Raw genomic sequence first — 57671 nt, forward strand, 5'->3', positions numbered from 1 at the left:
AATATCTATATGTATTTTATTATTAATGGTTTTGAACATTTGATAAGAATTGGTTCTTGAATAGCAAATTCAAGTAAAGGTTTTTTGTTGCAAATACAACAAAAAACCTTTACTATGGATAAATAGTAAAAAATAAACGGAGTTGTATATATGAAGGAAATTCTACGCGAGATAGGAATGATCGCTCGGGCATTGGATTCTATAAGCAATATAGAATTTAAAGAATATGATCTTGCCAGGGGACAGTATTTGTATCTCGTTCGAATTGTTGAAAACCCAGGAATCATTCAAGAAAAACTTGCAGAGATGATTAAAGTTGATCGAACAACGGCTGCACGTGCAGTTAAAAAGCTAGAGATTAATGGCTTTATCGAGAAGAAAAACGATGAACAAAATCAAAAAATCAAGAAGCTATTCCCGACAGAAAAAGGGGAACAGGTCAATCATTTCATAAGAAGAGAAAATGATCATTCGGACAAGGTTGCATTAGCTGGATTATCTGATCAGGAAGTAGCAAGCCTTTACAATCTTCTTCAAAGGGTTAGAAAGAATATTGAAAAAGACTGGGAATATGTAAAAAAAGGAAACAAACGAGACTATTGATTATATGAGGGAGCTAAACATGACATGACGTCTATAACTATTAAAAAATGCAGCATGGAAGACCTGCAAATACTTCAACAAATTAGCATCGAAACCTTCAGCGATACATTCAAGGACCAAAATTCACCTGAAAATATGAAAGCTTATTTAGATAAAGCATATACCCCAAATAAGCTGGAAAAGGAATTGCTGAATACTTCTTCACAGTTCTTTTTCATTTATTCGAATGCTGAACTAGCTGGATACCTTAAGGTAAACATAGGTGATGCGCAGTCTGAAGTAATGGATGACGAGTCATTGGAAATTGAAAGGATCTATGTAAGAAGCAGATTTCAGAAACAGGGAATAGGTAAATACCTGATGAACAAAGCAATCGAAATAGCGATTGAATTGGACAAGAAGGCTATTTGGCTTGGGGTATGGGAGAAAAATCAAAACGCAATTGCTTTTTACAGCAAGAATGGATTCGTTAAAACTGGAGCTCATGCTTTTCATATGGGTGATGAAGAACAAGTGGATTACATTTTGACTAAAACACTATAAGGTATAAAAAGAACAACAAGCTGCTTAACTTGTTGTTCTTTCTTTTTTCCAGTATTTGCTTTTCATTAGTTGTGGAGGTCAGATTTGCTGATAGTGTTTCTATTAGAGTTTATGTAGTGCGCTGCATCTCTTTTGGCTTTTTGTGCGACGGCTGCAGAGATTTCATCTGGAGAATGGAAAAGATCTTTAGGAGTGGTAACAGTAATAATAACTACAACGAGCATGCCGATCAAAAGCAATAACATCTTACGTCTCCTTTTGTTTTTTCTAATTATTCATATTATAAAAGCCTCTTGTGTACATTATGTGTTGTCTTGGATTCATTTTTGGATAAAAAATATGTTGACATGAGATCGATTCCAGGATGTATGCTTCATTCGTACTTACTCACGGACAAAGGAGATATGATTATGCTGAAACTTGTTGTCACGGACTTAGACGGTACTTTTTTGAATAACAATGGGAGTTTCAACAAAGCGCTTTTCGATGAAACACATAAGATGATGAAGGAAAATGGTATCATTTTTGCCGCTTGTACAGGGAAGCAGTGTGAACGGGTTGAAGAACTATTTAAAGGACATTCTGATATTTGGGTGCTAGGTGACAGTGCAACTCGCATTAAAAGGGATGGCGAACTGATAAAAGACTTCCCTCTGAACAAAACACTAGGTAATGACCTAATAGGTCATATTCAAGCTTATAATCAAAAGGTGACGGTTATTGCGTGTACCGGGGACTCTGCTTATGTTAAATCAGATATATCTGAGGCTGATTATAATGTGGTTCGAAATTCATATAAAAAAGTGGAGAAAACAGACGATCTGACTGCTATAGAATCAGAGCTTGTTAAAATTACGGTATATGATAGATCACTCGGGTCTGTTGCGCTAAAAGAGCACTTACTTGAGCAGACATATAATGAACCAATGTATATAGTTGCTTCCGAACCAGCTTGGCTGGATATTACTGCAGCGGATGTCCATAAGGGGAAAACCGTGCAAAAGCTGCAAGAGCTAGTGGGTGCCACAAAAGAAGAAACGATGTCATTCGGTGATGGCGAGAACGATGTAGAGTTGATGGACATAGCAGATTATAGCTTTGCGATGGCAAATGCATGTGACGATACGACAGCAGCAGCCAGTTTCATTACGAAAACGAACGAAGAGAACGGGGTTCTGCTTACGATTCAAAAGATGATCCAATTGATGAAGTGAGTTAGCATTTATCCACTTATTAAACTAATTTAATAAGTGTTGCAGAAAGGAGAGTCTGATAATGAAAATTGAACACGTAGCCATATGGGTGAAGGATATCGAGAGAATGAAAGAATTTTACACCCATTATTTTGGAGCAGAGAGTAACAGTCTGTATGTAAATGAAAAAAAGGGATTTGCATCCTATTTCCTTACTTTTTCGAGTGGAACCAGATTGGAGATCATGAAGAAAGTTGGGGTTAACGAGCCTGCCCTGCCAGAACAATTGGGTTGGGCGCATGTGGCATTTTCTGTTGGCAGTAAAGAAGAGGTTGATAGATTAACTGAAAATATCAGAGTGGACGGTTATACGGTCAGTGGCAATCCGCGCACTACAGGCGATGGATACTATGAGAGTGTCATAGAAGACCCGGAAGGAAATGTGATTGAGATTACTATATAGATGGGATAAGAAGTGATATCTATAAAGGAGAAGATTTAAGTTGGATGATCAGATGACAATGCAGGATCAGGTGAAAGCAAACATTGTAAGAGGAATCCGGCAATTGTTGATGAACGCTCATAGTATGTCTAAAGCAGAAGTTACAGAAGCTCTTTCCATAAGCTTTCCCACTGCCAGCAAGTTCATCCAGGAGATGGTAGACCGAGGAGAAGTGCTTTCCTTGGGCCTTTTACCATCTGCAGGAGGCCGGAGAGCACAAAGCTATGCTTATAATCCTGACTTTGCCCACACATTGCTGGTTTACCTGGAAAAAGAGGAAACAAAGTATGTCATCACGGATGCCTTCGGCAACAAGATAAACGAAGCTTCTGCGGGGAGTTTCTTAAAGCAGGAACCCCGATCATTATCTGCATTTTTGAAAACAAAACTAGCAGAGGATCCGTCCATCCGAACAATTGCGATGGGCATACCTGGGGCTGTAAAAGGGGATGTAATAAGCTACATCCCTGGATATCCTATGTATGCAAACCAAAATATGAGGGACATATTAAATCTTCCAGTTGAATTAACTATGGAGAACGACATGAACGCTGCAGTTATCGGTTACGGGAATAGAAAGGGACTATCCAGTGAAGCTTCTCTTGTCTATATATACATGGGCGCAAATGGACCAGGTGCGGGTATTTTGATCAATGGAAAACTAGTAAAAGGGCATACGATGTTCAGCGGGGAGATATCGTTTATTCCTTTAAATGAAAATAACCGATTTTTTCCTGAAAGTGAATTTGACGCAAATGATGAGAAGTCAGTCTTATTGGTTGCTAAATTGATCTTGACTATTGGCGCATTAATAAATCCTTCTCAGATTATTTTTCATCAAGCAGAAGTCAGCAAAGAATTTTTGGGTAAATCTGCAGATATTGTTAGATTAAATTTCCCGTCGGAGCACATACCTAAATTAAGTACTAGTGATTGGGATAAAGATTACAAAGAAGGTCTTTGGGAGATTGCTAAGTCGAAGTTGATAGAGATTTGTTTCTAAGTAACCTAAAATAAAACTAAACCTAAACCGTTTTCTAAAAAATAATGAAGATTACTTTTTTTGAGCTATACTATAAAAGTATTTATATTATTGTTTCTAAAGGAGTAGCTTATGAAGAACAAGATTGTTGCAGGTGTACTAGGGATATTACTAGGGAATTTAGGGATACATAAATTTTACTTAGGACAAATTGGTATGGGGATTTTATATGTTGTTTTCTGCTGGACAGGTATCCCTGGGATTATCGGTTTAATTGAAGGTGTAATTTATCTTGTTAAATCAGACGAGGACTTCAACGCTAAGTATAATCGTAATATGTAATTCAGTTATTGGAAAGCCACCCTATATAGGGTGGCTTTTTATATAAAAGATTAGAGCTAAAGAGCTTACTCAAAGAATAGTGTTACAAGAGTATATTAAATTGAATCCTGCTGTATTGTGAATTTGATGCTATAAAAATTTATTTATTTGCTCACTAATAAAGTCATTCTTCTTGTTTAATCATAACTGAAACGACGCTATAGTCTTTAAGGAAGCTTTGAGTTTTTGAAGGATTCAACCATTCCTATCTAGTATATATAAAAGAGATATACACGGTCTATTCTAAAATTAGTTAGGGGTATGTAAGGTGAATTATGTTGTTAATAAGGAATGGCTCAATGAACATCTAGATGACGATCGAGTTAGGATAATAGACTGCCGTTTTGAATTAGGCAATCCGGAGAAAGGAGCAGGTCTTTACATAGAAAGCCATATTCCTGGTGCTGTTTATTTTCATCTAGAAAGCCAATTATCAGCTCCTGTTTCAAAGCATGGCGGAAGACACCCGCTGCCTGACATAGACCAATTTAAATCTGACATCGAGAAAGCGGGAATCGATAACACACATACGGTAATTGTCTACGACGGTGGAGAAGGGTCATATGCTTCTCGATTTTGGTGGCTGCTTCAATATTTAGGTCATGAAAACGTATTTGTACTAAATGAAGGTTTTAATGGATGGGTTGAAGCTGGCTACGAGACGACAAAGGATTTACCTGATAATGAAACAACTGAATTTAAAGTGTCTATAAGAAAAGACATGCTGGCTTCCTATGAGGAAGTGAAGGAAGTTGTCGAACAAGAGAAAAAGTCTTCCATATTGATAGATTCAAGAGAGGAAAGACGCTACATAGGAGAAGTGGAACCAATTGACAGGGTAGCTGGCCATATTCCTGGCGCCATCAATAAATTTTGGGCAGAGGGATTGAATCAAGGATCATTTAAAGAAGGCGAAGAACAGAAAAAAAGATTTGCTGAGCTGGATACTAAAGATCCGGTTATCGTGTATTGCGGATCAGGTGTAACGGCTGCTCCTAATTACATTGCTTTAAAAATGGCTGGGTTCGAGAATGTAAAATTATACGCGGGAAGCTATAGTGATTGGGTTTCATATGAGCAAAATCCCGTAGCAAAGGGTAAAGGTATATAACGAGATTCGCTTAAATCAATAAAACTTAGATTGGAGACCTTAAGATGGACTATCGATACCTTGGTAAATCTGGTTTGAAGGTAAGCAGACTTTGTTTAGGTACGATGAATTTTGGTACTACTACAGAAGAAAAGGATGCATTCCGAATTATGGATGCAGCACTTGATGCAGGCATTAATTTCTTTGACACGGCGAATGTATACGGTGCAAAAAATCGAGGTCTGACAGAATCAATTATCGGAAGATGGTTCAAGCAAGGCGGAGGCCGGAGGGAGAAAGTCGTTCTGGGTACAAAAGTATACGGAAGCATGCATAATGCTGCCGATGGTCCAAATGATGAGGCTGGGTTGTCAGCTTATAAAATTCGGCGTCATCTTGAAGAATCTTTAAAGCGCTTGCAAACCGATTACATTGAGCTGTATCAGATGCATCATATTGATCCTGCCGTAACGTGGGAAGAGCTATGGGGAGCTTTTGAATTAGGAATCAGCCAAGGGAAGATAGGTTATGTCGGCTCCAGTAACTTTGCTGCTTGGCAGCTCGCGGTAGCACAAGGTGCAGCAAAAAACCGCCATTTCTTAGGTCTGGTTTCCGAACAGCATAAATACAATCTCAACTGTCGATATGCTGAATTGGAAGTACTTCCAGCAGCGGAACAGCTTGGGATTGGCATTATCACATGGAGTCCTCTGGATGGCGGTCTGCTTGGAAGGAATGCACTTAAAAAATTACCTGGAAGCCGAAGTGATAAGATTGGTGATAAAATCGATGCCCAGCGAGTACAATTGGAGCAATTCGGTCAACTGTGTGAAGAAATAGGAGAAACACAGGATAATGTTGCGCTGGCTTGGCAGCTTGCCAATCCAGCTATAACTGCGCCAATCATTGGGCCGCGTACAGTTGGGCAATTCGAGAGTGCATTACATGCGCTAGAAATTCACCTTGATGAATCCGTTTTAAAACAGCTGGATGAAATTTTCCCGGGTCCAGGCGGGGCAGCACCGTATGCTTATGCTTGGTAAATAGGAAACTCCTGAATCCGTTATGGATTCAGGAGTTTTTTACTGCCGAAGGACTGCATCCGCAAGCGAATACACTACTGCATCATCAGTAGGTGGGTTATGCAATCCAGCTCTTACATCACGAAAATGGCGCTGCAGCGGATTGTCGGCAGACAAACTCCGGGCTCCAACTATTCGCATGCATAGATCCACGACTTCGTTCGCTTTATTGGTGGCAATATGTTTTGCAGCAGCTAAATCAGGACTCATTTCTGATCTTTTTTCAGGGTGCTCGACCCACTTCCTAGCTGTACCATAAAGTACTTCTCTGGCATTAAACAAAGCCAATTCTATCTCGCCGATTTTTCTCCTGACCTCTGGAACATCCTTAATTGGACCTGGCAAGGAAACAGGCTGGAGTTCTGACGCAAATTGAATGGTATAATCTCTCGCAGCAACAGCAATACCTAGGTAAACAGCCGCAATCTGTAAGTACCAGCCTCTTGTAGTGGACTTGCCCTTGGTTTCTTCCACAAGCAGCGCATCTTGCTCAACAATTACGTCTTCCAAAATCAAATCATCGCTTCTTGTACCTCTCATTGCGATGCTATTCCATGTTTCTTCCACAGATACGCCTTCCAAACTATGATCGATCAAAAAGAAGCCTTTGTTTCCAGATGGAAGTATAGTTGCGGTAGCAATACTGTAGTCCAAAGCAGCAGCCATCGAAGCAAAAGATTTACGGCCATTAATTCTCCATCTTGAACCTTCCAGCGTTGCAGTTGTCGTCGGAGCTGCTCCTCTTGAAGGACTGCCAGTGGCGTTTTCTGTCTGAACTAAATTGAGAAGAATTTTGTCATGAATGATTTTGTTGCATAGATGCTGAAAACTTTGTTCATCCCATTGTCTGCTTTCTGCGTTTTCCAGTACAACACCGAGCTGCCAGCCAAATGATAGAGCGGTAGGAGCATCACCTTGTGCAAGTATCTCTTGAACTTGTAAGTACTCGACAAGATTTAATCCTTTGCCTCCATATTCCGTCGGCACAGTCAGTGACAAGAAGCCTCTTTCCTTAAGTGCCTGGAAGTTTTCATATGGGAACTCGCCGCTGCTGTCAAAATGAGCTGCACGTTCTTTGAATTCTTTAGAAAGGATTCTTGCTTGCTGTATCACTTGATCAAACACTTTTGTTTTCTCGGCAGTTTCTCGCATGATCATTCTCCTCTTCCAATAAAGTAAAAAAACTCTTTCATATGAAAGAGGTGGCGTTATGTAAGCATTCTCTCTCATCTCTCAGACATTTCTGTCTGCTGGAATTAGCACCTTGCTTCATGAAAAGCGGTTGCTGCAGGGTCGCTGGACCAGTTCCTACCCTGACTCTAGATAAGTGTAACTATTCGGTTGTCGGCATAAATATAATCCATAATTTGAATATTGTCAATTATACATTTAATTTAGAAAACTCAATTGACAGACAGAGGACTGTCCTGTATATTGAGCTGTAATTCAATAAGCATTTCTTATCCAGAGAGGTGGAGGGACTGGCCCTTTGAAGCCTCGGCAACAGACTGCTGCAGTACTGTGCCAATTCCAGCAAGCTGCTAGCTTGGAAGATGAGAAGAGAGTGGACGTCGTACGCCTGCGTCGACTTAGAAAGACCTCTTCTTATCCGAGAAGGGGTCTTTTTATTTGTTAAAAATGGAGGGATAAAAGTGGGAAAGCAAATCATTTTGAATGCATTTGATATGAATAGTGCGATGCATAACTCGCATGGGTTATGGAAGCACCCAGAGAGTAAGCGGCATCGTCAGTACAAGAATCTGAATTATTGGATCGATCTTGCGAAGTTACTCGAACGCGGTAAAATCGATGCAATCTTCTTTGCCGATGTACTGGGAATATATGATGTTTACCGGAATAGTAAAGCTCCTTCTATCCGGGATGGCCTGCAGGTCCCCCTGAATGATCCAGCGCTATTGATTTCTGCAATGGCAAGTGTAACCGAGAATTTGGGTTTCGCAGTTACAGTAAGTACTACATATGAACCGCCATTTGGGAATGCACGACGTTTTTCCACCCTGGATCATTTGACGAAGGGCAGAGTTGCTTGGAATGTTGTGACGTCATATCTTCCGAACGCTGCGCGGAATTTTGGTTTGACCGAAATGATCAAGCATGATGAGCGGTATGAGATTGCGGATGAATTCCTGGAGGTTTCATATAAGCTTTGGGAAAGCAGCTGGGAGGAGGATGCAGTGGTTGAGGATCTGCAAAACCAAGTATTGGTGAATCCTGAAAAAGTACATGAAATCAATCATGAAGGCCATTACTTCCAGGTAGAGGGACCGCATTTGAGTGAGCCTTCCCCGCAGCGGACACCTGTGATTTATCAAGCGGGTACATCCGAACGTGGACGGGAATTTGCTTCCAAGCATGCAGAATGTGTTTTCGTTGGAGGGCCCACGCCTGAGCGTATCCGTCACTACGCAGAGGATATAAGGGAGAGGGCTGCTAAGCATGGGCGAAATCCAGATCACATTAAGATTTTCTCTTTCCTGAGTGTCATCGTAGCGGAAACCACAGAAGAGGCGCAGCAAAAGTATCAGGAATATGCAAGTCATTGGAGTCCGGATGCTGCCAAGGCGCAATTTGGTGCAAGCGGCTATGACATTTCCGAATATGAGGAAAAGGATCCTGAAGAGCCGTTTTCTTATGGTAAAACGACAGAAGGCGGCCACTATAAAGCAGCCTCATTGACAAAGGATGCAGCCAAGCAGCTGACAGTCGGCGAAGCATTGAAGCGGTTTGATACACCTGACAAAAGCTTGATAGTCGGGAATCCAGAAGAGGTGGCAGATAGCATCCAGCACCAATTCGAAGAATCTGGAGTCGACGGTTTTAATTTGAACCACCTTGTTACCCCGGGGGATTTGGAGTCATTTGTTGACCTGGTAATCCCGATCCTGCAAGAAAGGGGACTTTATAAACAGTCCTACAAATCAGGCACATTGAGAGAAAAATTATTTGACTATGAATCAAGCAGACTACCGGCTGGGCATCCTGCAACTAAGTTTCGACAGCTGAAAATACCGACAGGAGAGGGAGATGAAAGGTGATAAAACTGGAGAACATCACAAAGAAATACAGCAGCAAGGGAAAGGAGATCATTGGCGTTGACGATGTGACACTAACCGTTGAAGCTGGTGAAGTGTTTGGAATAGTTGGATACAGCGGAGCGGGCAAGAGTACCTTGCTGCGCTGCATCAACCTATTGGAAAAGCCAACGTCTGGCAAAGTCTTTGTTGATGGAGTTGATTTGCAGGAGCTGTCGCCAAAGAATCTGCGAAAAGCAAGACAGTCGATCGGTATGATTTTTCAAGGCTTTCATCTAGTCTCCTCAAAAACGGTATTTGAGAATGTGGCATTTGCATTACGAGCTGCAGGAGCAGATAAAAAACAAATAAAGCAGCGAGTGGATGAGCTGCTTGCCTTGGTGGGGTTAGAGGATCGGAAACATCAGTATCCAGCACAGCTTAGCGGCGGTCAGAAGCAGCGGGTCAGTATTGCACGGGCACTTGCGAATCAGCCAATGATCCTTTTATGTGACGAAGCTACTTCTGCCTTGGACCCTGGTACGACAAAATCAATTTTGGCTTTGCTGAAGAAGATAAATAAAGAACTGGGTCTGACAATCGTTGTCATCACGCACGAAATGGAGGTTGTAAAGGAGATTTGCAGCCGCTGTGCAGTGATGCAAGATGGGAAAGTGGTAGAGCATGGTCCAACTTATGATATTTTCTCCGATCCTGCTAATCCTCTGACAGTATCGTTTATCCAGACTGTACTTAGTTTTGATCTCCCTGAAGAATTATTGGGAGAGATAAATGGAAAGCTGGTCAGGCTGCAATTCAAAGGCAGCATTGCTGCCGATGCTGTTGTATCGGATATGCTCCAGGCTTTTCCGATCCGCGGCAATATACTGCACGGCAAAGTAGAGTACATCCAAAGCAAGCCGTTAGGAATTTTTGTGATGGAATTGAACGGAAATGAAGCAGAAGTAAATAAAGCAATTGCTTATCTGAGAGATAAAGTAAGCAAGGTGGAGGTGTTTGATGATGGATCGCGTAATCGCCATCTTGCCTGAATTGAACCAAGCATTTCTTGAAACGCTTCTAATGGTTTCCATCGCTTTGGCTGTGGCGATCTTGATTGGGCTGCCATTTGGAATTCTATTATTTGTAACAGACCGAGGCTTGTTTTTAGAAAATGTGGTGGTAAAAAGAATAGCCGGACTAATTATCAATCTCATTCGATCGGTTCCTTTTGTTATTCTGCTTGTCTTCTTACTGCCTTTCACACAATTTCTGCTCAACACGACGATCGGCCCTTTAGCTGCTTCTGTCTCTTTATCTGTTGCAGCTATCCCGTTTTATGCGAGAATAGTTGAATCTTCAGCCAGGGATATAGACAAGGGTGTGATTGAAGCAGCTATTGCTGTAGGTGCATCTCCGTGGATGATTATCAGAAGTATCATCCTTCCGGAAGTAAAGCCCGGCTTAATCACAGGACTAACCATTACAGCTATCAGTCTTATTGGATATTCTGCTATGGCAGGTACAATAGGCGGAGGCGGGATCGGAGATTTGGCAATACGGTATGGGTACTACAGATACGATAATACAATCATGTTCACTACAGTTATCGTACTGATAGTACTCGTCCAAGTTGTTCAATACTTAGGTGATCTTATAGCACGAGTTGTATCAAAAAGATGAACTATGAGGAGGAACGAAAATGAAAAAAGCTATTTTATTGTTATTTGCCGCCGTGTTCATCACAGTCTTAGCTGGCTGCGGTTCCGGAGAAAGCAGTGCCTCATCTGATAAAAAGATCGTCCTAGGTGCAACAATTCCGTATAGCGACATGCTTGAAAAAGGCGTAAAACCGTATCTGGAGGATAAAGGATATACAGTGGAAGTAAAGGAGTTCAATGATTATGTGCAGCCGAACAAATCGTTGGAAACCGGTTCACTGGACGCCAATTTATTTCAGCATAAAGTATATATGGACGCTTTCGCCGAGGAGAACAACATGGAGCTGACCGGCGTAATAACAGTTCCAACAGCACCTATCGGTATTTATTCAAATGAATTCAAGTCACTGGATGAAATAAAAGATGGAAGCACCGTCGCACTCGCTAATGATCCGACTAATCTTGGTCGTGGACTGACCGTCCTAAGAGATAATGGTCTTATTGAAATCGATGAAAATGCTGATCCATTGCGGGTCACAGAGAAAGACGTGATAAGCAATCCGAAGAATTTAAAATTTGAACCAGTAGAAGCTGCACAGCTGCCGCGGACATTGGAATCCGTTGATTTGGCTGCTATTAATGGAAACTTCGCTATATCAGCTGGCATCGATTTAGCAACAGCACTCGCACTTGACGAATTGCCGGAGGACATTCAGAACCGCGTAGTTGTATCTACAGAAAATAAAGATGAGCAATTTGTTCAGGATATAAAGGAAGCGGTGGAGTCAGAGGAGTTTGCTAAGGTGATTGAGGAAGAATTCAAAGAATTTCATAAGCCGGAGTGGATGAAATGATATACGGAAAGAGAAGGATATTCCTTCTCTTTTTTTGTGCTTAATAGATGTAGCTTAAAGAAATTGCTCATGATACGGGTACCATATTTCGCAGACATAGCAGACTTACTTAAGTGTAAGTACACGAAAGTAAAAGTAGAAAACTCTAGAGTGAAATGCCCGAACGGGAAAGACAGAACATCCTAGAATGGTGCATACTATTCTTAAGGATATCTTTAGGAGAAAAAAATGGACAATCATGTGTACACTCAAAACAATATAAAACAAGAAAACAATAATATGGTCGCAGCAAGGATACCAGGATTAATTTGGATCTTTGTTACTTTTACTGCTTCTTTAATTATACAAATTGTATCGGGAAGTTCTGTTTTGCATTGCACTTCATTTAGTTTGCTGATCATTATGTTTAGTACGTTATATTGGTTTTCAAACAGGTTCCTGCCGAGAAGAGCTTGGATGTATTTTGTTGTCCAAGGATTAATTGTGTATGGAAGCGCCTTTTTAATGTACAACGTTTCGGTAACAATTATTGCATTGTTTCCCTTACTCCTAGGTCAGCTAGTTGGGATGGTCGGTAGAAACAGGCTCGCTTTCTTTGTCATTTTAGCTGGTCTATCTATTATTGCTTCAGTCATTATTATCCCAAAAGAAAGTTTGTTTACCTACTTTGTTATCGTTATCCCTGCTACTTTAATAATTGTTGCCTATGCTGCAATCTTCTTCAAACAGGTAAATGCAAGAATAAGAACACAACAAATACTGCAGGAACTGGAAGAGGCACATCACCAAGTAGAGAATCTAACGCTGTATAGTGAACGGCAGCGGATGGCACGTGATTTGCATGATACGCTGGCACAAGGGATTGCTGGTATAAAAATGCAGCTCGAGGCAATCAATGTCCACCTTTCTAATGGAAATCATGAGCGTGCGCAGCAAATAGCGCAGCTTGCTATGAAAGGTGCCAGCTCCGTATTGGCAGATTCCCGGATTGTCATTGATGACTTACGTTTACACGAAGAAAATATCGACTTAGAGTACATCCTGCGCGAAAATACACAGCAGTTTACAACTGCAACAAGCATACCATGCAGTTTGAATTATACAGTCGTGCAATCTCTATCGCCGAAAATTACTGAGCATCTTTCCAAAATCGTTAGTGAATGTCTGTTGAATATCGCACGTTATAGCAAGGCAAGCGAAGCTTCTGTCTCTATTACAGGCACTTTGGATAATCTTATCCGTTTGGAAGTGGAGGATAATGGTGTTGGCTTTGATGCAGAAGAAATCTCAAATAAGCAAGGGCATTACGGCTTAATTGGTATGAAGGAACGTGTAAGGATTTTAGGCGGAGAGATCCACATTAGCAGCACATTGGGAGAAGGTACAACAGTGACAGTCAGTATTCCGGAGAAGGGAGAGGATTAAATGACGTATAAAGTGCTTATCGCAGATGACCATGTAGTCGTAAGAGAAGGTCTGAAATTGCTTATAGAAACAAATGAAGATTATAAAACCATAGGCGAAGCCGGACATGGGGCAGAAGCAATCCAGCTTGTAAATGATCTAGAACCCGATATAATATTGATGGATTTGTACATGCCTGTCATGAGCGGCATGGAAGCAATTCGTAAGCTATCTGTTACGCATCCTAAGCTGCCTATTATCATTCTCACAACTTATAATGAAGACCAATTGCTGGCAGAAGGATTTGCTTTAGGTGCAAAAGGTTATCTCCTGAAAGATACCAGTCTCCAATCTTTGTTTCATTCTATGGATGCTGCTATGAATGGGGAGACCCTCATAGGAGAGGACATGATGAAGAGAATCCGGGATTATCAGGAAAAAAGGCAACAAATTAAAGAAAAAGTCCAGCTCTCCCGAATGGAAATCATCATTCTTCAAGCGGTTGCCAGAGGGACGACGAGCAAGGATATTGCTTTTGATATGGGTGTTTCGGAAAGGACAGTAAAATCAAGGCTAACAGCTATCTTTAATAAATTGGGTGTGGATTCCCGAACGGAAGCGGTTGCTGTAGCCATTGAATCAGGTCTGATTCACCTTAACTATAATAAATTATAGGTTCTATAAAAACGTACTGCCCAAACGTACGTTTTTTTTATTTGCGCTCCCTTTAATATGAATGGGGTAAGATTTTCAGGTTCTAAAATCAGAAGGGAGATTTTTATGTCAACATTGTTATATAGATTAGGAAAATGGAGTGCATTCCATAAAAAGACTGTTCTTGCAGGATGGGTTGCCTTCATTGCGATCATCTTTATTTCTGCTTTTCTTTTAAAGCCGTCTTTTTCGGGTGATATGAGTATACCGGGAACACCGTCCGAGGAAGCAAATGCTTTATTGCAGGATGAATTTCCAAGTGGATCGGATGCTGCGTCGCTAAGGATTGTGTTTGGTGCAGAGGGTAACGAGAGTTTAACATCTGAACCATCACAGCAAACAATCAGCGACGTGCTTGATAAGATAATGGAAGATGACGAAGTAGCATCTGCAGCAAATCCATTTGAAGCACAGACTGTAAGTGCAGATGGAAGTGTTGCTTATGCTGATATCACATATAAAGAAGCTGCTGCCGATGTTCCGGAATCTTCGTTGGAACATGCTGAAAAAAGTATTGAAATTGCTGAAAACGAAGGAATACAAGTTGCAATGAAAGGCGATATCATACCGTCTGAAGTAGAAATCGGAGGTATATCCGAGGTGATTGGTATCGTAATGGCCTTCATTGTATTGAGCATCACCTTTGCATCGTTTGTCATAGCTGGATTACCGATATTGAACGCATTACTTGGTTTGGTTGCCAGCATTGGAGTAACGCTGATTGGTACAAGCATGTTCGACATTACATCATTCAGTTTGTCTCTCTCCGTTATGATCGGCTTAGCTGTTGGAATAGATTATGCGCTGTTCATCTTCTCTAAACATAGGCAGCAGGTAAGGGAAGGGATGGAGGTTAACGAATCCATCGCAAGGGCTAACGGAACGGCAGGGGGAGCAGTAATATTCGCAGGTCTGACAGTCATTGTTGCCTTATGCGGATTGACTGTAGTAGGTATTCCGTTCCTTGCAGCAATGGGGATTACAGCTGCAATAAGTGTCCTTTTCGCAGTACTAGTGTCCATTACTGCTGGTCCCGCTGTATTGGCTTTCGTAGGCAGAAAAATAAAGAAGAAGAATCGTCTGCTAAGTAAATCAGCTAAAATTCAAAAAGGACAAACTGACTCGAACGCCTGGGGACAATTCGTTACAAAGCAGCCTCTAATAGTTGCGATTCTCAGCATCGTGATTTTGGTAATAATCAGCATCCCGGCTACCGATATGCGGTTGGGCTTGCCTGATGATGGAATGAAAGCAAAAGACGATCAGGCACGGCAAGCATACGATTTATTGGCAGATGGATTCGGTGAAGGTTTTAACGGACCTTTAGCTGTCTTGGTTGACGCTTCCGAAACAAGCGGTGAACAGACAGAACAGTTCCAAAGAGCAACAGAAGAGATTGGTAAATTGGATAATGTAAGCCAAGTAACTCCAGCCATGCCTAACGAAAGCGGAAAGTATGCAATCGTTAATGTATTACCGGAAACAGGTCCAAATGATAGTGCCACAGCGGACCTGGTTCACGATATAAGAAAGCTTTCTTTGAATGATGGTGGAGAGGATATCGAGTTACGAGTTACTGGTCTGACTGCAATCAATATTGATATTGCTGAAAAGTTGAATGATGCAATACCTATTTTTGCTGTGATCATTGTAGGATTTGCATTTATTTTGCTAATGATAGTATTCCGTTCCTTATTAGTACCGCTTACCGCAGTAGCTGGATTCCTGCTTACTATGACTGCGACATTAGGTTTTTCCGTATTCATTTTGCAGGAAGGATATTTGAATAGCTTGCTTGGTATTCCGCAAGAGGGGCCAATCCTGGCATTCCTGCCAATCTTGGTTATCGGTATTCTGTTTGGTTTAGCAATGGATTATCAAGTATTCCTTGTTAGTCGCATGCACGAAGAATATACAATCACCAAGGATCCGGTCAGATCTATTTTAGCAGGTCTAAAGTATAGTGGCCCTGTCGTAACAGCTGCAGGTTTGATCATGATCTTTGTGTTTGCTGGATTTATCTTTGCGGGAGATACGATGATCAAGTCAATGGGACTTGCTCTGACATTTGGTGTGTTGTTCGATGCCTTCATCGTTCGCCTGGCACTTATTCCAGCAATAATGAAGCTGATGGGACATGCTGCTTGGTACCTGCCTAAATGGCTCGATAAGATAATTCCTGATGTAGATATTGAAGGACATAAGTTGTCTGAAAAACTAAGTGAATAAAATAAAATGGAATCTGAACGAATTAAGTAATATTTTGCTAAACAGACCATGCAGATTTACATGGTCTGTTTTCTTATAAAATAAATTTGAGCTGCCCCTTCAATTCCAGTATAGTAACATGTATAGCATTCGAGATTAGAATAGGTGGAATATCGTATGAATACACCCCATGAATTCATGGATGACTGGCTGGCTCTGGATAATTTACAAATGAAAATAAAGAAGGAATTGGAAACAGTTCTTCAAAAAGAATACAGTTTATCAATTAGAGAGTTTTATGTATTGTACTATCTATCCAAGGCTCCAGAAAAAAAGCTCCGTTTGCAGCAACTGCAGGAATTAATCGGGTTGAGTCAAAGTGCTCTGTCCAGGCTGGTCGGGAATATGGAAGCCGATAGCTGCGGTGCATTGCAAAAACATGTGTGTACGGATGACCGCAGAGGTACATATACGCAGATGACAGAGTTAGGGGAGAACAAACTTCAGCGCGGTCTTCAAACATTTCAAGAGGTAATAAGCATAAATTTCGCTCAAGTGGATTCTGCACACATATTAAAGCAATTATTGCAGAAATTATAGACGTAAACAATCAAAGTACCTGAAAGGGTGCTTTTTTGTTTATGCCTTTCGTTTGACAGAACTATACTAAAACCGATAAATTAAATGCATGCGTTATGCATATATTTTATTTGCTAAGGAGTCTTAAACGTGCAAAATTTATTCAGTACTTACAAAATAAAGAATCTAGAGCTGAAAAACAGAGTTGTTATGCCGCCGATGTGTCAGTATTCTGTAGAAAAGAAAGATGGTATAGCGAATGACTGGCATTACATGCACTATGTCAGCAGAGCGGTTGGCGGTGCAGGATTCATCATCGTCGAGATGACGGATGTAGAGCCGGATGGAAGAATCACGGATTATGATTTAGGTTTATGGTCTGATGAACAAGTACCCGCTCTTGCAAAAATTGTAGAGGCTGTACATAGCCATGGAGCAAAAATCGGTATCCAGATTGCTCATGCCGGACGCAAAGCAGAAGATGCGCCTGAACCAGTGGCACCATCTGCTATTCCGTTTGACGAAAATTCCAAAACACCTAGAGCCCTTACAACAGAAGAAGTAAAGGGTATGGTCGAGAAATTCCGCTTAGCTGTAAGACGTGCGGTACAGGCTGGATTCGATGCAATCGAGATTCATGGTGCACACGGTTACCTTATTCACCAATTCCATTCTCCATTAACGAATAAGCGTGATGATGAATATGGACAGGATCTGACTAAATTCGGTCGTGAAGTAATCGAAGCAGCTAAAGCAGAAATGCCAGCTGATATGCCTTTGATTATGCGAATTTCCGCAAGAGAATATGTGGAAGGCGGCTATGGCATCGAGGAAAGTATCGAATTCTCCAAAGCATACAAAGATGCGGGTGCAGACGTGTTTGACGTTTCTTCCGGTGGTGAAGGTCAGATTGCTGCCTGGGGAAGACCAGGCACACATGCTGCTTACCAGGTACCATTAGCACGTCAAATCAAAGAAGCACTGAAAGTTCCAGTTATGGCTGTTGGCAGACTTGATGATCCAATCCTAGCTAATGCCATTATCGGAAATGAAGAAGCAGATCTTGTACAAGTTGGAAGAGGCATGCTAAGAAATCCTTATTGGACATTGGAAGCTGCTAAGCAGCTGAGAAAAGAGAATATTGTACCGAAACAGTATGAAGCTGGATTCTGATTTAATAAAATAAGCCTCCTATATTTGGGGGCTTATTTTAATGAATTTTAATACGTGTAATGAGCTAATAAATAATCTTTAAGAACAGGCAATGATATATTGTAATATTTTACTTCTTATGGTAGTTTAGTAAAGTTATGAATAAATCATCTATTTTTTACTTATTTTTATCCATTTTATTTATTCTTTCCTCATGTACACCTGCTGTTAAACAAGAAGGAGAGAATAATAGTATACCTACATATAAACCATTAATCATCGCACACAGAGGGGCTTCGGAATTGGAGCCTGAGCATACTTTTTTATCTTATGACCGAGCGGAGAAGGACGGAGCGGATTATATTGAAATCGACTTGCGCCAGACTGAAGATGGGGAGCTGGTAGCAATCCATGATGAGGACGTGGATCGCATAACAGATGGTTCTGGAAGGGTAGAGAATCTAACATTAGAAGAGCTGAAACACCTTCATGTCGATAAAAAGCAGGAGATCCTAACACTTCAGGAGATTGTAGAACATTACGGTGATTCGGTCCATTATTATATAGAAACGAGAACAGATAGCGACGGTAATATAGGAATGGAGGAGCAGTTGGTCTCTATCCTCAATAGCAAGGATCTTATTAAAAAGAAAAGAGTTATCATCGAGTCATTTTCAGAAGAAAGCATGAAGAAGATCCACGAACTTAACAACGATATTCCTTTTGTTAGATTATTGCGTAAAGCAGAGGTTCAAGAACTTGATGGTGCTACCATGCAGCATATTAAAAATTATGCAATAGGTGTAGGAATATATGCGGGTAGTGTGGATGCTGAGTTGGTTAGGCAGATACATGATTATAATCTTCAGCTCCATGTTTATTACTATGACGATGAGAAAAAATTGACTGATAAAATGTTAGATTTGAAAGTCGACGGTGTATTTACAAATAATCCAGATTACGCAATATCAGAAGTGGGTTCATTAAACTAATGAGCCTGCTTTTTTATATAACAGAAACATAATCTAAAAAGGAAATCTTAATGAGTTACTTCATCAGTTCCAATCTTTAGCCATAATGATAAAGTTATAAGAATTTCCTCTAATTGTATCTTCAAATTCTCCTGTCATTACAAACACTCTTTCTCGTATAGCTTGTTTATTAAATTCTGCTACTGCTAATCCGAGATGGACATAATTAAAGAGCAGGAGTAAATACCTTCGTAAGTCATGAATTCATATCCTCATTTGTTCGTCGTCTAATAGAGAATTTCATAAGTGTTGACCTCGTTTTAATTATTTTTGATGAATATCCATAAGTTAATGACCTTTTCCTATTTCAATTAAAACTGTGATAGACTGATTTTATAAAATATTATGATAATTATAAGTCTATTATTATTCTGTAAGGAGAGGTTGCCTGATTTATTTAGCAGATAGATTCTTATAGAAGAACATCATCATTAGGAATCCATAAAGTAGCCTAGGGGAGATTAGCCTTGAATAAAGTGATACATATGAAATCAATGAAATATCCCGACATTCCGCACTATGAATGGAAAGGTCGTTTGTTGAGAAAAACGCCAGAGTATGCGATGGTTCTTTGTGAAAGCGGCAGAGAGTTGAAACACCATACGAAAAATACAACCTTTACAATAGATGCCACTTCGTTGGAGTACTTCTTCTTTAAAGAAGGCTACACAGTTGCCATGGAGATTGAAGAAGGTAAAATACTTTCGTATTACTGCAATATTGCAATGCCTTCCGTGCTTAATGGCAATCAGCTTAGATTTGTTGATTTGGATTTGGATGTAGTGAAAAGAAGAAATGAAGACTGGATGGTTGTAGATGAAGATGAATTTGAGGTTAACAGTGTAAAGTATGGTTATCCCGCTGAGTTAAAGGAATATGCTTTAAGGTCATTGTATTTATTACAGAATAAAATAAGTGATAATTTGTTCCCTTTTGATGAGAATGATTTGGAGTTGGTAAGAAAATATAGCATGGGTTAATGACTATAATTAGTCTTATATGCTCGGAGGTGCATAATCAAGGAGAAACGTAGAAATAAGTTAAGGTAACATTATACAGAATTAGATGCTGGAGGTAAGCTATGGATTTAAAACGCTTAGAGAAGACATTATATGAAATGAATCAATTCGGTCGTTCGAAAGATGGAGTAACGCGCATAGCTTATTCTAAAGAGGAGCGACAAGCGGCTGAACATTTTAGCAACCTTTGCAGAAAAGAAGGCATGGATGTTCGGATTGATACTTGTGGAAATGTGATAGCACGCAGGGAAGGCAGTAACCCTGATCTTCCTGTCGTAGCATGCGGTTCCCATCTAGATACAGTAATCCATGGTGGAAATTACGATGGAACATTAGGCGTTATAGCAGCCCTCGAGGTTATTCGCAGCTTAAATGATAAAGGGGTTGAAACAGAACACCCGATTGAGATCATTGCTTTTGCATGTGAAGAATCCTCAAGATTCGGTATTTCCACAATAGGCAGCAAGGCAATGGCAGGAATATTAGAATTGGAATCTTTATCTGAGCTTAGTGACAGCGAAGGGAAATTTCTTCGTGATATATTTTCTGAATGTTCCCTTAACTTTAATGAGATAGATAAGAGTACCCGTCAGAAAGAGGAGTTTAAAGTATTTCTAGAAATGCACATTGAGCAAGGTCCTGTTTTAGAAAGACAACAAAAACAGATTGGTATAGTTACAGGAATTGCTGCTCCAACACGATTTGAAGTAAAAATTAAAGGGCAAGCATCTCACTCAGGAACGACACCAATGGATTATCGAAGGGATGCTTTCTTGAGTGCAGCGGAAATAGCCTTGCTGCTGGAGCAGGCCGCAAAAAGGGAAGCTGGTAACGGAACGGTGGCAACAGTGGGTGCATGTGAAGTTAAACCAGGATCAATAAATGTGATACCAGATCTGGCTACGATGAAAATTGATATAAGGGGAACATCTCCAGATTCAAAGAATAGAGTAATCGAAAGTCTATTTACTGCGGTTAAACAAGTAGAGCAAAAGCGTAATGTTAGTATTGAGCACCGTGTGTTAAGTAATGAGCATCCTATCAATCTTGATAAAGAAGTAATAGATTCCCTGTCTCTTAATTGTGAGCAAAAAGGATATACGTATACGCATTTGGCAAGTGGAGCAGGACATGATGCGATGAATATGGCAATGCTTTGTCCAACTGGGTTACTATTTGTACCTTCTAAAAATGGTTTAAGCCATCATCCTGATGAATATACAGAAATGGAGCAGATTGGTATAGGAGCTGATTTATTAGAAACGGCGATTATAAAGTTTGCAGGATAAATGTATAGCATCTCTTTATCTAGATTATGTAATAATATGTTAAAACGATAAAGTTATAGGGGGATTCTCAATGTTTATAGTCAATGTAGAAGGTGCCATTCACCGTGATGGAAAATGGCTTATGATCACAAGGAGTGAAAAAGAAGAGCATGCAGCAGGATGCCTTTCCATGGTTGGCGGTAAGTGTGATTTGGAAGGCGTATCTTCTGATATTTTGGAAAGGACACTGAAGCGGGAGATCTTTGAGGAGGTAGGCATTGAAGTGAAGGAAACGACTTATGTGAACAGCTCTTCATTTGTGACGGATAAGGGTACGCATGTTATCGATATCGTTTTTCTTTGCCAGGATATAGCTGGTGAACCTTATGCAAAGAGTGCGGAAGAAGTAGGAAAAGTAATGTGGATGACAACAGAGGATTTACTGATACATAAAAATGCGCCTTCCTACTTAAAAGAGAATATTACACTAGCTGCTGACAAGCTCACCTTGGTAAGAGAAGTCTGAGTATAGACGATATCTGAAATTGAACTAACATTATTAGTCGCATTCAAAGAAGGTAACTTTACTAAATTTTAAGTTTGATCAAGATAAATTAAAAAGCTGTCACTATCGACAGCTTTTTAATTCTCTGCAGCAAATACTTCCTTTAAATTATAGTTCTTCTTTACATATGCAGTGCCTTCGAGAATTCTTCTGGCTGTACGTATTACTTTTATTTCTGACAAGCTGCTGTATGCTGTTTCAGTAATGCCTGAAGGATGGGCAATACGTAAGTTTCCTGCTGTTTTTCGAGCAAGCTTATGCGGCAAAGTTCCGGGAATAGCACATGCAGCAGTTGTGCAGATTGCACCAGTTATTGCAAGTGCTTCATGAGGTCTTTGCATAGATAGCATACGCACATGGATATCCATATCCTCAGTCGAGTACATATTCTCGTTCATATCTGTAAATGCTTGTGCTTTTCCGATCAATGTGAGTTTTGGAACTGCCGGAGAAAGCTTAGTCGCATTTTCTCTAGTGGAAAATCCGCAGAGTTCAGCTGCAGCAGCACGTAATTCCTCGCATCGCTGCAGGTCTGCTTCAGCGAATGCAGCTGGCAGAATGGTCTCTTGTAAGCCTAGGTCAGCAGCTTCTACAAAAACTAAAGGATTGGCAGCATCAACGATAGAACATCGAACACTGCCAAAGCTCGTTTCAAGTACATCGGTAACATTTCCGGTAGGTAACAACTCGCCAGTCACGGATCCCTCTGCATGGCAAAATGTCAAAGCAATCTCCGACCCATAACCAGGTACTCCAGGTATAGCTGTCGAACCTGTGGTTAGTACGTCACCATCCTTAACAGCTACTTCGGCAATAATCAATTTTTGGGTATTCGTATTCCAAATCCTTACGGTCGTAATCGGCTCTGTGATAGGGACAAGTCCTTCCTGAATTGCAAATGGACCGACGGCAGAAGAAATATTGCCGCAGTTTCCTTTCATATCAACTGTTTCATCTGTAATACTTACTTGTGCAAAAGTATAGTAGACATCAAAGTCTTTATCAGCCTCAGCTTTTCGTATAATGGCAGCTTTGCTCGTTAAGGAATTGGCGCCTCCCAACCCATCGATTTGCCGTTTATCAGGACTTCCCATTAAATCAAGAAGGAAAGGCGCCCAATCTTCCTTTTCTGCAGGCATATCTGTTTCATGAAGAAAAACAGCTTTACTTGTGCCGCCGCGCATGTAGACAATACGGATTTTTTCCATCTGCTCACGTCCTTTTTAGGATGAAGTAGTTTATACTGACAGCATAGTCCCGAGCATTGATAAAATAAAATACAATTATTTTTGACTTAATTAAAAATAATTTTATAACCATGAGTAATTACCTAGGAGGGTGAGCAATGGATGAAAAGGATTGGCTATTATTAAAGCTATTAGGTGAAGAAAAAAGTGTCACAAAAGCTGCTGAGAGATTATTCACATCTCAGCCTTCTTTGACATACCGCATTCAAAAGATCGAGGAGAGTTTTAACGTAAAGCTGTTTACAAAGCGGAACAGGGGAATCACCCTGACTGTAGAAGGGGAGTACCTTACAGATTATGCTGTCGAGATGCTGCGAAAGCTGAAGGAAACAAAGGATGCGATAGCTAATCTAGGGAAGGATGTGCAAGGTACGCTGCGTTTAGCGGTGTCCAGTAATTTCGCTCAATATAAACTGCCGGGCTTGCTGACAAAGTTCTCTTCCATTTATCCGAATGTCCAATACAATGTACAGACTGGCTGGAGTACGAGGGTCATGAAGTTACTGGATGAAGGGGATGTACACTTAGGCATTTTGCGTGGAAATCACCGCTGGCAAGGAGTGAAGGAGATACTGACGAGGGAACAATTGTATATCATTTCAAAACAGCAGATCAGCATAGGTCAGCTGCCATTACTTCCATTTATTAAATACAATACAGATACCTCATTGAAAACAATTATAGATGGGTGGATACATGAGCACCTGCAGCACGCACCGCTCACGGCAATGGAGGTGGATCGGCAGGAAACATGCAAAGAGATGGTGAAACATGGCTTGGGTTATTCGATCGTGCCTGAAATATGCCTGCGTGAATCCGATCAGCTTTACCGTATTGGTCTGACGAATGAAAACGAAGAGCCTTTGCTTCGTGAAACATGGTTGATGTATGACCCTAAATCACTTGATTTGCAAGTGGTAAAAGCATTCATCGGCTTTTTGAAACAGGAACAGCATGTAACAATATAAAAAATACTTATGAGTTCTGCAAAAATACTTATATTTAACTTATCTCCCGCTATGTAATATGCTAAGTCAAATGCTTCTTACACAAGTAAATGAAAGCGTATTCAAAGAGAGGGGAATGACCATGCTGACGATATTAGGTTTTTCTATGATGACTGTATTTACTGTTCTGATTATGTCTAAAAAGCTTTCTCCCATTGTTGCTTTGACGTTGACACCGATTTTCTTTGCTTTAATTGGAGGATTTGGAGGAAGCCTTGGAGATATGATCTTGGATGGACTGCAAACTGTTGCCAGTTCTGCAGCCTTGTTATTATTCGCTATCTTGTTTTTCGGAATCCTCATTGATGCCGGTTTATTCGATCCTCTAATCAAGAAAATACTAGTACTAGTAAAGGGTGATCCTGTAAAAATTGCGATTGGCTCAGCTGTACTGGCAATGCTGATTGCATTGGACGGTGATGGAACCACCACTTACATGATCACGGTTTCTGCAATGCTTCCTTTGTATAAACGGATTGGTATGAATCCGCTTGTTATGGCAACAGTCGCAATGCTGGCCTTGAGTATCATCAGTGGTATGACTCCTTGGGGAGGGCCTGCAACCAGAGCAATCGCGGTACTAGGGCTCGATCCTTCGGAATTCTTTGTCCCACTTCTGCCCACTATGCTTGGAGGTATGATTTTCGTCGTCTTTACTGCTTTTATGCTCGGTCTTAAGGAACGGAAACGTATAGGAGTGATGGAAATAAAATCCGGTAACTATGAGTCAGAACCTTATATGGCTGCAGCTTTGGAAGGGGACTTACTGAAGCGGCCAAAGCTTCGCTGGATAAATTTATTCCTTGTCATAGCTATCTTGGTATTGCTGGTAATGGGAATTATGCATCCGGCAGTACTCTTCCTCATAGGTTTTGTGTTGGCTTTATCTATCAATTACCCTAATATCCAAATACAAAAAGAGCGTATTGCGGAACATGCAAGCAATGCAATCACAGTTGTTTTGCTTGTCTTTGCTGCGGGTGTTTTCGCTGGCATATTGTCCGGAACAGAAATGGTCAATGCAATTGCAGGTTCGATTGTCGCATTCGTTCCGCCGTCCATGGGTGAACTTTTCCCGGTAGTTGTAGCTATCACAAGTCTTCCATTGACCTTTGTGCTTTCAAATGATGCGTATTACTTCGGAATGGTACCTATATTCGCTGAAGCTGCATCAGCCTACGGTGTTGACCCTATTGAAATCGCCAGGGCTTCCATTTTAGGGCAGCCGGTACATCTAATGAGCCCGCTTGTAGCTTCTACGATATTGCTTGTCAGTATGTTGAAAATCGATCTTGGTGCATTTCAGCGATATGCAGTTAAATGGGCTGTTTTGACTTCATTATTCATTATTCTCGTAGCGATAGTAACAGGTGCCATTACATTCCGATGATTTCAAAATTCTATTTGGTCATCACTGAAAAGTGGAGCAAGTACTGGCTTCTAATGAAAGTTCTCTTATATGACAGGACAGACGATCCATATCAATGGAGGACAGTGGACTTCCTCCTAAAAGAAAGAAGCACCAGCCAAAGGGCTTGTGCTTCTTTTTTTATGCGTTAACTTTCGATCTTTCTGCTGGTGCATAGGTATCCAGATAGTTGCTGCTCCAGTCATCGATATGCAGCTTCAGGATCTGGTCGATGGCAAGCAGGTTTTCCTTGCTGAGAGACAAGTCTTCAACACCTGTCACTTCATCTAGCTGATCTGGCGCATAAGCACCCCAAATGGCTACATCCACTCCGTCTTGTTCCAGTACCCAACGCATCGCTAATTGAGCGATTGTCTTATCGCGGTTGGCTGCGAAGTTCTTCAATTGCTCGACCGCATCAAGGATTGCTTCGAATCTGCCGCTTTCGAATAGTGGGTGAGAAAAGCGGAAATCCTCCTCTGAGAATGTAGTCGATTTCGTCAGTGCCCCTGCAAGCAAGCCATGTGCCATTGGTCCCCAGGCTAAGCCGCCAATATCATGTCGTTTAGCGTAATCAAACCATTCCCATAGACCGCGCTGCAGCATGTTAAACTGATTTTGTGTGACATGTAGTGGTGCTTCTCGCTGAAAAGCTTCCATTTCCTGTGGCGTGAAATTACTGACTCCGATGGCTCGAATCTTACCCTTTTTGTATAGGTTGTGCATCACGCCAGCGAGCTCTTCCATAGGAATTTCATGGTCTGGCCAGTGCACTTGATAAAGATCCAGATAATCCGTTCCTAAACGCTTTAGTGTTAAATCAAGTTCCTTTTCCACATTGTCCGGGCGCATATCCCGGAACAATTGTGTATCCTCTGTCCAATTGACCCCGGGTTTTCCGGCTAGGATTAGTTTGTCACGCGGTATACTGGATTCCTGCAATGCTTTGCCGATGAATTCCTCTGACTTCCCTAGTCCATAATCAGGTGCGGTATCGATTAAGTTGATGCCCTTATCGAGTGCAGCATGGACAGTACGTTTGGCACTGACCTCATTTGGCTCATGCTGCCACATATAGCCACCCATGGCCCATGTTCCTAAAGCAATTTGTGTTACTTCCAAATCACTTGTTCCAAGTCTGACTTTCTTCAAGCTGCTTCATCCTTTCCTCATGTCGATCTGCTTTTGGAGATTGTGTTCCCGTCTGGTAGAAAACAAAACACATGAGAAAAGGCATTTACTTAGGTCCGAATCGCCCCATTAATGAGCGGATACCGAAGTAGAGTGTACTGCCAACTGCTAAAATAATAATTACAAGGGTAATTGTATTCCCCATTCAAGTTCTCCTTTTAAGGCCCTATTTGAAATAAACGCAGAAGGCCACGACCGATCCAAACGAGTATGCGAAAAGGCAAAAACAGAAGTTCAGGTACCCAAAGCAGAATATCGAGAATATCCCATTTGTGATTCGGATCAGCTTCCCTTTTTCGTTGTCTCCGTCGTTCCCGCAGTGTCAAAAGTCATCTCTCCTTTTGGCAAAATTAGGTTATCTTCATCTTATCATAATTTACTGACAAAACTTGTGATTTTTATTACAGTCCATTGAACGCTCCTTGACAAATACCTATATCCGTCTCACTATAAAAGAAAGCGCTTTCCGAACAGGATCAAGCAGCAGCCTGATAAAGGGGTGTCATGCATTTTGGATACAAAGGAATTGTGCAGGACGTTAATTGTCGATGATGAAATTCTTATCCGACAAGGCATCAAACACTATTTGGATTGGGAGAAGGAAGGGTTCACAATAGTTGGGGAAGCTTCAAATGGAAAAGAAGCATTGGAACTGATTGAAACGCTGAACCCGCATATTGTTATCACGGATGTCGTCATGCCGATTATGGACGGCGAAGCTTTGACGAGGATGGTAAATGAAAAATACCCGAATATCGGACTGATCGTACTGAGCAGCTTCAGTGAATTCGATTATGTACGAAGTGCTTTTCAGAACGGAGTTATCGATTATATTCTCAAACCGAAGCTGAATGCAGAAGTGCTGCTGAAGACTTTGCGCCTTGCAGCAGGACAGCTGGAAGGATTTCATCTTAGCGGTGAGGGGGAGCATAAGCAAACCTTAACGGAAAAATTGCGTGTTCTCTATGAAGGAACTGATATCCGTATGGAAGAAGAAGATGCTGCATATTTTCCGCATAAGCATTTTCAAGTAGTAAGCTACAGACTGGAAGCGGATAAGCCAGCGAAGCCGCTTCATGAATATCTGGATAATGAAGCGGGAGTCCTGACGTCGATCTTACAAACTTCAGATCTGCACATATACTTGTGGAACAGCGACCATACATTCAGTGAAGGATTATTTGGTGAATTACCGAAATCAGGTGCTGTATGCAGTACAGAAACTTTTGCTAATCTCTCGGAACTGAAAGGAAAGCAAAAGGAACTGGAAAAGGTCGAGAGTTATCGGTTTTTCTTTCCGGGGAAGTTTTATCTGTCGGAAGACATCCTGCCGCCACTCCCTGAGGAGAGACAGTTATTCCAATTGGATCGATTTATCGAAGCGTGCAAGCGGGAAAATTTTCAGGAAGCTTTTACTTATTTAGAGGAACATATCGGACGGATGGTTCTGGATTACCAACAGGATATTGGCGAATACAAAGCTTTTCTGAATAATATTATGTTCAATCTGATGGTGCTGCTTGGCAATATGGATTATCAGACAGAGATGCTGGAGAAGAAGAAGTATTCGTATTTCCAACAAGTCGGTCAATCAGCGGATGTTTATACAGCTAATCAGACGGTTGAATCATTTTTAAAAGAAGTAAAGCGGGTTGTGGAAACAGAGGAAGGACAGGGACATATGCGGAAACTGACGGATTATATCAAGGCGCATTATCATGAATCGTTATCATTAACGAATATTGCGAACCATTTCCATTTTAGTCCTTCATATTTATCCAATTATTTTTCGACCCATAGCAAAGAGGGTTTCAGCGAGTACCTTAACCGTATCCGAATTGAGGCAGCTATTTCCTTGCTCAGACAAAACGATATACCTATTTCAAAAATCAGTGAGCAAGTCGGATTTTCAGATCACAGCTATTTTTGTCGTGTTTTCAAAAAGCAAACAGGCTATTCTCCTTCGCAATATCGGCGAAAACGGATGATGAGCTAAGGAGGGGAAGTTGATGAACTTGATCAAAGACCGTCTTCAGCCCAATGGTCTGTTTATGAAGATGTTCCTTATAACTGTTGCACTTATTATTTTAGTTGCTATTACCGTAACTCTTACGACAATCCGGATGGCTGAGCAGTTTTTCGTAGAAAAGTTCAGCATTACCAATTCGCAGATCATCGATCAGATTCAGTATGATTTTGAAGAATTGAATTATAGCATTGTGATGGCGGCTACCGATATCGGTCAGAGCAGCACAATCGAGGCTTATTTATCAGAGAAAGAGCCGGATAATGAGCGTATTATGAGTCTTTACCTTGTAATGAGCCAAATTGACCATCTGCGGGAACAGCTAGGTGATCAAAATGTGGAAATAGCAATTGCTGATCAAGATGCAATCTCATACAGGACGAACTTTACGTATTGGCCTGCAGCACCAACAGATATTCGTAACCATGACATTACGGAATCGATCACCAAGGAGCCGAACAAGCTGCTTTATTTTCAGGATTCAAGAGAAGCATCCGATAATTATGTCATTGCGGCGAAGGCACTGCTTGACCGGGAAACAGATCAATCATATGGCGCGGTTTACTTTCCGATTAAAGAGGGGCAGCTGCGTTCCTTTTATACAGACTACGTAAAGCCGGGTAATGATTTTTATGTGCTCGATCAAAACGGCAAGGTGGTCTCAAGCAGTCTGACGAATACCATCGGGCAATCACTTCCAGAGCTTAGTCAGCAGGCAAAAAATATGCAAACCGATGAAGAAACGTACCGGGAGGTCGAGTTTCAGGATACCAATCAAATTATGCTGGCAGAATATCTGCCTTATTTTGATATGTACCTAGTCAATATGGTGGACAAGCAGATCGCTGTCGGAAATCTGATTGATACAAAGCAGATTGCATTATTGCTAGCAGGTGTTGTCGTTCTTGCCTTGATCATTGTTTTCCTTGTTACGAAGCGGCTGACCAACTCCCTATCGAAGCTTGTTAAAGACATTGAAGCTGTACCAAAGAAAGGACTGAAGCGGCGGCTCGTGTATGAAGGTACATACGAAACAAATCAAATTGGTCTTGCTTTCAACAGCATGATGGATGAACTGCAGGTATATGTAGAGAAACTCATCGAAGCCCAAAAACAGCAGCGTCATGCGGAGCTGGCTGCATTGCAGCAGCAGATCAATCCCCACTTCCTTTATAATACGATGGCTTCCATCAAGTTCTTGGTCATGATGGGGGAAAGGGAAGAAGCTGAAAAAACGATTGATGCGTTCATCACGCTTTTGCAAAATACAATCGGCAATGTTGATGAGTCGGTTACCGTAGAGCTGGAACTGCAGAATTTAAAAAACTATGTGCTGATCAATCAGAAACGGTACGGGGATAGGATTCAGGTACAGTTCATGGTGTCACCGGATTGTTTGGACTATCTTATTCCAAAGCTGATATTGCAGCCATTTATCGAAAACTCATTTTTCCATGCTTTCAATAAAACAGCTGAAGGCACTATTTCAGTGCTTGTATGGAAAGAAGCAGACGACCTTGTATGTGAAGTAGCCGATGATGGCGATGGAATGGCAGCATGTGCAGATTTGCCTAATACAAACCGCAATCGACAGCTGTTTTCCGGTATCGGTGTCAAAAATGTACATGAACGAATCCAGCTTCTGTATGGAACAGAATACGGTGTGTCCATCACGAGTGAGACAGGACAGGGAACGAAAGTAAAATTAAGGCTGCCGGCAGTAAAAGAAGAAGAAAGAGACGTAATATGATGCAACTGCTTGACAGTCAGCACGGATGGAGTTAAACATATTTCAACTGTCGTACTGAAGAGGCGGTATCGGAGTAAAGTAAATTGCGGTAGAAAATACAAATAACAAAAAATAATCCTAATCCCTAATATGTAAGCGTTATCAATATAGAGATTTAATCCAAGTATGACTCAATAAATTCCTAACAGAAGATAGTAGACGCATGCTAAGATTTAATCATAAAGACAGCGCTTACAAAAAAGAGGGGGTAAAATGTGATGAAAAAGTTTTTAGCACTTTTATTTGTTAGTTTGCTCGTTCTGTCTGCGTGTTCTTCGGGTTCCGGCTCGGAAGCAGATGCAGATACGAACGATATCAAAGTTTGGGCATGGGACCCGAACTTCAATATAAAAGCAGCCGAGCTTGCGAAGACAGCTTATCAAAAGGAAAACAGTGAGCTCAATATTGAAGTTATCGAGTATGCACAGGACGACATCATCCAAAAGCTCAACACTAGTCTCAGCTCTGGGACAACGAAAGGCCTACCGAACGTCGTATTGATTGAGGACTATCGTGCGCAAAGCTTCTTGCAGTCTTATCCGGATATGTTTTACGCGGTTGACGATGCAATCTCGATCGATGAATTTGCAAAGTACAAACAGCCGCCGACTAGCTTTGAAGGCAAGCAATATGGAGTTCCCTTCGATTCGGGTGTAGCTGGTTTGTATGTACGAACTGATTACTTGGAAGAAGCAGGATACAGCATCGATGACCTGCAGGACGCTGATTGGGAGAAAGTAATTGAAATCGGTAAAGCAGTGAAAGATGCTACAGGCAAGCAAATGATCACGCAGGATCCAAAAGATCTAGGTCTGTTGCGTATGATGATCCAAACAAGTGGTGCATGGTATTTGGAGGAAGATGGAGTAACTCCGAATATAGCTAATAATGATGCGCTGAAAGAAGCATTCCGTCTGTATAAGGAAATGATTGATGCAGACTTGGTGAAACCTCATGCAGACTGGAGCCAGTACATTGCCACAATCAATAATGGAGACATTTCCATGCTGCCAAGTGGTAACTGGATCACTCCTTCTGTTAAAGCGGAAGCATCTCAGTCAGGTAAGTGGGCAGTAGCACCATTTCCGAAACTTCCTGGCATGGAATCAGTGAATGCATCCAACTTGGGCGGTAGCTCCTGGTATGTATTGAACATCCCTGGCAAAGAAAAAGCAGCTGAATTCTTAGGCCAGACATTCGGTGCCGACGGTGATTTCCATCAGCAGTTCGTTGAAGAAGTAGGCGGTGTCGGAACCTATCAGCCTGCAGCTGAAGGAGAGGCTTACCAAGCAGAAGATGAATTCTTTGGCGGTCAGAAGATAATGTCTGATTTCGCAGCTTGGACAGAAGAAATTCCACAGGTCAATTACGGTCTTCATACGTATGTGATCGAGGATATCCTTGCGAATGAAATCCAGAAATATTTGCAGGGCGAAGATTTAGATACGGTTATGGAAAACGCACAATCGCTGGCAGAACAGCAAGCGAAGTAAACCAAGTGCCCTGGGACGCCGCGAACAAAAGCTGCCTCCCGGGGCTTCTTTCGAAAGGAGCCCACATTCATGAATATTCCTGAAAAATTAGGACCGGAAAAACTTGCAGAAAAACCAGCACCGCGTCCAGCGCGATCCCTCAGGCTGAAAAATACATTGGTCGGCTGGTCATTTGTTGCGATAGCTTCACTTTTAATCGGAATATTTTATTTCTTCCCGATGGTGCAGGCCTTGATAATGTCGTTCCAGTCTGGCAGCGGTGTGAATCTGTCATTCGTCGGATTTGAGAACTATATCCGTCTATTCCAGGACCCTGTATTCCTGACTACGGTTAAGAATACGGTCATCTATTTGATCATCCAAGTACCAGTCATGATTTTGTTAGCATTATTCCTGTCTGTTGTACTGAACAATAAGACACTGAAATGGAAGGGATTCTTCCGAACAGCCATTTTCCTTCCGTGTGTAACATCACTTGTTGCTTACTCAGTTGTGTTTAAATACCTGTTTGCACCAGACGGTATCGTAAACATGACCTTGCTGAAGATCAATCTGGTTTCTGAGCCAATTCAGTGGCTGACAGACCCGTTTTGGGCGAAAATCACCATCATCCTGGCAATCACATGGAGATGGACTGGCTACAATATGATCTTTTATTTGTCTGCTCTTCAAAATGTGGATCGATCCATCTATGAAGCTGCAAAAATCGATGGTGCTTCTGCTATCCAGCAGTTCTTCAAGATTACGATTCCGATGCTGAAGCCGATCATTCTATTCACATCCATCACGTCGACAATCGGGACATTGCAATTGTTCGATGAGGTAATGAACATTACAGCTGGGGGACCAGGAAATGCCACCATGACCATTTCCCAATATATTTATAACTTGTCCTTCAAGTACACGCCTGACTTTGGCTACGCTGCAACTGTTTCCTATGCCATCGTAATCTTGATTGTTATCTTCTCGATCATCCAATTCAAAGCGGCAGGTGATAAGAAATGAGACTATCCAACAAAGTAATCGGTTATTTGTTCCTCAGCATCTGTGCGATCATTTCCATCTTCCCGTTTTACTGGATGGTTGTCAGCATGACAAACACGTCTACTGATGTTACGAGAGGGAAATTACTGCCCGGTGGACATTTTATTGAGAACTTCAAGAATCTGCTTCAAACAGTAGATTTAGTGCCAGCGTTGACGAACTCAGCAATCATTGCAGTCGCTACAACAGTCCTAAGCTTGCTGATAGCTTCTTTGGCGGGATATGGATTTGAGATTTATCGCAGCAGAGCAAAAGATATCGTATTCAATATCTTACTATTGTCGATGATGATTCCATTTGCGGCCTTGATGGTGCCTTTGTTCCGTATGTTCGGCAGTATCACACCAATCTTTCCGTTTCTCGGAATTGATACACTGACTGCTGTAGTTCTGCCGAGTATTACGACAGCATTCCTTATCTTTTTCTTCCGTCAGAGTACAAAAATGTTTCCTAAAGAAATTTTGGAAGCAGGCCGGATCGATGGCTTGAAGGAGATTGGTATCTTTTTCCGAATTTATGTACCAACGATGAAGACAACATACGCCGCTGCAGCCATCATTACATTCATGGCCAGCTGGAATAACTATCTCTGGCCGCTAGTCGTCCTACAGTCACCAGATAAACAGACGATTCCATTGCTTATTTCGAATCTAGGTTCCAGCTACTCGCCTGATTACGGCATGATCATGATGGCAATCGTTATTGCGACATTGCCGACAGCGATTATCTTCTTCTTTATGCAGAAGCATTTCGTAGCAGGAATGATGGGTTCCGTGAAGTAACAGAAAGAGAGGGAGGAAGTAAATATGACAATCGATACAAATGTAATTCCAAGTTTGGATTGGCTTTCGGATACAAGTGTGTTCGCGGTGAATCGTGTGCCAGCTCATTCTGATCATGTGTATTTTGAGACTTTGGAACAGGCCAAGGCAAAGAAGGAAATGCCTTGGCGCCACAGTCTAAATGGGAAATGGAAGTTCCATTACGCACAGAATCCTGCTGTTCGTCCTGCAGATTTTTACAGTGCAGCATACGACAATAGTCGTTGGGATTCCATTACTGTCCCAGCTCATATCCAACTGGAAGGGTACGGGACACCGCAATATGTGAATACGATGTATCCATGGGATGGAATACATGATATCCGGCCTCCTCAGGTGCCGATGGAGGATAATGCCGTTGGCAGCTATGTGAAACATTTTACTGTACCAAAGCATATGGAAGACATGCCGTTATATATCTCTTTCCAGGGTGTAGAGTCTGCATTCTATGTTTGGCTGAATGGTCAATTTGTCGGTTACAGCGAGGACAGTTTTACACCAGCAGCATTCGATCTGACAGCATATCTCCAGCCAGGTGAGAACAAATTGGCGGTAGAGGTGTATCAGCGCAGCACAGGCAGTTGGCTGGAGGACCAGGATTTCTGGCGCTTCTCGGGTATTTTCCGTGATGTGTATCTATACACGACACCAGAGCTGCATGTTTTTGATTTGTCTGTACAAGCACGATTGGATGAAACATATTCAAAAGGATCGCTAAAGGCAGCCATGCTATTCCAAGAGGATATACCAGCGGCTGCAAAAATAACAGGCAGCCTTTATGACAAGCATGGAAGCTTAGTACAGGAAGCTGAAGGATTATTCCATGAAAAAACAGCTGTCGTTTCATTTCATGTAGATTCACCGCAACTATGGAGTGCGGAAAATCCTAATCTATATTCTCTTTATCTGCAAGTTTACAATGAGGAAGGACAGCTTGTCGAAGTCATTCCGCAGACCATCGGCTTCCGCCGTTTCGAGATGATAGACAAAGTGATGTGCCTGAACGGTAAGCGGGTTGTTTTCAAAGGTGTAAATAGACATGAGTTCAATGCGCGATCAGGAAGGGTCGTTACCGAAGAAGATATGCTGTGGGATATCAGAACGATGAAGCAGCATAATATCAATGCAGTCCGGACTTCTCATTACCCGAACCAGACTCGGTGGTATGAGCTATGTGATGAGTATGGTTTGTATGTTATCGATGAGATGAACCTGGAATCGCACGGTTCCTGGCAGAAGCTTGGACAAGTGGAGCCATCCTGGAACGTACCGGGCAATTTGCCTGAATGGCAGGATATCGTAATGGACCGGGCAGTATCCATGCTGGAACGGGATAAAAACCACCCGTCCATTCTGATCTGGTCCTGTGGTAATGAATCGTACGCTGGCGAAGTCATCGTCAATGTTGCGAACTACTTCAGGGAAAAGGACCCGAGCAGACTTGTCCATTATGAGGGCGTGTTCCACGCACGGGAATACGATGAAGCAAGTGATATGGAAAGCCGGATGTATGCCAAAGTGGAAGACATTGTAGAGTATCTGGAAAGTGAACCGGAGAAACCATTTATCAGCTGTGAATATTCCCATGCGATGAACAACTCGTTGGGCGGTATGTACAAATATACTGATTTGGAAAATGCCTATCCAATGTACCAAGGCGGTTTTATCTGGGATTACATGGACCAGGCACTTCTGAAAAAGAATCGTTACGGTCAGGAATTCCTGGCATATGGCGGCGATTTCCAGGATCGGCCGACTGATTATATTTTCTGTACAGATGGCATCGTTTTTGCCGATCGTAAACTTTCTCCGAAAATGCAGGAAGTGAAATATCTTTATCAGAATATCAAATTGGATATAGATGATAAAAAAATTGTAGTGCGCAATGAAAATCTCTTTGCTGATACAAGTGCCTATGAATTGGTCTTCGCAGTGCGTAGAGAAGGAGAAAGCTGTTATGAACGGAGCATCGAACAAGATGTTTCAACTGGTCAGCAAGCAGAATATGAGATGGATATTCCAGCAAGTGTTATGGCAGAACCAGGAACATACACAATCGATGCCAGCATGAGATTGCGTGAAGCAGCATTATGGGCGGATGCAGGATTTGAAATCGCATTCGGGCAATATGTTTGGGAGAGAAAAGCAGAGATTCCTAAAGCTTCTGGTACGCTCCGTGTTGTCGAAGGAGATGTGAATATCGGCGTATATGGCAAGGATTTCAGTGTTCAATTCTCAAAAGCAGCAGGCAGTTTGACGTCGCTTCGTTATGACGGAGAGGAACTGATTGAGACACCTCCTCATCCGACATTCTGGCGGGCAAGCACGGATAATGACAACGGCTATCAGCATAGCTATACAGCAGGGGTCTGGCTGGCAGCCAGTGTAGCGAGGAAATGTACAGATGTGGCTTTGGATATAGGGACTGAGCAAGTGGATGTGACATTCACCTATGCATTTTCAATAGCAGAAAAGCTGCAAGTCCAAACAATCTATTCCGTGTTCCCGGATGGTTCTATCCGTGTGAAAGCAGTGTACCAAGGGGCAGAAGGGTTACCAGATCTGCCGACATTTGCTCTTTCTTTCCGGACTTCTGCAGATTATAGCAATTTGGAATGGTTTGCCCAGGGGCCAGAAGAGAACTACGCGGACAGAAGTCATGGAGCGAGGCTCAGCCGGTTCCGGAATACGGTTCAGACAAACGGTACAGCTTACGTACGACCGCAGGAATCTGGCACAAGGACGGGAGTTCGCTGGCTGAAGCTTACCTGTGAAAAGGGAAGCGGGATTGAGCTTCAATCTGATGATAAGCCGATTACATGCAATGCATCTCCGCATACTGCCCTGGAGATTGAGCAAGCCGGTCATGCGTATGAATTGCCGCCAGTACACTATACTGTGCTGACTGTTTCTGGCAAGCAGATGGGTGTAGGGGGCGATGATAGCTGGGGAGCACCGGTGCACCCGGAGCATAGGCTATCATCTGATGGAGATCACAGCTTCACTTTTACTATCAAAAGGGTATAAAGAACCCCCCTCTGCTCAGGCAGAGGGGGGGTTCTTATTATGCGAAGCTTGCTTCTTCATATTGCAGCAATGTCTTCGTCATGACAGGTGCTTGATCTTTGTCTTTATTTTCTTTGCGCATTGCACGGTGCTCTGCGACATGTGATTCTCGGGAAATCCAGGCTACGAAATCAGCTTTTTGAGCCCACTTGGTAACAATAGCATAAGCGACTGTATCACTTTTTTTCGTATCTTTGTTCCAGCATTCGGCTGAATGCAAGCCAGCCACATCAGTCAGTTCTTCCATCGTATGCTTTACTTTATTTATAATTTTATCTTGGGCGTCGAGTGCACCTTCGAAAATAACTTGATTGACAAACATAGGATTGCCTCCTCATAAATCTCGTTCTCCTTTAAAGCTACCAGAAAGCTGGGGAACAGTCAATGAGAATGATTATCAGTATTGAAGGGGAAGTTGTGGAGTATAAACTGTCTGTCATACTTTTACAACGTCAGGATTTCCTGTCATAGTTATATATAAACTGAATTTTTCGACATAGGGGGCGCGGTATGTTTGAGTCTGACTTCGTTAATCTGATTTTAGAAATTATAAGCACGTTGGCATTATTTCTAATTGTATCCTATACCATTTTTGACGATATTAGACAGGATGCGTTTATGTTTGTATTATTCATTATTATGTCTATTGTGATGATCAAATCTATCGTCATGAGAATAGTGATATTCATTAAGAGCAATCAAAAAGCTGACTGATGTATCAAATGAAATACGTCATGAAATAAAAAACGGACTGTCGGTATTAACACGACAGCCCGTTTTATCAATAAACTTTATCGCCATTAAAGATGCTGTTTTTAACAACAACATAATCAACGTTGCGGATTGCTTCTAATTTTGTACCGCCAGCATAAGAGATGGAAGACTGAAGGTCTTGTTCCATTTCTGTCAAAGTATCTTGAAGTGACCCTTTGTGCTCAACGAACATTTTCTTGCCTTCGACATTACGTTTTTCGCCTTTTTGAAACTCAGATGCAGAACCGAAGTATTCTTTGTACAGCTTGCCATCTTTTTCTACCGTGTCGCCAGGTGATTCCTCATGACCAGCGAACAAGGAGCCGATCATGACCATGGATGCTCCGAAGCGAACTGATTTGGCGATGTCGCCATGAGTACGGATACCGCCATCAGCGATGATTGGCTTGCTTGCTGCTTTCGCGCACCAGCGCAGTGCTGCCAGCTGCCAGCCTCCAGTTCCAAAGCCAGTTTTGATTTTTGTAATACAAACCTTACCTGGACCGATGCCTACTTTCGTTGCATCAGCTCCAGCATTCTCAAGCTCCCGGACTGCTTCTGGTGTACCGACGTTTCCAGCAATGACAAAGCTTTCCGGCAAATGCTTCTTGATGTGCTGAATCATGCGGATAACAGCATTGGAATGACCGTGTGCGATATCAATCGTAATAAATTCAGGTACCAAAGCTTTGCTTGCAAGTCCTTCAATGAAACCATATTCGTCTTCTTTTACTCCTACACTAATGGATGCGATCAGATTATTTTCCTGCATTTTCTTGATAAAGGCTTCTCTTGTTTCAGGTTCGAAGCGGTGCATCACATAGAAGTAATTATTTTCAGCCAAATAAGTGGCGATGTTTTCGTCAATGATCGTCTGCATATTTGCCGGTACGACTGGCAGACGGAATGTATGGTTTCCAAGTGTAGCAGTCGTATCGCATTCTGAACGGCTGTCTACTACGCATTTTGCGGGAATTAATTGAATATCTTCGTAATCAAATACATTTTCCATGTTTATACCCCTCTAAAGACGAATTATTTTTGGTAATGGCTTTTATTTCGTTCGCCCTTTGGTACTATACAATAATTCAGAAAACAAAGCAAAGGTTTTATTCAAAAAATAAAAATATAATTAAATGGGGTAGAATAAGAGGGGAGGGATAGTAAAGTGAAATTGCGAATGAAGATGATCTATCGTACACCTAAAGGGACGGAAGCGGAATTCTTATCAGATTATTTGCCGCCAGGTGCTGCGCTTTTACTGATGGAAGATATGCAGCAGAGCGGAAGGGTACCGCAGTTAGAGCTTCTGGATCAATATGAGACAGAATGGACCATAAAGGAATTGCGCAGCTACATGAAGGAACTGGAAACAGAACCGCATAATGTCCGCGTGTATGTGGATGGAGGTTTTGATAAGAAAACAGGCAGAGGAGGCCTTGGCTGTGTTATCCATTACGAACAGAATCAAAAGGAATACCGTCTTCGTCGCAATCAGGAAATGGAGCAGCTTATCTCAAATAATGAAGCGGAATATGCAGCTCTGCATTTTGCGATAGGAGTTTTGTCGGAAATAGGAGTGAAAGATCAGGAAATCGAGGTAAACACAGATTCCCGAACCGTCGTCAATCAGATGTCGGAAGAGTGGCCTGTTTATGAGAAAGAACTGAAATACTGGGCAGATAAAGTGGATGATGTGTTGAAGAGAATTGGGTTGACGGTGCAATATGGCCATGTTGATAGAAATCAAAACAAAGAAGCAGATCAGCTTGCAAGCCAAGCTTTGAAAAGTATCCAAATCGACAGCACGATACAAAAATAACCGCCCAAGCTAGGCTTGAGCGGTCATTTTTATTTGGAAGTCTGTTGATCAAGAGCTTCAATCAAGCTAGTCTTGGTAGAACCAGATGCTGCTTCCACTAATGCTTGGAAACGTTCTGTCAGCAATTCCTTGTTTTTATACTCCTGCGGATGGTTCTGATTGTAATAGAAACGGAAGATAGCTTCCTCAGAGAAATGCTGTTTTCCGATCTTAATCATGAATCCTACCGGAAGCTTATCATAAGCATATGCTGCTTTTGTCTCGACTAGCGGCGTTTCCGCTACAGCTGTTTGGTTTTCAGTTGCCAGCTGTTGAATTGCCTGCTTGATGAATTTCTTGCGGGCACGCTTCTTCTTAGAACGCATGTTCATCTCAGCAAGAACTTTATCCAGACTTTCGGTTTTCGTAAGTACTGTCACGACTAAAAACTCCTCTATTATTGTCTGCAACCTCTATCATATGATATTTTCGCAGATTTTAGAAGTCTAGCAGTAGAATTGCTAACTTTCTGACAAGTTATCAATAATAGTATGTGTCGGAATACGTTGGATCTGATTCAAATAGTGCGATGCCGAGAATCATGAAAATCATGAAGATAATGAAATAAATTACGATAACTGCGGCCATTACAATAAATGTGGCAATGGCAAAGTTCCTTCTCGGGTTGGCACGATCAGCTGCCCAGATGATCAGCATGATGATATTGACTAGAGGGATACCAGTTAGTACCAATGTCCATACCCATTGCATGATTCTCATTTGACCATTGCTTTGATGATCTCTTTGTTGTGGTTCCATAAAAAATCGCTCCTGACTTAGGTAAAATAATGACAAAAATAACTATAATGGATAGTTTCTGTTAATTCAACCAGTGTCAGTAAATTTAGAAAAGCTGTCGTTGAGCCATTTTAAGGACTTTTTTCCTGATTTGCAGCTTGTTCCAGCCTTTGCTTTGTTTCCAGCATTTCCAGTCGCGTCATTGGGTCAAAAAGTCCTTCGGCAAGCGTCTTATCAATATATTGGATAGCTTTGTCCAATTGGGAATCCATTTTATTTACACTCCTTCTCCATAGGTTTTCTCTACTACCGTGTTTTGTTAACACTTCCAGTATAATGGCACATAATCGCATCCTTTATACTAGGTAAATTGCAGCCTGTCCTCCGAAAATACTTCTTTCTAGAAGTTGTCCGTCAACTCCTCTTTCGATATGCTTAATTTACTGAAAAAATGAGGTGAGAAACATGCTATACGACATCATCATTCTCGGAGCTGGTTCAATGGGAATGAGTGCAGGATATCAGCTGGCAAAGCAAGGACAGAAGGTATTGATGCTGGACAGCTATCATCCTCCGCATACCCACGGAAGCCACCACGGGGAAACAAGGATTATCCGTCATGCATATGGCGAAGGGGAGGCTTATGTGCCATTTGCTCTCCGTGCCAGAGAATTGTGGAAGGATCTTGAGAAGAGGATCAAAAGAAACATTTTGCTTGAAACAGGTGTATTAAACTGCGGGCCTGAATCAAGTCCTTTTATACAGAATGTCTTTAAGAGCGGTGAAAAATATGACTTGGATGTGGAAAAGCTTACTTCGGGCGAAATGAAAAAACGTTGGTCAGGTTTGACTATGCCCTCTGATTATATCGGCGCTTATGAAAAGGATGCAGGTTATCTGTTAACAGATCAAATCTTGAATGGATACGCTGAACTTGCTGCTTCTCATGGAGCCAAACTTGCAGGAGGCCAGCGTGTAGAAAAAGTACATATAAAAAAGGGCAAAGTCGAAGTTAAGGCTGATAATGAGATATATAGTGGAAAGAAGCTGATCGTAACAGCAGGAGCATGGGGAGGAGAATTGCTGTCACAGCTTGGAATGCAGCTACCGATTACAGTCACCCGGAAGACATTTGCTTGGCTGCACGCTGATGAATCTTTTCAGGAAGGCAAATTTCCTTGTTTCAGCTTTGACACGGATATGGGTACATATTATGGGTTTCCTGATATAAACAGGACTGGATTGAAAATCGGACGTCATGACACCGGGTTGCAGATACACCCAGATCAGAAGAGTGATCCATTTCATGATGGTGACGCAGAAGAGCTGTTATGCTTCCTGTCTCGATTTATGGGCGGCGGAACATTTCGGCTTCGGGAAGGGAAAACATGCATGTACAGCATGACTCCCGACGAAGATTTTATCATTGATCATCATCCGGATCACCCTGAAGTCATGTTCGCACTCGGCTTTTCAGGCCATGGATTCAAATTCGCCAGTGCAGTAGGTGAAGCTCTCAGTGAAATGGCACTGGAGAAGGAATTGACAGTGGATATGAAGCCTTTTCGTTTAAATAGATTTGAAGGATAGATGCAGGTTTTGATGGTTATTGTTAAAGAATGGACATAAAACAAAGCAAGGTGACTTTCTATCATGTTATAATAATGGAATAGACTATTTTTTGTAAGGAGATGCTGTATCATGCCACCAAGCGTGCGTTTGATTCTGATCTTGGCGGTGGCCTTGCTTACTGTCGGGCTCTTATTTTATGGAGCTGTCAAAAGTAAGCAGATGAGGGTGCCTTTCATGATTTTGGGGATATTATTAGCATTCATCTATATCGTTTCATTTATCGTATTATTTGTTATATAAAAAGCATGCACAACTATCGTGCATGCTTTTTATATTTTCTACAGGAAAGCTTACCATTCATTTCTAGTAACGGTGAAATTGAAACATTATTGTAATGTTTTGTCACACTTTCGTATAGTATACTGTTTCCGGAGATTACTTTATTTTCTATTCATTACAGATTAATCATACTAGGGCTATAAGAAACAAAAATCAAATAAATAGATTCACAGGGGGAACGGATTTGAGAAAAAAATGGCTGCATATCGGTTTGGCTGCAGTGATCGGAACTGCTGCACTTGTCTTGCCGGTATCTAGTAATGTTGCTTTTGCCTATGAGGATTTGGATGAACAAAGAGAAGAAGTCGAACGGAAGAAATCGGAGAATGAAGAGCAGCAAACAGAGAAGTCAGAGAAGCAGGATGACTTGCAGGCTGCTGCTGAGAAACTCCGCACTGAGTTAGAGAAAATCGATGGCAAAATCGGTGAAACGAACACCAAACTAGCAGATACAGAATCTGAGATTTCCAGCTTGGAATCTGATATTGATACATTGAAGAAGGAAATTGCTGATCTTGAAGTCCGGATCGAAGAGCGTCACGGTTTGCTGAAGGATCGGATGCACTCTTTGCAGAAAAGTGGGGGTCAGGTAAAATATTTGGATGTCATCATGGAATCCAAGAGTTTTTCGGACTTCCTGAACCGTGTTGATGCTGTAAGCACAATCATGGGAGCCGATCAGGATTTGATGGAAGCTCAGCAGCAGGACTTAGAAGATGTTGAATCTAAGAAATCAGAGCGTCAAACAAAGCTTGTTCGTGTAGAGAAGCAGGCAGATGTCTTAGAAGAGACAAAGCAAACCTTGACAGATCAGCAGAAAGAGAAGGACAAGCTTATTGCAGATGTTATGGAAGAATATGATGTAACTTCTGAAGAACTTGTCAGTCTGAGTGAGGAATCCGCATTGCTGGCTGCCCAGGAAGAAGCTATTGCTGCAGAGGTTGCTTACCGTGATAAGCAGAAAGCAGAGGAAGAAGCACGCAAGGAAGAAGAGCGTCAGCGTGCAGAGCAAGCAAAGCAGGAAGAAGCTGCTAGAGTAGCAGCAGCTGAAAAGGAAGCAGCTGCCGAAGCGGAAAAAGCTTCTGCATCTGCTGCAAGCGAATCGGCAGTAAAACAAGAGCCGAAGCAGGAAACAACTGAGCAGAAGCAAACAGCAGATACGAAGTCGGCATCTGCCAACTCAGCTTCAGCTCCAGCTAAACGGGCGAATACTGCACCTAAACAGGAGCAGCAAACATCCAAGGCTCCTGCGTCCAGTGGTGATTTCATTACACCAGCACCTGGCAGTATTACTTCCGGTTTCGGACCAAGATGGGGTACATTCCATTACGGAATCGATATTGCGAAGCGTGGATCTAATGTGCCGATTTGGGCAGCAGCTTCTGGTACGGTGTCACAAGCCTATTATTCTTCCAGCTACGGAAATGTGATTTTTGTGAGTCATTCTATTGATGGAAAAACATATACCACTGTATATGCTCATTTAACATCGATGAAAGTAAGTGCAGGTCAGCGTGTCTCCCAAGGACAGCAGATCGGAACAATGGGGAATACAGGTATGTCACAAGGACAGCACCTTCATTTTGAATTGCACACAGGTGCATGGAACGGCAGTAAATCAAATGCAGTGAACCCGATTCCATATTTGAACTAAGTAAAACTCCAACACGCGTAAAGGGTGTTGGAGTTTTTTTGCATTTGGTGTAAAGTGGAAGGAATATATGGAAAAGGAGGGAGCTGAATGCACCAACCAGCCTTAGATAGGCTAGCAGATATTTTAGCAAATGAAGAGGAAGTTAAAGCCATATTCGTAAAAGGATCTTTTGGCAGAGGAGAACAGGACCCGTACTCTGATATAGATTTATATTGCCTAGTGGAAGAAAATGACTTAAATCACTTTCTAACAAAAAGATTGACCTTGCTTTCGGCATATAAAAATGTGCTTTATAGCGAAGAGCTATTTATAATTGCGCCGCAGTTAATTGTTGTTTACGAGGACTTCCTCCATGTGGATTTGTTCACAGTAACGGAAAAGACGTTTAAACAGAGCGACTATTTTCAAACTCTTTATGATCCGCATCACTTGCTGGATCAATTCAAAGAAACACAAAAGCTGACGATGTCAGATGAAGAATATGGCAGCCAGATAATAGATTTGACATGGTTTCTCTTCCAGTATCGAAAAGCTGCTCATCGAGGGAATGGTGCATGGGCAGCTGCTATGCTTCAGCAAGTTACCGATCCGCTCGCCAGAATGCTTTTGCATCATTATGCACCTGGTCGTGCACAACTTGGTTTGAAACGAGCGGAGCAGCTGCTGCCTTTTTCTATTTATTCCGAGTTCAAAATAGTCTTGGAAAATGTTACTCCATCAGGGCATCAAAAAGCAGCAAATGCTATTCTTCATCTGCTCACCCGAGAACAACCTTTTCTGGAAAATCATCTTAGAGAAGCAGAAAAACAAGTAGTCTATCCTTTTTTTCAAAGGTTGATTGCAGAAGTATCTCTTCTTAATAAGTAAAAGAAAAAGCGATATCCTTTAGGATATCGCTTTTAATCTATACTAGCTTGAACCGACCACCGGACATCGCTATTCGTCTGTGAATTAAGCTTCTCCATCAGATCTGTTGCTTCCATTTCATTACGGAACAGCATATCTGAAGATGAACTAGAATGTTTTAGGTAGGTTTTCGTTCCGTTCGCTTCTCGGACAATTCTGTAGAGCATCGAACCCACTTCCTTACCTATTTATTATATTTCTATATCCATTGTCTCATAGGAAATGACGAATGTATATGAATTAAATCGAATATACCATTAAGATTCTGTGGCAAATTAGTATAATCTGCATTTTCTTAGCGGACTTCTAACGGAGAGTAGGTCAAAAGTAATTACAAGTTTTCTATGCTCATGAAAAGGATCAATTTATGTATATATTGTAAATTATTTACGTTCAAACAGACAGAGTGATAGATAAATGTCTGTTCTTATTGAGAATAAGCCTCCAGTAACAATTTTCTTTCTTTTACAACAATTAAACATATCTTCACAATACTTTAAACACTAGCTTCACAATCAGCTTGTACAGTTAACAATATAGGAACAATTGAAAGGAGTAATGCTGTGAAGGCTATGTATTTTTCTTTAATGTTACCCTGGAGCGAACCTCAGGAAAAGATAGTGCAGGATGCAGCTGAAAGCTGTTTGTCTGGCTTTATGCAAGCAGAGGAGGGCGTCACATGAAAATATTGGTTACCAATGATGACGGTGTCTTCTCTCCTGGTGTAGAGGCGATGATTGAGACACTGCAGCATTTCGGCGAGGTATATGTCGTTTGCCCAGATCAGGGATTCAGCGCTGTCAGCCGATCTATTACTTCACGGCAGCCTGTTCGTGTAAAGGAGATGTATCATTTTCCGGGTGTTGCAGGAGCTTGGAGTCTGAACGGTACTTCTGCTGATTGTGTCAAGCTAGGTGTGGAAGTACTGCTTCCAGAAACACCGGATTTCCTTTTCTCAGGGATCAATCTGGGACCTAGTCTGGGGAGGGATGTGTATTACTCCGGCACGATGGCCGCGGCTGTGGAGGCTGCCCTATATAACATCCCGTCTGCCTCCGTCAGCTTGAATATTAGCTCTGTTCACCATGTGAACTATTCCAAGGTAAAGACTCTTTTCTATCAGGTTGCAGAAGTTCTGCTCCAGCACAGATCGAAATCGGTCGGTTTACTGAATGTTAATTTACCGAATGTAGATAAACGGGAGTACAAAGGGATTCAAGTCATCCCGATGGACATGAGTGTATCGCGGTATCGCTTCGTTGGCCTGCATGATCCTCATGGTGAAGTATATTATTGGTTGAAGGATCAGCTTCGGGAGCTGGAGAATTTTCATCCGGCAAGCGATTATCTTTTGTTGAAGGAAGGATACATAACCGTCTCACCGTTTGAATTGCGCACCCACTATAAACGCAAACAAGAACAAGTAGAACGCTGGTTTAAGTCTATGGAGACAAATACATCAGAGTAAAGGGAGAGATTGGGATGAAAAGAAAATGGATGGCAGGTATCGTAGGTACTGCATTGTTTGCACTTACAGCATGCGGGCAAGAGGAAGCCGGTACCAGTGCAGGTGCTTCGGACGGAGAAATCGCCGGTACGCTCAGCTTCTATACATCCCAGCCGGATGCGGATGCTCAGAAATTGGTCGAGGGCTTTGAAAAGCGCTACCCGGAGGTGGAAGTGGAAACATACCGTTCTGGTACCGAAGAAGTGATTTCCAAGCTGAATGCGGAGAAGATGGCAGGAGATGTGCAAGCCGACGTCCTGCTCGTGGCGGACAGTGTGACATTTGAGGATTTGAAGGAGCAGGATATGCTGCAGGCCTATGAGTCTGGAGAATTGGATAGCGTCCCGGATGAATTCGAAGATGCTGATCATTATTATACAGGAACGAAAATCATGGCAACAGGAATAGTAGCCAATACCGAATCGGGTGACGTACCAACTAGCTGGAGTGCATTAGAAGAAGCTGACGCAAAGGCTCAGACAGTCATGCCTAGTCCGCTGTACTCTGGTGCTGCAGCATACAATCTTGGTGTTTTGACCAGACAGGATGCTTTTGGCTGGGAATTCTATGAAAAGCTCAAAACCCAAGAAACCGCAGTAGTAAAGGGGAACGGTGATGTATTGAAATCTGTTGCTTCCGGTGACAAGCAGTATGGTGTGATTGTCGATTATCTTGCTGCCAGGGCCAAAGCGGATGGATCTCCAGTTGAGCTCGTTTATCCAGAGGAAGGTGTCCCGGTCATCACGGAACCGATCGGTATCACAAAGGATACCGATAACCCTGCAGCTGCAGAAGCTTTTGTTGATTTTGTTTTATCTGAAGAAGGACAAAAGCTGGCAGCAGAGCTGGGTTATACCCCGATCCGTGAAGGTATCGATGCTCCGGAAGGGCTGAAGACATATGATGACATGAAAGTATTACAGGCTGATACTGAAGCATTGTATACATCACGCAATAAAGACAAACAGCAATTTGAGGACCTGTTCGGTAAATAAGCAAATGGAGGGCAACCCATGCAACTAACTATGAAATCAAGGCAGCTGGAAGAAGGCGGGCATACCGCCCTCCGCAAGCTTCCTGCTATAATCGGGATGCTGATCCTCATCTTCTTTTTCCTGCTGCCGATTGTCAGGCTGATCCTAATGAGTTTCACCTCTGGAGAGAGCCTCTCTGTCAGTGCTTATTCAGAGGTGCTCAGGGAGTCTGTCACTTGGAAAACACTGTGGAATACAATTTATATTGTCCTCGGCAGTACTGTCTTGTCCATGATACTCGGCATAACGATGGCTGCAATCATGGCATATACAGATGTTCGCGGTAAGTCTGTTATGCAGCTGTTCATCTATTTGCCTTTCATCATTCCGTCTTATATTACGACACTCGCTTGGGTACAATTTTTCAGCAGTTCAGGTCCGCTTGGTAGATTGCCTGAATGGCTGATGCCTAATCTATACAGTGTCGGAGGAATTATTTTCGTACTCGGTATATCACATTACCCGCTTGTCTATTTGATGACAGTACAAGTGTTCCGCAGAATTCCTCGTGATGCAGAACTTGCTGCAATGGTTTCGGGTGCGTCACGTATCTCAACCTGGAGAAAAGTGATTCTTCCGATGGCCCTGCCTGGTATTTGCAGCGGAGGTTTGCTAGCGTTCTTGTCCAATCTGGATAACTTCGGTGTGCCGGCTTTTCTAGGTATACCTGCAAATATACGTGTACTGAGTACATACATCTATGAACAAGTGATCGGATATGGACCAAGTGCCTTCAGTCGGGCAGCTGTTCTTTCCGTATTGCTTGGTATCGTTGCTGCAGCTGCTACGCTGATTCAAGTATGGCTTTTAAGAAGAAGCAAAGTTACAGAAACAACTGTGCCGGATAATGAGCCTCGAATCCACCTGCGCCCAAGCCGGAGGAAAATCTTGCAGACAGTCATTTGGATATTTCTGTTAAGTACAAGCCTGGTGCCTTTTTTGGCTATGGGTACAGTCAGCATGGTCCAAGCATATGGAATCGATTTGACATGGGAGAATTTATCTCTGGAAAATTATCGCTATATCTTATTTGAGGATGAAAAAGTAATTCGATCCTTAAGCAATAGTCTTCTGCTAGGTCTCATCACTGCATTTGTCTGTCTTATTTTCGGAACTATATTTGCTTATTACCGTTCCCATAAGCAAGGAAGATTTCCAAAGGTATTGGAAGCGATTATTACGATGCCTTACGCTCTACCAGGAACAGTACTGGCGCTATGCATCATTTTGATGTGGATGCAGCCATTACCTGGCTGGTATCCAGGTGTGTATGGTACACCAGCTATTCTATTGATCGCTTATATCACGCGGTTCTTTGTATTGCAGTTCCGAGGCAGCTACACTGCTTTCTCGCAGTTGGATGCTCGGATGGAAGAGGCAGCGCGGACGAACGGCGCAACCCTTATTACAAGATGGAGGCAAATTCTCTTGCCGCTTATTTTGCCTGGTGTCCTGAGTGGTGCGCTGCTTGTTCTGCTGACATCGCTGACAGAGCTTACTGTCTCCAGTATGCTATGGTCAAGCGGTGCCGAGACAGTAGGAGTGATTATTTTCAGTTTCGAGCAAGCTGGTTACAGCACGTACTCGACTGCATTTTCGTCATTGATTGTCCTGGCAATTCTGCTCGGGGGTATTGCATCTCTCGTGTTGCAGCGTAAATGGAGTCAAAGGGGGAAAAAAGCATGATCACATTACAAGGATTGGAAAAGCATTATGGGAAAACCGCGGCATTGAGCCAAGTGGATCTGACGATACCACAGGGGGAATTCCTCGCCATTCTCGGTCCGTCTGGCTGCGGAAAAACAACATTGCTGCGATTGCTGGCTGGTTTCATGAGGCCTACGGCTGGAGCTATACGATTCGGTGATACAGAAGTAGCTAATTCCAAACATAGCAGCAAGCCGGAAAATCGTAATATAGGTATGGTTTTCCAATCGTTTGCCCTTTGGCCTCATATGACTGTCGAGGATCATATACGCTTTGCATTGAGAAATCATCGGTTTACTCGAAAACGGACGGTCGAAGAACAGGCAGAAAGAGTAACTGAGGTATTGCAGCTTGTCGGAATGGAATCTTTCCGGAAAAGATATCCTGCAGCTCTATCAGGCGGACAGCAGCAGCGTGTAGCATTAGCTCGGGCAATCGCTCCGGAACCTGATATTCTGCTAATGGATGAACCGCTTAGTGCTTTGGATGCGGAATTGCGTATCAGTATGCGAAAGGAAATCAAGCAGATTCACAAGAAGCTAGGTGCCACCATCATCTATGTTACGCATGATCAAGGAGAGGCTTTGGCAATGGCTAATCGAGTGCTTGTCATGCAGCAAGGCAAGATTGAACAAGCAGATGCTCCAGAAACAATCTATCAGCGTCCGGAAACTCCTTTTGTGGCTACATTTGTTGGGAAAGCAAATTTAGTAGAAGGTACGTGGCATGGTGACCACTTTGTACCTGCCGGCAGTCAAATACGCTGGCGGGATAATGGCGTTTCAGAAAAGCTGAAACAAAAGCAGCTTTATCCTGTCCGACCGGAGGAATGGCAGCTGTTACCGGCAGAAGCGGATGGATTGAAAGGAGAAGTAATCATAAGCCAGTTCCAAGGAACAGAACGGCATTACGTGATTCGGGTGGACACTCAGGATTATCAAGCATCTCAGCCAATTGCTGCTTCAGCATGGCGTGAAGGAGAGCTGGTGTCGTTGCAGGCAGGAGCAAAAGAGACACAGTATACAACCGAAGAAGTGCTGATAGAATTAAGATGATAGTAAAACTGGACTCCCGTGAAAGGGAGTCTTTTTTCTTGAAGGAAATTGGATACAAAGACAGAAATAATGGATAGAGGTGATGCGTTTGAAACGGGATATGTCTCTTATCAGAAGTCTCCTGCTGGATATTGAAGCAGAATTCACAGAGGGAGGTTTTGCGCTGGAAGTAACAGAAGAGGATGAGTATTCCGAAGAAGAAATGAATTATCACTTGCAGCTGATGAAGGAAGCGAAATTAATTAAAATGGATACCGTTCTTGATGAGGAAGAGGAAGAAGAGGAGCTGCTCATCTATGGGTTGACCTGGGATGGACATGAGCTCCTGGACAGTATCAGGGAAGAGGAAGTATGGCAGCAGCTACTCGTGAAGCTGAAGAGAGAGAAGGGCAGTATGCCGTTTTCCGTTCTGCGTAAACAGGCGGCGAAAGCAGCGGAAGCATTTTATGCTTCCGAATAATTTTTCAAAAATACGATGGGATTTTTGAAAAAAAGAAGTTTTAATTACTAGCCAACTTGGCAAAACAGAAGTATCAAGATTATGGGAGGGTTAGATATGCTCTGCATCTTTTCCGCCGCGAGGGATAAGTTCCGGGAAGACTACCAAAAACAGCAGCAGGCGGCTAAGCAAGGCGCCAAGACTGATACAGCTGCTAAGAAATAAGAAAAAGCTGCGCACTTATAAAAAGCGGATGCGAAGTAAAGACTACAGATAAAAAGCAAAAGAGGTGCAGGCAGGTGCGCAGTCGGTCTACATTCATCAAAGGATTCATGTTAGGGATTGTCATTGCCCTGGCAGTATGGTTCGTCGTAACTTATATAGCTTCTAAATTTGTATGATATAAGAAAACACAGCTGTTATAGCTGTGTTTTTTTCTGCTTGTGGGCGTTGTTTTCATATTCTGTTTCCGGATGACCGTATTCGCCATTCATCGCTTGTTCATCCTGATCCAAACCGATCGCTTCTGCTGCTTCATCACGCTGATTCGATTTATCTTCTCTTTGCTGCATCTATCCCACCTCCTGCCGATAGTGTGGCACTCCTGACAGTAATTATGTAAGGACAGTCTAGCTGCCCCTCTATTTTAACGCTGTTGCGTGGAATAGTAATAGTTGTTATACGGATAAGGTGTTGGATATGGATAAGGAACAGGATAAGGCACTGGGTAAGGAGCGTTATATCCATATTTATAACCATAGCCCGGTCCGCTGATTAAAGCACTGCCAAGAAGACCTCCTGCCAATCCGCCAATGAATGGGATGAAAGCGAATCCGAACCGCTGATCCTCCTGGTTTGTTCTGTAGTCTGTTGTATATGCTGATTGTCCATATGGATGCGAATAGTGTGTATAGCTCATAAACATTCCTCCTGTCCCTTTACTTTATGCACAGCAGTCTAGGGAAGGATGGGCAAGTATCTTGACGATTAAGAAAAGATTTCCAAGCTAGAAACTCATTGGCAGGACTAGTTTTCAGGCAAGGACATACACTAGTAATGACATGTTTATGTTTGTAAGCCAAGGTGACTGGGTATTAAGCGTTATGGACTAATTTTGGACATACATAACGAGAAAAGGACTTGATTATGCAGAAACTTCTTACGCTTTTTTTATTGACTTTCTTTTTTATCAGTAACCTATGTCTGGTTTTATACCTGCCATTAAAGGATCTGAAACAGAATGTCTATCCTGCAAGAGTTTATGCGGATGAAAGAACCCAGCCTATGCTATCGGAGAAGGATACGCATTCTGAAAACGGACCTGCATCCATCGTCTTATCTGAAAGAGATGATCGAACAAAGGACTTGGCGGAAGCGACAATCGAACAAAAACAGTATTCAGCTGAAGAAATCGAGCTGCTTCAAAGATTAGTACAAGCTGAGACGAGCGGAGAGGACTATCCCGGCAAGGTAGCAGTGGCTACTGTAGTCCTTAATCGTATCGAAAGTGATGAATTCCCTGATTCAATTCATGATGTAATCATGCAGAAGGGGCAGTTTCAGCCTGTAAGCTCGGGTGTCATATGGCGAAGTGAACCAACGGAAGAAACGGTACAAGCAGTGGCGGATGCATTGGTGCAAAAAGATAATATGCAGGACATAGTCTGGTTCATGAATCCGGAAACAGCTACTACAAACTGGATAGCAGAAACGCAGGAGCATGTGGAACAGATTGGCAACCATGTATTCTACCGTTAATATGGAAGTGTTTTTTGATGGGTGTTGTCGAACTCAATTATTTTTGTAATTTAGGCTCATCACGAATGGCAATAAGCTCTAGCAGATTTGAATTTCAAACCCAGCTCGTTGCACCAAAGTATGTTTTATATCTCCTCTGACCGGCAAAACATTAGGGAAGCCTAATAGAAGGAGATGTTAGCATTGGGGAAATTAGATGATCGTATTGCAGTCGTGACCGGCGGAGCTACCGGTATTGGTCGAGCAACTGCTTCTTTGTTTGCAAAAGAAGGAGCTACAGTACTTGTAGCCGATATAAAGAAAGATGAGATGACAGGTTTGACAGAATCCATTCTATCGGCTGGAGGAAAAGCAGAAGCCTACGAAGTAGATGTTTCTGACGAGGATAGTGTGAAGAAATTTGCTGATCAGGTAAAAGACGTTTATGGAAAATTGGACGTGCTCTTCAATAATGCCGGTATTGATCAAGAAGGCGGCAAAGTGCATGAATATCCAATTGAATTATTCGACAGCATCCAAAAGACAGATCTGCGGGGAACGTTCCTGATGAGCAAATTTCTTATACCGCTTATGCTGGAAAATGGGAAAGGCGCTATCGTGAATAATGCTTCGATGAGCGGGAGTTTTGCCGATCTGGACAGATCTGGCTATAACGCAGCCAAGGGCGGTATTATCAACTTTACAAAAGCAACTGCCATTGATTATGGCAGACAAGGAATACGGGCTAACTCTGTGTCGCCAGGTACTATCGAAACACCATTGATTGACGAACTGACAGGTTCAAAAGAAGAGGAACAGGGAAGAGCTTTCCGCGAATCGAATAAATGGCTTGCTCCAATGGGCAGACTCGGAGCACCGGAGGAAATTGCCAAGGCTGTTTTGTTCCTTGTATCAGATGACAGCTCCTATATCACTGGTCAGGACTTGATCGTTGATGGAGGACTAACAGCATACACATGGCCAGGCAAAATGGTAATGGACGACAGCTGGAAAGAAACAACGGAATAACAGGTGGGGTGCGATTACATATTGTCCCAATTGTGAAGTGGTAAAGAAAAAATATATACAAACAGTCGATCACCGATATTGAATCGGCGATTGGCTGTTTTTTTGTGTAATAGGTTTTCTTCTTTGATGGTGTTTTGTAGGTCCTGCGGAACTGCCTCTTTTCTGTATATATGGCTCATATCTTAAAATACAACATATTGTTCTAGATAAAAATGCCTCTTTGAGAATCGAAGTCTTTTGATAAAGTGAGTGTTTATCTAAAAGAAAAAATATTTTAAAAAAACAGATATTTAATTGATATTTGAAAGGGCTTTCATTTATACTGTTACTAAATCAGTTTACAAAACCGATTTAGTAAAGGAAACTCCGGATTGCAGCTACAAAGAGTTTGTTACTCTTTTCGTGGTCTTCGAGGTTCCACCATCTCCTTACCCCAAAATCATATAGCAGCTCAGCAAACGCATGTCCATTGCTTAGTAAGAGTTTGCCCATCTATTATTCTCCTTGATACAGCTATCATAGACAGTTTTAAATGCAAGTAAAAACATGGGAATGCTTCGTGAAAATCGTTCAAATTAAGAGTGAGTGGGAGGCAAGTAACATGTCAACAGTAGTGATTGAAGCCGAAAAAATAAAGCAGCTTGCAAGCAGGAAATTGAAAGAAGCTGGCCTGAACGGTATTCATGCTGAAAAAGTGGCAGAGGTTTTGGTTCATGCTGATCTTCGAAATGTTAATTCTCATGGTGTGCTGCGCACAGAACATTATGTAAACCGTTTGAAAGCGGGAGGGATTAATCCTGATGCCCAAATCTCATTTAAAGCCACAGGACCAGTAACCGGGATAGTAAATGGTGACGATGGATTTGGACATGTGATTGGCGATGTGGCCATCGATCATGCTATAGACATGGCAAGACAGAGTGGAGTAGGCATGGTTACAGCTATTAACAGCAGCCATTGCGGAGCATTAAGCTACTTTGTTCAAAAAGCGGCCGAAGCTAACCTGATCGGGATTGCCATGACCCATACCGACAAAGTGGTGGTTCCGTTTGGGGGCAGTTCTCCCTTCCTTGGAACAAATCCGATTGCTTATGGTGTTCCAGCCAAAAATAATAAGCCATTTATCTTGGATATGGCCACCTCCAATGTAGCTTTGGGGAAAGTCCTCCAGGCTCGTGAGGAAGGAAAAGATATTCCGTCTGGCTGGGGTGTGGATGACAATGGCGCACCAGTGACAGACCCGAACAAAGTTGTTTCCCTCTCCCCATTTGGAGGTCCAAAAGGGTATGGACTTGCTGTCATTGTTGATATTTTTTCTGGTTTATTAGCTGGAGCGGCTTTCGGTCCTCATATTTCCAAAATGTATGATGACTTAGATCAAAAACGTAAATTGGGTCATTATTTCTGTGTCATCAATCCATCATTCTTTACCGATACCGACACATTTCTCGAACAAATGGACAGGATGATGGATGAGCTTAAACAGGTACCGCCCGCTCCAGGTATTGAGCGTGTATTTGTTCCGGGGGAAATAGAACAAATCCATGAAGAAAATAATACGGAGAATGGGATTAGAATCGCCTCCAGCGTTTATGAATACCTGACAGGGGAGAACAAAAATGAAAGCATTACAAGTTAAAGGCCCTCGTGAATTAGCTGTCATTGAAGCTGAGCTGCCAAAAATAAAGAGCACTCAGGATGTATTGGTAAAGGTTAAAAGAGTAGGGATTTGCGGGTCTGATATGCACATTTATCATGGAACGAACCCGCTTGCAACCCTTCCGCGTGTGGTTGGGCATGAAGTTACGGGTGAAGTTGTGGATATTGGAAACGAAGTAAAAAATATCAGAGTAGGAGACCATGTCGTAGTTGAACCAATTCGATACTGTGGAAAGTGTTATGCGTGCCGAAAAGGCCGACAAAATGTATGCGCTTTATTGTCTGTGTTCGGCGTTCATGAAGATGGTGGCATGAGAGAATGGCTCGTTCTTCCTGAAAAGCAGCTGCATGTGGTTGACTCAGAACTTCCTTGGGAAGAAGCTGTAATGGCTGAGCCGTACACGATCGGTGCACAGGCGGTATGGAGAGGAAGTGTCGCCCAAGGGGACACTGTTTTGATACAAGGAGCAGGACCAATAGGGATTTGTATCTTGAAGCTTGCAAAGCTTCATGGAGCAGCAGTTCTGATTACGGATTTAAGTGAATCCCGTCTTGATTTTGCGAGAGAGAATGGTGCCGATGTTACAGTAAACGCTGCAAAAGAAGATGTGAGGCAGCGAGTTTCTGAATGGACAAATGGAGAGGGTGCAAATGTAGTGATAGATGCCGTCTGCCTGCCATCCACCTTCGAACTGTCCATAGAATTGGTATCAGAAGCGGGACATGTGGTTGTTCTTGGCTTTGACGAGAGATTCTCTTCTATCTCCCAGCTGCCAATTACGAAAAAAGAAATAACTATAACTGGTTCGAGGCTGCAAACTCACCAGTTTCCGAAAGTAGTGGATTTATTGAATAGCGGGAAGCTGAGGGCGAACGGTTTGATAACACACACTTTTACTCTCGATCAAGTGCGGGAAGCTTTTGAGTTCATTGAAAACAATCCTGATCAGGTAAGAAAAGCAGTTATCATATTCGACTAAGGAGAGATAACATGATCGCTAAACATTCAATCTTAGCCCGTATAACTGAATTGAAAGTGGTAGCTGTCATTCGCGGCAATACAGCAGAAGAAGCTATTGAACTATCAAAAGCGGCCACTGATGGGGGGATTGAAGCCATTGAACTGACATACACAACCCCCAATGTCGATCAAGTGTTCAAGGAGTTAGCGGGAATAAAAACACTTCTTGGAGCCGGGTCTGTTCTAGATCCTGAGACAGCGAGGCATGCTATTCTTTCTGGCGCCCAGTTTATCGTAAGTCCGTCTTTGAACCCTGAGACTGCTACAGTATGCAACAGATATGGAATTCCTTACCTGCCGGGGTGCATGACGATCAAGGAAATGATTCAGGCGCTGGAAACTGGATGTGATGTTATCAAGCTATTTCCTTCCAGTCAATACCCGCCATCGTTTATCCGCTCCATTAACGGTCCACTTCCAAATGTGAAAGTGATGCCTACAGGCGGTGTAAACCTGGATAATATAACAGAATGGTTGAAGGCAGGGGCAGTTGCAGTTGGCATTAGCAGCGACTTAAACAGAGCCTATCAAAGTGGCGGTTATGATTCCGTGGTGGAACTATGCAGTGAGTATCACGATAAAGCAAATAAAGCTGCTGGAGGAGTATCATGAACATTACATTTCGTTGGTATGGAAGAGACAATGACACAGTTCAACTCGAACACGTCAAGCAAATCCCAGGTGTTAAAGGTATTGTATGGGCCCTTCACCAAAAACCAGTAGGTGAAATATGGGAAAAAGATGAGATTAAAGAAGAAGTCGAATACATTCAATCATTTGGGTTTCATTCGGAGGTTGTAGAGAGCGTAAATGTCCATGAATCTATTAAATTAGGCAATGAGGAAAGACTGCACTATATTGAGAACTACAAGCAGACGATACGTAATCTATCCGAATTTGGGGTTAAGGTGATTTGTTATAACTTCATGCCGATATTTGATTGGACGCGAACGAATATGTTCCATCCGTTGGAAGACGGTTCCACTGCCTTGTTTTACGAAAAAGCAAAAGTGGCAGATCAAGATCCGCAGGATTTGATCCGTACTGTGATGGAAGCTTCGGACCTTACTCTTCCAGGTTGGGAACCAGAAAAAATGGCAAAGATCACTGAGCTCTTTGAAGCCTATAAAACGGTCGATGAAACCAAGCTATGGGATAATCTAGCGTTTTTCCTGAAAGAAATCCTACCTGTTGCAGAAGCTTCCGGCATCAAAATGGCTATCCATCCGGATGATCCACCATGGTCGATTTTTGGTCTTCCACGGATCATTACTGGGGAACAAAGCTATGAAAAACTGATATCTATATCCGATTCTCCTGCCAACGGCTTTACTATATGTACTGGATCCATGGGAGCAAATCCGGAGAATGATATGGTCCAGGTAGCAAGAAAATATGCATCGCGTGCACCATTCTCCCACATTAGAAATGTGAAAATCTATGATAATGGAGATTTTGTAGAGACTTCCCATTATACGCAGGATGGTTCCATCAATATCAATGGCGTCGTAGCTGAGTTACATAGACAAAACTACGATGGTTATGTAAGACCAGACCATGGCCGCCATATATGGGGCGAGAAATGCAGACCAGGCTACGGGCTTTACGATCGTGCACTTGGTATTATGTATTTGCTTGGATTATGGGATGCATATGAAGCAAGGAAGTCAGGTGAAAGCACTTGATACCAATCCATGAAAATTTA

The 57671-nt window shown here is 42.3% G+C and carries 59 protein-coding genes and 2 riboswitches (1 of these 61 running past the window's edge); of the genes, 46 read left to right on the forward strand and 13 right to left on the reverse strand.

Features of this window, described 5'->3' with window-relative positions:
• The first annotated feature begins 150 nt into the window (after window positions 1–150).
• A complete protein-coding gene (locus tag CHH91_RS07525) occupies window positions 151–603 on the forward strand; it encodes a MarR family winged helix-turn-helix transcriptional regulator (RefSeq protein WP_095222842.1) in 453 nt (150 codons plus the stop codon).
• Window positions 604–627: 24 nt separating this feature from the next.
• The gene (gene paiA / locus CHH91_RS07530) at window positions 628–1146 is read left to right on the forward strand and encodes a spermidine/spermine N(1)-acetyltransferase (RefSeq protein ID WP_095222843.1); all 519 of its coding nucleotides are present in this window, start codon (window positions 628–630) and stop codon (window positions 1144–1146) included.
• 65 nt (window positions 1147–1211) lie between these two features.
• On the opposite strand, the gene CHH91_RS07535 is transcribed toward paiA, so the two are convergent.
• A complete protein-coding gene (locus CHH91_RS07535; protein ID WP_095222844.1) occupies window positions 1212–1391 on the reverse strand; it encodes a DUF1471 domain-containing protein in 180 nt (59 codons plus the stop codon).
• A gap of 165 nt (window positions 1392–1556) precedes the next feature.
• Between CHH91_RS07535 and CHH91_RS07540 the strand changes: the two genes are divergently transcribed.
• The 6 genes from CHH91_RS07540 (at window position 1557) to CHH91_RS07565 (ending at window position 6337) form a co-directional block, all read left to right on the forward strand.
• A complete protein-coding gene (locus CHH91_RS07540) occupies window positions 1557–2360 on the forward strand; it encodes an HAD-IIB family hydrolase (protein WP_095222845.1) in 804 nt (267 codons plus the stop codon).
• A 61-nt stretch (window positions 2361–2421) separates the two neighbouring features.
• A complete protein-coding gene (locus tag CHH91_RS07545) occupies window positions 2422–2802 on the forward strand; it encodes a VOC family protein (RefSeq protein WP_095222846.1) in 381 nt (126 codons plus the stop codon).
• Between the two features lie 70 nt (window positions 2803–2872).
• Window positions 2873–3844, forward strand: a complete 972-nt coding sequence (locus CHH91_RS07550; RefSeq protein WP_176465714.1) for an ROK family protein — start codon at window positions 2873–2875, stop codon at window positions 3842–3844.
• A 111-nt stretch (window positions 3845–3955) separates the two neighbouring features.
• Window positions 3956–4165: a TM2 domain-containing protein gene (locus tag CHH91_RS07555; protein WP_095222848.1), complete on the forward strand. Its 210-nt coding sequence runs from the start codon at window positions 3956–3958 to the stop codon at window positions 4163–4165.
• A gap of 307 nt (window positions 4166–4472) precedes the next feature.
• A complete protein-coding gene (locus CHH91_RS07560; protein WP_095222849.1) occupies window positions 4473–5315 on the forward strand; it encodes a sulfurtransferase in 843 nt (280 codons plus the stop codon).
• Between the two features lie 44 nt (window positions 5316–5359).
• On the forward strand, window positions 5360–6337 hold the full coding sequence (locus tag CHH91_RS07565; protein ID WP_095222850.1) for an aldo/keto reductase: 978 nt from the start codon (window positions 5360–5362) through the stop codon (window positions 6335–6337).
• Between the two features lie 39 nt (window positions 6338–6376).
• On the opposite strand, the gene CHH91_RS07570 is transcribed toward CHH91_RS07565, so the two are convergent.
• The gene (locus CHH91_RS07570) at window positions 6377–7528 is read right to left on the reverse strand and encodes an acyl-CoA dehydrogenase family protein (protein WP_286160720.1); all 1152 of its coding nucleotides are present in this window, start codon (window positions 7526–7528) and stop codon (window positions 6377–6379) included.
• A 71-nt stretch (window positions 7529–7599) separates the two neighbouring features.
• Window positions 7600–7706: riboswitch (SAM riboswitch) on the reverse strand.
• A 127-nt stretch (window positions 7707–7833) separates the two neighbouring features.
• Window positions 7834–7936: riboswitch (SAM riboswitch) on the forward strand.
• Between the two features lie 92 nt (window positions 7937–8028).
• Between CHH91_RS07570 and CHH91_RS07575 the strand changes: the two genes are divergently transcribed.
• The 13 genes from CHH91_RS07575 (at window position 8029) to CHH91_RS07635 (ending at window position 21824) form a co-directional block, all read left to right on the forward strand.
• A complete protein-coding gene (locus CHH91_RS07575; RefSeq protein ID WP_095222852.1) occupies window positions 8029–9432 on the forward strand; it encodes an LLM class flavin-dependent oxidoreductase in 1404 nt (467 codons plus the stop codon).
• A complete protein-coding gene (locus CHH91_RS07580) occupies window positions 9429–10460 on the forward strand; it encodes a methionine ABC transporter ATP-binding protein (protein WP_095222853.1) in 1032 nt (343 codons plus the stop codon). Before CHH91_RS07575 ends, CHH91_RS07580 begins: the two co-directional genes overlap by 4 nt.
• Window positions 10429–11091, forward strand: coding sequence for a methionine ABC transporter permease (locus tag CHH91_RS07585; protein WP_411259652.1), 663 nt, complete (start codon window positions 10429–10431; stop codon window positions 11089–11091). Before CHH91_RS07580 ends, CHH91_RS07585 begins: the two co-directional genes overlap by 32 nt.
• A gap of 19 nt (window positions 11092–11110) precedes the next feature.
• Window positions 11111–11923, forward strand: a complete 813-nt coding sequence (locus tag CHH91_RS07590; protein WP_095222855.1) for a MetQ/NlpA family ABC transporter substrate-binding protein — start codon at window positions 11111–11113, stop codon at window positions 11921–11923.
• Window positions 11924–12379: 456 nt separating this feature from the next.
• Window positions 12380–13348, forward strand: coding sequence for a sensor histidine kinase (locus CHH91_RS07595; RefSeq protein WP_176465715.1), 969 nt, complete (start codon window positions 12380–12382; stop codon window positions 13346–13348).
• Entirely contained in the window at window positions 13349–14002 is a 654-nt protein-coding gene (locus tag CHH91_RS07600; protein ID WP_095222857.1) for a response regulator transcription factor, read from the forward strand.
• A 105-nt stretch (window positions 14003–14107) separates the two neighbouring features.
• Window positions 14108–16270 carry an MMPL family transporter gene (locus CHH91_RS07605; RefSeq protein WP_095222858.1) on the forward strand — a complete coding sequence of 721 codons (2163 nt, stop codon included), beginning with the start codon at window positions 14108–14110 and terminating at the stop codon, window positions 16268–16270.
• Window positions 16271–16426: 156 nt separating this feature from the next.
• Entirely contained in the window at window positions 16427–16849 is a 423-nt protein-coding gene (locus CHH91_RS07610) for a MarR family winged helix-turn-helix transcriptional regulator (protein ID WP_095222859.1), read from the forward strand.
• A 129-nt stretch (window positions 16850–16978) separates the two neighbouring features.
• Window positions 16979–18001, forward strand: coding sequence for an NADH:flavin oxidoreductase/NADH oxidase (locus tag CHH91_RS07615; protein ID WP_095222860.1), 1023 nt, complete (start codon window positions 16979–16981; stop codon window positions 17999–18001).
• Between the two features lie 137 nt (window positions 18002–18138).
• Entirely contained in the window at window positions 18139–18972 is an 834-nt protein-coding gene (locus tag CHH91_RS07620; RefSeq protein WP_095222861.1) for a glycerophosphodiester phosphodiesterase family protein, read from the forward strand.
• A 515-nt stretch (window positions 18973–19487) separates the two neighbouring features.
• Window positions 19488–19991 (forward strand): DUF402 domain-containing protein, encoded by a 504-nt coding sequence (locus CHH91_RS07625; protein ID WP_286160732.1) that lies wholly within the window; start codon window positions 19488–19490, stop codon window positions 19989–19991.
• A gap of 101 nt (window positions 19992–20092) precedes the next feature.
• Window positions 20093–21319, forward strand: a complete 1227-nt coding sequence (locus CHH91_RS07630; RefSeq protein WP_095222863.1) for a Zn-dependent hydrolase — start codon at window positions 20093–20095, stop codon at window positions 21317–21319.
• Between the two features lie 70 nt (window positions 21320–21389).
• Entirely contained in the window at window positions 21390–21824 is a 435-nt protein-coding gene (locus CHH91_RS07635; RefSeq protein WP_095222864.1) for an NUDIX hydrolase, read from the forward strand.
• Between the two features lie 116 nt (window positions 21825–21940).
• On the opposite strand, the gene CHH91_RS07640 is transcribed toward CHH91_RS07635, so the two are convergent.
• Window positions 21941–23071 carry a 2-methylaconitate cis-trans isomerase PrpF family protein gene (locus CHH91_RS07640; RefSeq protein WP_095222865.1) on the reverse strand — a complete coding sequence of 377 codons (1131 nt, stop codon included), beginning with the start codon at window positions 23069–23071 and terminating at the stop codon, window positions 21941–21943.
• Window positions 23072–23208: 137 nt separating this feature from the next.
• Here CHH91_RS07640 and CHH91_RS07645 point away from each other — a divergent pair, with 137 nt between their 5' ends.
• Both CHH91_RS07645 and CHH91_RS07650 read left to right on the forward strand, forming a co-directional pair.
• The gene (locus CHH91_RS07645; protein WP_095222866.1) at window positions 23209–24078 is read left to right on the forward strand and encodes a LysR family transcriptional regulator; all 870 of its coding nucleotides are present in this window, start codon (window positions 23209–23211) and stop codon (window positions 24076–24078) included.
• A 121-nt stretch (window positions 24079–24199) separates the two neighbouring features.
• On the forward strand, window positions 24200–25507 hold the full coding sequence (locus CHH91_RS07650) for a CitMHS family transporter (protein WP_095222867.1): 1308 nt from the start codon (window positions 24200–24202) through the stop codon (window positions 25505–25507).
• A gap of 159 nt (window positions 25508–25666) precedes the next feature.
• Here CHH91_RS07650 and CHH91_RS07655 read toward each other — a convergent pair whose 3' ends face one another.
• On the reverse strand, window positions 25667–26677 hold the full coding sequence (locus tag CHH91_RS07655; protein ID WP_095222868.1) for an aldo/keto reductase: 1011 nt from the start codon (window positions 26675–26677) through the stop codon (window positions 25667–25669).
• 550 nt (window positions 26678–27227) lie between these two features.
• Between CHH91_RS07655 and CHH91_RS07660 the strand changes: the two genes are divergently transcribed.
• From CHH91_RS07660 to lacZ, 6 genes are all read left to right on the forward strand, one after another.
• Window positions 27228–28712: a response regulator transcription factor gene (locus CHH91_RS07660; RefSeq protein ID WP_141234145.1), complete on the forward strand. Its 1485-nt coding sequence runs from the start codon at window positions 27228–27230 to the stop codon at window positions 28710–28712.
• A gap of 13 nt (window positions 28713–28725) precedes the next feature.
• A complete protein-coding gene (locus CHH91_RS07665; protein ID WP_095222870.1) occupies window positions 28726–30492 on the forward strand; it encodes a sensor histidine kinase in 1767 nt (588 codons plus the stop codon).
• Window positions 30493–30749: 257 nt separating this feature from the next.
• Complete coding sequence (locus CHH91_RS07670) at window positions 30750–32024, forward strand: ABC transporter substrate-binding protein (RefSeq protein ID WP_095222871.1); 1275 nt, start codon at window positions 30750–30752, stop codon at window positions 32022–32024.
• Between the two features lie 69 nt (window positions 32025–32093).
• The gene (locus tag CHH91_RS07675) at window positions 32094–33029 is read left to right on the forward strand and encodes a carbohydrate ABC transporter permease (RefSeq protein WP_095222872.1); all 936 of its coding nucleotides are present in this window, start codon (window positions 32094–32096) and stop codon (window positions 33027–33029) included.
• A complete protein-coding gene (locus tag CHH91_RS07680) occupies window positions 33026–33850 on the forward strand; it encodes a carbohydrate ABC transporter permease (RefSeq protein ID WP_095222873.1) in 825 nt (274 codons plus the stop codon). The genes CHH91_RS07675 and CHH91_RS07680 overlap by 4 nt, the downstream gene beginning before the upstream one ends.
• A 24-nt stretch (window positions 33851–33874) precedes the next feature.
• Window positions 33875–36916, forward strand: coding sequence for a beta-galactosidase, LacZ type (gene lacZ, locus CHH91_RS07685; RefSeq protein ID WP_095222874.1), 3042 nt, complete (start codon window positions 33875–33877; stop codon window positions 36914–36916).
• A gap of 37 nt (window positions 36917–36953) precedes the next feature.
• On the opposite strand, the gene CHH91_RS07690 is transcribed toward lacZ, so the two are convergent.
• The gene (locus CHH91_RS07690; protein ID WP_095222875.1) at window positions 36954–37277 is read right to left on the reverse strand and encodes an antibiotic biosynthesis monooxygenase; all 324 of its coding nucleotides are present in this window, start codon (window positions 37275–37277) and stop codon (window positions 36954–36956) included.
• A 459-nt stretch (window positions 37278–37736) separates the two neighbouring features.
• The gene (gene guaC, locus CHH91_RS07700) at window positions 37737–38720 is read right to left on the reverse strand and encodes a GMP reductase (RefSeq protein WP_095222877.1); all 984 of its coding nucleotides are present in this window, start codon (window positions 38718–38720) and stop codon (window positions 37737–37739) included.
• A 156-nt stretch (window positions 38721–38876) separates the two neighbouring features.
• Here guaC and CHH91_RS07705 point away from each other — a divergent pair, with 156 nt between their 5' ends.
• Window positions 38877–39530: a reverse transcriptase-like protein gene (locus CHH91_RS07705; protein ID WP_095222878.1), complete on the forward strand. Its 654-nt coding sequence runs from the start codon at window positions 38877–38879 to the stop codon at window positions 39528–39530.
• 29 nt (window positions 39531–39559) lie between these two features.
• Here CHH91_RS07705 and CHH91_RS07710 read toward each other — a convergent pair whose 3' ends face one another.
• From CHH91_RS07710 to CHH91_RS20505, 3 genes are all read right to left on the reverse strand, one after another.
• A complete protein-coding gene (locus tag CHH91_RS07710; RefSeq protein WP_095222879.1) occupies window positions 39560–39949 on the reverse strand; it encodes a hypothetical protein in 390 nt (129 codons plus the stop codon).
• A 100-nt stretch (window positions 39950–40049) separates the two neighbouring features.
• The gene (locus tag CHH91_RS07715; protein ID WP_095222880.1) at window positions 40050–40328 is read right to left on the reverse strand and encodes a hypothetical protein; all 279 of its coding nucleotides are present in this window, start codon (window positions 40326–40328) and stop codon (window positions 40050–40052) included.
• 110 nt (window positions 40329–40438) lie between these two features.
• Complete coding sequence (locus CHH91_RS20505; protein WP_176465716.1) at window positions 40439–40579, reverse strand: hypothetical protein; 141 nt, start codon at window positions 40577–40579, stop codon at window positions 40439–40441.
• Between the two features lie 193 nt (window positions 40580–40772).
• Between CHH91_RS20505 and solA the strand changes: the two genes are divergently transcribed.
• The 4 genes from solA (at window position 40773) to CHH91_RS07730 (ending at window position 44739) form a co-directional block, all read left to right on the forward strand.
• Complete coding sequence (solA, locus tag CHH91_RS07720; RefSeq protein ID WP_095222881.1) at window positions 40773–41897, forward strand: N-methyl-L-tryptophan oxidase; 1125 nt, start codon at window positions 40773–40775, stop codon at window positions 41895–41897.
• Window positions 41898–42008: 111 nt separating this feature from the next.
• Window positions 42009–42179, forward strand: a complete 171-nt coding sequence (locus tag CHH91_RS20510; protein WP_176465717.1) for a hypothetical protein — start codon at window positions 42009–42011, stop codon at window positions 42177–42179.
• Between the two features lie 223 nt (window positions 42180–42402).
• Window positions 42403–43872 carry a murein hydrolase activator EnvC family protein gene (locus CHH91_RS07725; protein ID WP_095222882.1) on the forward strand — a complete coding sequence of 490 codons (1470 nt, stop codon included), beginning with the start codon at window positions 42403–42405 and terminating at the stop codon, window positions 43870–43872.
• An 87-nt stretch (window positions 43873–43959) separates the two neighbouring features.
• The gene (locus CHH91_RS07730) at window positions 43960–44739 is read left to right on the forward strand and encodes a nucleotidyltransferase domain-containing protein (RefSeq protein ID WP_095222883.1); all 780 of its coding nucleotides are present in this window, start codon (window positions 43960–43962) and stop codon (window positions 44737–44739) included.
• Between the two features lie 32 nt (window positions 44740–44771).
• Here the strand turns inward: CHH91_RS07730 and CHH91_RS20515 are convergent, their stop codons facing one another.
• Window positions 44772–44945, reverse strand: coding sequence for a hypothetical protein (locus CHH91_RS20515; RefSeq protein WP_176465718.1), 174 nt, complete (start codon window positions 44943–44945; stop codon window positions 44772–44774).
• A gap of 512 nt (window positions 44946–45457) precedes the next feature.
• On the opposite strand from CHH91_RS20515, the gene surE reads away from it, so the two are divergent.
• From surE to CHH91_RS07755, 5 genes are all read left to right on the forward strand, one after another.
• Window positions 45458–46246, forward strand: coding sequence for a 5'/3'-nucleotidase SurE (surE, locus tag CHH91_RS07735; RefSeq protein ID WP_095222884.1), 789 nt, complete (start codon window positions 45458–45460; stop codon window positions 46244–46246).
• 14 nt (window positions 46247–46260) lie between these two features.
• Entirely contained in the window at window positions 46261–47280 is a 1020-nt protein-coding gene (locus CHH91_RS07740) for an ABC transporter substrate-binding protein (protein WP_095222885.1), read from the forward strand.
• Between the two features lie 18 nt (window positions 47281–47298).
• Complete coding sequence (locus tag CHH91_RS07745) at window positions 47299–49005, forward strand: ABC transporter permease (RefSeq protein WP_095222886.1); 1707 nt, start codon at window positions 47299–47301, stop codon at window positions 49003–49005.
• Window positions 49002–50081 carry an ABC transporter ATP-binding protein gene (locus tag CHH91_RS07750; protein WP_095222887.1) on the forward strand — a complete coding sequence of 360 codons (1080 nt, stop codon included), beginning with the start codon at window positions 49002–49004 and terminating at the stop codon, window positions 50079–50081. Before CHH91_RS07745 ends, CHH91_RS07750 begins: the two co-directional genes overlap by 4 nt.
• An 82-nt stretch (window positions 50082–50163) precedes the next feature.
• Window positions 50164–50541 (forward strand): DUF2513 domain-containing protein, encoded by a 378-nt coding sequence (locus tag CHH91_RS07755; RefSeq protein ID WP_095222888.1) that lies wholly within the window; start codon window positions 50164–50166, stop codon window positions 50539–50541.
• 398 nt (window positions 50542–50939) lie between these two features.
• On the opposite strand, the gene CHH91_RS07760 is transcribed toward CHH91_RS07755, so the two are convergent.
• Together CHH91_RS07760 and CHH91_RS07765 are read right to left on the reverse strand one after the other, a co-directional pair.
• Window positions 50940–51092, reverse strand: coding sequence for a DUF4021 domain-containing protein (locus CHH91_RS07760; RefSeq protein WP_095222889.1), 153 nt, complete (start codon window positions 51090–51092; stop codon window positions 50940–50942).
• Window positions 51093–51166: 74 nt separating this feature from the next.
• Window positions 51167–51439: a hypothetical protein gene (locus CHH91_RS07765; protein WP_286160721.1), complete on the reverse strand. Its 273-nt coding sequence runs from the start codon at window positions 51437–51439 to the stop codon at window positions 51167–51169.
• Window positions 51440–51666: 227 nt separating this feature from the next.
• On the opposite strand from CHH91_RS07765, the gene CHH91_RS07770 reads away from it, so the two are divergent.
• Together CHH91_RS07770 and CHH91_RS07775 are read left to right on the forward strand one after the other, a co-directional pair.
• A complete protein-coding gene (locus CHH91_RS07770; RefSeq protein WP_095222891.1) occupies window positions 51667–52278 on the forward strand; it encodes a cell wall hydrolase in 612 nt (203 codons plus the stop codon).
• Window positions 52279–52452: 174 nt separating this feature from the next.
• Window positions 52453–53286 carry an SDR family oxidoreductase gene (locus tag CHH91_RS07775; RefSeq protein ID WP_483372391.1) on the forward strand — a complete coding sequence of 278 codons (834 nt, stop codon included), beginning with the start codon at window positions 52453–52455 and terminating at the stop codon, window positions 53284–53286.
• A gap of 351 nt (window positions 53287–53637) precedes the next feature.
• Here the strand turns inward: CHH91_RS07775 and CHH91_RS20520 are convergent, their stop codons facing one another.
• Window positions 53638–53778, reverse strand: a complete 141-nt coding sequence (locus CHH91_RS20520) for a hypothetical protein (RefSeq protein WP_176465719.1) — start codon at window positions 53776–53778, stop codon at window positions 53638–53640.
• A gap of 109 nt (window positions 53779–53887) precedes the next feature.
• Here CHH91_RS20520 and allD point away from each other — a divergent pair, with 109 nt between their 5' ends.
• The 5 genes in view from allD to CHH91_RS07800 are tightly spaced (at most 11 nt apart) and all read left to right on the forward strand, a layout consistent with a single transcriptional unit that may run on beyond the window.
• The gene (allD, locus tag CHH91_RS07780) at window positions 53888–54925 is read left to right on the forward strand and encodes an ureidoglycolate dehydrogenase (protein ID WP_095222893.1); all 1038 of its coding nucleotides are present in this window, start codon (window positions 53888–53890) and stop codon (window positions 54923–54925) included.
• Complete coding sequence (locus CHH91_RS07785) at window positions 54906–55925, forward strand: zinc-binding alcohol dehydrogenase family protein (RefSeq protein WP_095222894.1); 1020 nt, start codon at window positions 54906–54908, stop codon at window positions 55923–55925. Before allD ends, CHH91_RS07785 begins: the two co-directional genes overlap by 20 nt.
• Before the next feature lie 11 nt (window positions 55926–55936).
• Window positions 55937–56578 carry a bifunctional 2-keto-4-hydroxyglutarate aldolase/2-keto-3-deoxy-6-phosphogluconate aldolase gene (locus tag CHH91_RS07790; protein WP_095222895.1) on the forward strand — a complete coding sequence of 214 codons (642 nt, stop codon included), beginning with the start codon at window positions 55937–55939 and terminating at the stop codon, window positions 56576–56578.
• A complete protein-coding gene (gene uxuA / locus CHH91_RS07795; protein WP_095222896.1) occupies window positions 56575–57651 on the forward strand; it encodes a mannonate dehydratase in 1077 nt (358 codons plus the stop codon). The genes CHH91_RS07790 and uxuA overlap by 4 nt, the downstream gene beginning before the upstream one ends.
• Window positions 57648–57671, forward strand: partial view of an SDR family oxidoreductase gene (locus CHH91_RS07800; RefSeq protein ID WP_095222897.1) — the 5' portion only. The gene runs 813 nt beyond the window's last position; 24 of the gene's 837 nt are visible here — the first part of the coding sequence; it begins with the start codon at window positions 57648–57650; its stop codon lies off the right edge, out of view. Before uxuA ends, CHH91_RS07800 begins: the two co-directional genes overlap by 4 nt.

This window comes from Virgibacillus sp. 7505 (assembly GCF_002272135.1).
GTDB lineage: Bacteria > Bacillota > Bacilli > Bacillales > Amphibacillaceae > Terribacillus.

Coding starts and splice junctions, on each gene's coding strand:
- CHH91_RS07650 (WP_095222867.1), top strand. CDS start 24,200: ATGCTGACGATATTAGGTTTTTCTATGATGACTGTATTTACTGTTCTG.
- CHH91_RS07555 (WP_095222848.1), top strand. CDS start 3,956: ATGAAGAACAAGATTGTTGCAGGTGTACTAGGGATATTACTAGGGAAT.
- CHH91_RS07640 (WP_095222865.1), bottom strand. CDS start 23,071: ATGGAAAAAATCCGTATTGTCTACATGCGCGGCGGCACAAGTAAAGCT.
- CHH91_RS07785 (WP_095222894.1), top strand. CDS start 54,906: ATGAAAGCATTACAAGTTAAAGGCCCTCGTGAATTAGCTGTCATTGAA.
- CHH91_RS07790 (WP_095222895.1), top strand. CDS start 55,937: ATGATCGCTAAACATTCAATCTTAGCCCGTATAACTGAATTGAAAGTG.
- CHH91_RS07545 (WP_095222846.1), top strand. CDS start 2,422: ATGAAAATTGAACACGTAGCCATATGGGTGAAGGATATCGAGAGAATG.
- CHH91_RS07605 (WP_095222858.1), top strand. CDS start 14,108: ATGTCAACATTGTTATATAGATTAGGAAAATGGAGTGCATTCCATAAA.
- CHH91_RS07535 (WP_095222844.1), bottom strand. CDS start 1,391: ATGTTATTGCTTTTGATCGGCATGCTCGTTGTAGTTATTATTACTGTT.
- CHH91_RS07635 (WP_095222864.1), top strand. CDS start 21,390: ATGTTTATAGTCAATGTAGAAGGTGCCATTCACCGTGATGGAAAATGG.
- CHH91_RS07585 (WP_411259652.1), top strand. CDS start 10,429: ATGATGGATCGCGTAATCGCCATCTTGCCTGAATTGAACCAAGCATTT.
- paiA (WP_095222843.1), top strand. CDS start 628: ATGACGTCTATAACTATTAAAAAATGCAGCATGGAAGACCTGCAAATA.
- CHH91_RS07690 (WP_095222875.1), bottom strand. CDS start 37,277: ATGTTTGTCAATCAAGTTATTTTCGAAGGTGCACTCGACGCCCAAGAT.
- CHH91_RS07645 (WP_095222866.1), top strand. CDS start 23,209: ATGGATGAAAAGGATTGGCTATTATTAAAGCTATTAGGTGAAGAAAAA.
- allD (WP_095222893.1), top strand. CDS start 53,888: ATGTCAACAGTAGTGATTGAAGCCGAAAAAATAAAGCAGCTTGCAAGC.
- CHH91_RS07665 (WP_095222870.1), top strand. CDS start 28,726: ATGAACTTGATCAAAGACCGTCTTCAGCCCAATGGTCTGTTTATGAAG.
- CHH91_RS07525 (WP_095222842.1), top strand. CDS start 151: ATGAAGGAAATTCTACGCGAGATAGGAATGATCGCTCGGGCATTGGAT.
- CHH91_RS07595 (WP_176465715.1), top strand. CDS start 12,380: ATGTATTTTGTTGTCCAAGGATTAATTGTGTATGGAAGCGCCTTTTTA.
- CHH91_RS07765 (WP_286160721.1), bottom strand. CDS start 51,439: ATGAGCTATACACACTATTCGCATCCATATGGACAATCAGCATATACA.
- solA (WP_095222881.1), top strand. CDS start 40,773: ATGCTATACGACATCATCATTCTCGGAGCTGGTTCAATGGGAATGAGT.
- CHH91_RS07675 (WP_095222872.1), top strand. CDS start 32,094: ATGAATATTCCTGAAAAATTAGGACCGGAAAAACTTGCAGAAAAACCA.
- CHH91_RS07740 (WP_095222885.1), top strand. CDS start 46,261: ATGAAAAGAAAATGGATGGCAGGTATCGTAGGTACTGCATTGTTTGCA.
- CHH91_RS07775 (WP_483372391.1), top strand. CDS start 52,453: ATGTTAGCATTGGGGAAATTAGATGATCGTATTGCAGTCGTGACCGGC.
- CHH91_RS07565 (WP_095222850.1), top strand. CDS start 5,360: ATGGACTATCGATACCTTGGTAAATCTGGTTTGAAGGTAAGCAGACTT.
- CHH91_RS07715 (WP_095222880.1), bottom strand. CDS start 40,328: ATGGAACCACAACAAAGAGATCATCAAAGCAATGGTCAAATGAGAATC.
- CHH91_RS07600 (WP_095222857.1), top strand. CDS start 13,349: ATGACGTATAAAGTGCTTATCGCAGATGACCATGTAGTCGTAAGAGAA.
- lacZ (WP_095222874.1), top strand. CDS start 33,875: ATGACAATCGATACAAATGTAATTCCAAGTTTGGATTGGCTTTCGGAT.
- CHH91_RS07680 (WP_095222873.1), top strand. CDS start 33,026: ATGAGACTATCCAACAAAGTAATCGGTTATTTGTTCCTCAGCATCTGT.
- uxuA (WP_095222896.1), top strand. CDS start 56,575: ATGAACATTACATTTCGTTGGTATGGAAGAGACAATGACACAGTTCAA.
- CHH91_RS07540 (WP_095222845.1), top strand. CDS start 1,557: ATGCTGAAACTTGTTGTCACGGACTTAGACGGTACTTTTTTGAATAAC.
- CHH91_RS07760 (WP_095222889.1), bottom strand. CDS start 51,092: ATGCAGCAAAGAGAAGATAAATCGAATCAGCGTGATGAAGCAGCAGAA.
- surE (WP_095222884.1), top strand. CDS start 45,458: ATGAAAATATTGGTTACCAATGATGACGGTGTCTTCTCTCCTGGTGTA.
- CHH91_RS07610 (WP_095222859.1), top strand. CDS start 16,427: ATGAATACACCCCATGAATTCATGGATGACTGGCTGGCTCTGGATAAT.
- CHH91_RS07620 (WP_095222861.1), top strand. CDS start 18,139: ATGAATAAATCATCTATTTTTTACTTATTTTTATCCATTTTATTTATT.
- CHH91_RS07755 (WP_095222888.1), top strand. CDS start 50,164: ATGCGTTTGAAACGGGATATGTCTCTTATCAGAAGTCTCCTGCTGGAT.
- CHH91_RS20515 (WP_176465718.1), bottom strand. CDS start 44,945: ATGCTCTACAGAATTGTCCGAGAAGCGAACGGAACGAAAACCTACCTA.
- CHH91_RS07730 (WP_095222883.1), top strand. CDS start 43,960: ATGCACCAACCAGCCTTAGATAGGCTAGCAGATATTTTAGCAAATGAA.
- CHH91_RS07745 (WP_095222886.1), top strand. CDS start 47,299: ATGCAACTAACTATGAAATCAAGGCAGCTGGAAGAAGGCGGGCATACC.
- CHH91_RS07630 (WP_095222863.1), top strand. CDS start 20,093: ATGGATTTAAAACGCTTAGAGAAGACATTATATGAAATGAATCAATTC.
- CHH91_RS07670 (WP_095222871.1), top strand. CDS start 30,750: ATGAAAAAGTTTTTAGCACTTTTATTTGTTAGTTTGCTCGTTCTGTCT.
- CHH91_RS07770 (WP_095222891.1), top strand. CDS start 51,667: ATGCAGAAACTTCTTACGCTTTTTTTATTGACTTTCTTTTTTATCAGT.
- CHH91_RS20520 (WP_176465719.1), bottom strand. CDS start 53,778: ATGGGCAAACTCTTACTAAGCAATGGACATGCGTTTGCTGAGCTGCTA.
- CHH91_RS20505 (WP_176465716.1), bottom strand. CDS start 40,579: ATGGATTCCCAATTGGACAAAGCTATCCAATATATTGATAAGACGCTT.
- CHH91_RS07570 (WP_286160720.1), bottom strand. CDS start 7,528: ATGCGAGAAACTGCCGAGAAAACAAAAGTGTTTGATCAAGTGATACAG.
- CHH91_RS20510 (WP_176465717.1), top strand. CDS start 42,009: ATGCCACCAAGCGTGCGTTTGATTCTGATCTTGGCGGTGGCCTTGCTT.
- CHH91_RS07590 (WP_095222855.1), top strand. CDS start 11,111: ATGAAAAAAGCTATTTTATTGTTATTTGCCGCCGTGTTCATCACAGTC.
- CHH91_RS07750 (WP_095222887.1), top strand. CDS start 49,002: ATGATCACATTACAAGGATTGGAAAAGCATTATGGGAAAACCGCGGCA.
- guaC (WP_095222877.1), bottom strand. CDS start 38,720: ATGGAAAATGTATTTGATTACGAAGATATTCAATTAATTCCCGCAAAA.